Consider the following 54,617-nt stretch of genomic DNA (forward strand, 5'->3'; position numbering starts at 1 on the left):
CCTAGGCGGCCAGCGCGGTGAAGGCCGAAGCGTATAGCAGTCTGCCGGCCTCGGGCGCGTCGCCCCAGGCCAGCGCCTGCAGCGCCTCGCCCTGGTATTCGCTCTCGAATTTCTCGGCGCGGGCGTGGGTGTAGCCGAAGCGGCCGTAATAGGCCGGATCGCCGAGCACCACCGCCAAAGCCTCGCCGGCTTCCTTCAGGCGGACATGCGCCTCGCGGATCAGCGCGCCGCCGATGCCGGTGCCGTGGAAGGACGGCTCGACCGCCAGCGGCGCCAGCGCCACGGCCGCGAAGCGCTTGCCGCCGTTCTGCACAAAAAGCCTGGAAAACAGGATGTGGCCGACGACCTGGCCATCTTCTTCCGCAACCAGCTCGACGACGGCGTCGCCGCCGGTGACCAGCGCATCGACCAGGCCGGCCTCCGCCTGCTGGCCGAAGGCATGCTCTTCGACGAGGCGGATCGCCTCGCGATCCCGCGGCGTCGCCGCACGTATCGACATCATGCTCATTGGAGTTTCGTTCCTTTTTCGATCTTGGCCCCGCGCAAAAACTCCTGCGCGGCGGCGGGCCTTCCACCCGCCCGTTGAACTTCGACCAGCCGCACCGCGCCTGACCCGCAGGCGACCGTCAGCCGATCATCGAGAATACCTCCCGACTCGCCGACGCCGTTGGAAAGCGTCGAGCGAAGCAGTTTCAGCCGCTCCACGCGGCCACCAATTTCGACCTCGCACCACGCGCCCGGAAAGGGCGAGAGGCCGCGAATGTGATTGTGGACTTCGCCGGCAGGCCGCGTCCAGTCTACGCGTGTCTCCGATTTATCGATCTTTCGCGCATAGGTCACCCCTTCCGTCGCCTGCGGGGCAAATGTCAGACAATTTATCCCCAACTGTGCGAGCGCATCCACCATCAGCGAGGCGCCTCGAGCCATGAGGAGGTCATGCAATTCCCCGGCGGTCATATCGGGACCAATGGCGCATTTTTCAACCAATGCCACCGGGCCGGTGTCCAGCCCCTCTTCCATGCGCATCACCATCATGCCGGTTTCGACATCGCCGGCCATGATGGCGCGCTGTATGGGAGCAGCACCGCGCCAACGCGGCAAAAGTGAGGCATGGCCGTTGAGGCACCCGAGCCTGGTGGCCTCAAGAACGGGTTTCGGCAGAAGGAGGCCATAGGCGACGACCACGGCGACATCGGCCCGCAAACCGGCAAAGGCCTGCTGCTCGGTCTCTGCCTTGAGCGATGTCGGCGTGCGCACCTCGAGCCCGAGCCGTTCCGCCTCGCGCTGCACGGGCGAGGGCGTCAATTCCAACCCGCGCCGGCCGGCGGCGCGCGGCGGCTGCGTATAGACGGCGGCAATCTCGTGGCCGGCCTCGGCGATGGCGCTGAGCGTCGGCACGGAAAACTCCGGCGTGCCCATAAAGATGACGCGAAGGGGCATTTCTCCTGCCATGCTATGTTCAGGCGTCCGCTTCAAACGGGTTCACGAGCTTCAGGCCAAGCTCGTCGAAGTCGCGAACATTGCGTGTCGCAAGCGTAGCGTCATGGGCCAGACAGATAGCCGCAATCATGGCATCGGAAAGACTGACCGGACGACCGAGATTTTCCCGCATTGCCCGAAGCTTGCCGGTAAGGCGAGGTACCGAGCCAGCAAAGTCAACGATGCGACCCGAAAACTGCTTCGAGATCAGATGGTCGAGAGCACGAACGTGCCGATCAGAGCCGGTCTTATTCAGAAATCTCTCGGCGCCGAAAGATTGTTCCATGACGACCGGGCCGCACAGGTAAAGATTGAGCAGATCCTGTTTGCGAAACCATTCGACCACGTTCGGATCAGGTGTGATCCTGCTTGCTTCGGAAACGACGTTGGTGTCGAGAATAATCAATCGAAACCCTCGACCAAGGGGCCAAAGTCCTGTTTCCTCGCAGCTTCGATTTCAGCCATTGTCTCAGCAAACTCGTTGTCAATTGCGCTTTCGTTTGCGAATGCGGAGCGGATACTCTCCCATGCTGAGAAGTTTGGCTCTAGCCTTCTTTCCTTTTCCACACTCATGCCCTTCCACAAAAGATCGATGGCTTTGCCCGATAGGCTCTGGCCGACTTTTCGAGCGGCTTGCTCAATTTCGCGCTTTAGGGGTTCTGGTACATTTCTGATTAGCATATCGCTCAAGGCTAAACCTCCAAATTGATATCATGATATCATGGTTAACCGATTTGCTCAATCATACCCAGCACGGGTTTGCGCGGCGCTGAAGACTCTTCGGTAACTAAGTTCGAATGCTTTCCTCATATGATTCGGGCCTCTTGCCCCTTCGGAGCCATTCATATGAAGACTCGTCAAAAGACATTTGGGGCGTGTCGTACGCCAGGTTCAAATCGCTCGATGAGGAATCTACGAAGGGCGAGTTGTCCAAACGACGTGAGCGAGCATTAGCTGTCTACCTCACGCCGCTTTTTGCAGTGGCATTAGTCGTGGTTTTAATATTCTCGCCAGAATCTCGCGCGCTTGCGTTTGAATTGGGTTCCAAAGCCATCGAAGTCGGGAAAGACTGGATCCTGCGTGGAATGCTCGAATGAGGTTCAGCCCGCCATCTTGCCCGGCGCCTTGTCCTTGGCGAGCTTCTTGAATTTCCTGACCACCATGTCGCGCTTCAGCTTCGAGATGTGGTCGATGAACAGCACGCCGTTAAGATGGTCGATCTCGTGCTGCAGGCAGGTCGCCATCAGGCCTTCGGCCTGCATCTCCTGCAGCTTGCCCTCGCGGTCGAGATATTTCACCCGCACCGCCGCGGGACGCTCGACCTCGGCATAGTAGTCAGGGATCGACAGGCAGCCTTCCTCATAGACCGAGCGCTCGTCGGAGCTTTCGAGGATTTCCGGATTGATGAAGACATGCGGCGCCGGCGGCTCGCCTTCCTTGGCGAGGTCGATGACCAGCAAACGCCGCGGCTCGCCGACCTGGATCGCCGCCAGCCCGATTCCCGGCGCGTCATACATGGTTTCCAGCATGTCGTCGGTGAGCTTGCGCAAGTCACCGTCGACGCGCTCGACCGGTTTGGAAACCTGGCGCAGGATTGGATCGGGAAGGATGATGAGCGGCTTGATCGACATGGCGTCTCACCTAAGACGTCGATGGAAAAGCGTCAACCGGGGCGGCTTTGACTTGTTCACGTTTTGATCTGTGCCAGCAGAGCGAATCGGTTATGCTGCCCAAATGAACGACATGACCTCGATCCTTTCGCAGCCCGTCGCGCGGCTCGGCGCCACCACAATCAGGCTCGGCGAGGCGCTTGGCTTCGGAGCGCTGCTGCTGCTGGCGCTGTTCCTGGCGCTCGTCATCGCGTTGTGGCGCGCGGGAAAGGCGCGCGCGGCAGCGGCGGCCGAAGCGGCCGACCATGCCCGCGACACCGAGGCCAGGATGGCGGACATTCTTCAGGCGCAGGCCGAGATGCAGGGTCGCATGGGCGCGATCGCCGAAGTGTTCGGCGCCAGGCAGGCCGAGCTCACCCAATCGCTCGGACAGCGGCTCGACGCCATGACCGGCCGCCTTGGCCAGACCATGGCCGAGCAGACCAAGTCGACGCATGAGAGCCTTGCCAAGCTGCAGGAGCGGCTGGCGGTGATCGACACGGCGCAGGGCAACATCCAGTCTTTAGCCGGACAGGTCGTGCAGCTGCAGGCGATCCTCTCCAACAAGCAGACTCGCGGCGCCTTCGGCCAGTCGCGCATGGAGGCAATCATTGCCGACGGCCTGCCGCACGGCGCGTACGAGTTCCAGGCGAGCCTTTCCAACGGCAGCCGGCCCGACTGCCTAGTGCGGATGCCGAACGGCGCACCGATGCTCGCCATCGACGCCAAGTTTCCGCTGGAGGCCTGGAATGCCATTCGTGCCGCCGAAGCCGCCGACTTGCAGAAGGCGGCGGCGCAGGCGTTCCGGCGCGACATCGAGGTGCATATCCGCGATATCGCGGAAAAATACCTGATCCAGGGCGAGACGCAGGACACCGCCTTCATGTTCGTGCCCTCGGAATCGGTGTTCGCCGAGATTCACGAGAATTTCGAGCCCGTGGTGCAGAAGGCGCACCGCGCCCGCGTCGTCATCGTCTCGCCGTCATTGCTGATGCTGTCGATCCAGGTCATCCAGGCGATCCTGAAGGACGCGCGCATGCGCGAGCAGGCGCATCTGATCCAGGGCGAGGTCATCCGCCTGATGGAGGACGTGGCGCGAGTCGACGAGCGTGTGCGCCGGCTGCAGACGCATTTCGGCCAGGCGGCCAGGGATATCGACGATATCCTCGTCTCGACGACGAAGGTCACCAAACGCGGGCAGAAGATCGAGGCGCTGGAGTTCGCCGAGGGCGAACCCGAACCGCCACGCGGTCCTGCCAAGGTGGAGGCGGGCGCGCGCGTGGCCGATTCCAAGACGGGTCAGCTCAGGCTGCGCGTCGTCGAAGGCGACGACTGAGCTGCCGTAACTCCGTTACTGCTCCTCGATGGTCGTGATGCCTTCGATTTCCGGCAGCCAGTGCAACGCCGAGCGGTGCCAGACCTGCCTTCTCGGCACCAGTTGGTCGCGCTGGCGCGCCGTGCCCACCCTAATGCCGTAGATTTTCGGTCCATCGCCGACCGACGTCGCATAGAGATGCGATCCGCATTCGCCGCAAAACCCCTGCGCGCGCTTGGCGCCGCTGGATCCGGTCTTGATGTAGACCTTCGGCGTGCCCTTGGTAATCCGGTAGTGCTCTTCTGGCGTGCCCACCGTCACGCGAAAGGCCGTTCCCGTCAGTTGCTGGCAATCGGTGCAATGACAGATCGAGGTCTTTTCGGGATCGACCTCCGCTTCGTAGGTGATGGCGCCGCAATGACACCCGCCGTCGATTCTCATGGGCTTGCTCCCAAGACTGCTTCGCTCAAATCTAATCCTCTTCGAAGGCCCCGGCGATAGGCTTACGCCTGCGCTCCCATGTGCCAGTCGCCTGCGGCTTGACGAACAGCCTGGTGATTTCGGGCATATCGCTTTTCAGTCGCGCCTCCAGGCGTTCAACGCAGGCTTCGATCTCGGGCGCCGTGAGATGATCCTCGAATTCGATGCTTAGGCCTGCGACGATCTCCTGCGGGCCGATATGGACGCTCAGTATGCCGTTCGCCCGCTGCACGGCCGGGTCGTGGTCGGCGATCACCAGAACCTTGCGTTCCACCTCGGGCGAAGCAGGCTCGCCGAGCAGCAGACCCTTGCTCTCGCGCGCCAAGAAGATGGCGGTGGCGCCCAGGATGACGGCGATGCCGATCGAGCCGGCGCCGTCGAGCTCGGGGATCGCCAGAAGTTCAGACGTAAGGATGCCCGCGAAGGCGACGACGAGGCCGAGCAGCGCCGCGCTGTCCTCGAACAGCACGGTGTAGACGCTGGGGTCCTTGCTGCGGCGCACCGCCTGAAACCAGCCCTGCTTGCCCTTTTGCTGGCGGAACTCCTTCAGCGCCACCAGCCAGGAACTGCCTTCGAACAGAAAAGAAAGACCAAGCACGATGTAGTTGACCTTGGCGTTGACGACCGGTTCCGGCGCCATGATGTGGATGACGCCCTCGTAGAAGGAAACGCCGGCGCCAAGCGCGAACACCAGCAGGGCGACAATGAAGCTCCAGAAATAGAGTTCGCGCCCATGGCCGAGCGGATGCGTGCGGTCGGGCGGGCGCGCGGCGCGGCGCATGCCGTAAAGCAGAAGCGCGCCATTGCCGGTGTCGACCAGCGAATGCACGCCCTCCGACAGCATGGCTGAAGAGCCTGTGAAGAATGCTGCGGCGAATTTGGTCAGGGCGATCGCAACATTGCCGGCGAGCGCGGCGTAGATCACTCTTTTCGAGCCGCTATGCCCTGCCATGCGCTTCCGATCCTCTTCCAAGTGGGAGCTCAGCGGCCGCCGCCCAAAGCTCCACCGACAATGCGCCAGCCGCTCCGAGGTTCAGATGCCCCTATGCATTTCTGTTGCCTGATCGATCCCGAGGTCGCGGGATGAAGGGAAAACGGTTGACATAGCGCAAGCCGGCTTTCGAAGCTGCAAGCGGCCTCTTGCGGTCGGGCGCTTCTCTTGTTTCACTTGTGCTGCCCACAAATCGGAGGAGCGAATCATGGCGAAAGGTGCGATGAAGGCGGGCAAGGAACCCCGCAAGCCGAAAAAGGACGCCAAGAAACCGGCCGCGGCCCCGGCTCCGAAGGCGCCGCCGGTCAAGGCGATGCGCATCAAGGAGAAGTAGGCCGTCAGCGCGGCCGATCCGTCTCGATGCGGATTTGAACCGGCGGCATGCCGAATGCTGCCGGTGTTTTGTTGATCGGGGTACAGAACTCACTATATCGGTACCGCGAGGACGACCTCGCTTCCCCGAAACCCGGCCGGGACGACCCGCCACCTCAAACGTCGAGCATTCGATGCTCGATCGATGGAGCGTTCGCGATGTCCTGGATCTTCCTTTTCTTCGCCGGCCTGTTCGAGATCGGCTGGGCGATCGGCCTCAAATATACCGATGGTTTCTCGAAGCCGCTGCCGACCGTGCTCACGATCGTCTCGATGATCGTCAGCCTTGGCCTGCTCGGGCTTGCGTTGAAGACATTGCCCGTCGGCACGGCCTATGCGGTATGGACCGGCATCGGCACTGTCGGCACGGCCTTGCTCGGCATCTGGCTGCTCGGCGAGCCGGCGACCGCAGTGCGGCTTGCCTGCATCGGCCTGATCGTCTGCGGCATCGTCGGGCTGAAGCTCGTCGGCTGATGTAGCACGAACGCGTTCAGGGCCGCTCCTGGCGACCCTGACTCATTTCGAAACGAACTCGAACCTAGCGGGCCGAGAAGCCCGGAGGCGTGCGACCGACGCGCGCCTTGCGGGCGGCGTAGCGCGCATCGCGCTTGGCCTTGCGTTCGGCCTCCTCGGCGAGCAGGCGGGCGATGCGTTCGGTTTCCTCGGCTTCGCGGATCTTGGCCTCGGCAGCCGCTGCCTCTTCGGCAGCAATACGGGCCGCTTCGGCCACTGCCTCGCGTTCAGCCTTCTCGGCCGCTTCGCGCGCCAGCTTTTCCTGCTTCAACCGGGCCTTCTCGGCCTCGCGGATAGCACGGGCCTCGAGGATCGCCTTGCGTTCCGCCTGACGCGCCAGAACCGCTGGGTCGTCCGCCGCCGGCTTTGACTTGAAGCGCTCCAGGAGCGCCTTCTTTGCCTCGTTCGCGGCGTTGCGCCGCTCGAATATGTCTTTTTCCCTGTAAATAGCCAAGTCCACTTCCCTGAAGTCAATTCGCGACGCTTACATACGCGCGAAAGCGGTGAGTTCAAGCGCCAAAACGGTATGCCAGCCATGAAAATCTGGGCTGTTGCCGTCGGGATACGTCGTCGCGGCGCGATGCACTGTTCACAAATCGCGCCTCTGGCGGCTCTGGGGGCCGGTCGCTACCTCTAGCGCCAACAATCAACGCCCAAGCGGCGCATCAGGATGCATGAAAATGGAACTTGGCCTCTACACTTTCGCGGATGTCAGCCCGGAGCCGGGCCCCGGCGCCATCGGCCCGCACGAACGGCTGCGCAACCTGATCGAGGAGGTCGAGCTGGCCGACCAGGTCGGTCTCGACGTGTTCGGCCTCGGCGAACACCATCGCCCCGACTATGCGGCCTCGGCGCCGGTCGTGGCGCTGGCCGCGGCCGCGGAGCGGACGAAGCGGATCAAGCTCACCAGCGCGGTCACGGTGCTTTCTTCCGACGATCCGGTGCGGGTCTTCCAGCAGTTCGCGACGCTCGACCTTCTGTCCGGCGGCCGCGCCGAGATCATGGCCGGGCGCGGCTCCTTCATCGAATCGTTTCCGCTGTTCGGTTACAATCTCGAGGACTATGACGAGCTCTTCGCCGAGAAGCTCGATCTCCTGCTTGCCATCCGCGACCAGGTGAAGGTGACGTGGCAGGGCAAGCTGCGCGCGCCGATCAACGGCCGCGGCGTCTATCCCCGACCTTTCCGGGACAAGCTGCCGATCTGGATCGCCATTGGCGGGACGCCGCAGTCCGCCGCCCGCGCCGGCGTGCTCGGCCTGCCGCTGGCGCTTGCCATCATCGGCGGCGAGCCGGCCCGCTTCGCGCCGCTGTTCGAGATCTATCGCGAGGCGGCAAGGCGCGCCGGCAACGATCCCGCCTCGCTCGCGACCAGCTTGAACGTGCATGGCTTCGTCGGCGAGACGACCGAGAAGGCGGCCGACGATTTCTACGCACCGCAGGCCGAGGTGATGAACCGCATCGGCCGCGAGCGTGGCTGGGGGCCGACCTCGCGGGCGCATTTCGATCAGGCGCGCGGGCCGAACGGCGCGCTGTTCGTCGGCGATCCCGAACAGGTGGCGGAAAAGATCGTCGCCCAGCACAAGATCTTCGGCAACGACCGCTTCCTGTTGCAGATGGCGATCGGCACCATGCCGCATGCCAAGGTCATGAAGGCGATCGAGCTCTACGGCACCAAGGTGGCGCCGGTCGTGCGCAAGGAAACGGCGAAGGCCGCGCCGGCGCCCGTCGCCTGAGGACGCCTGCCCGGCAAGATGCGCCCTCACCGCCGGCTAAGGAACCTTGGCGGCGGCGCGTACGTTTTCCTCGGCGATCGCGAGGGAACGGATGAAGGTCGAAACGAGCGCTTCGGGTTCGAACGTTGCCGAAAGCCCGGACGAGCGCGCCAGCGCCCGCGCCGAATTGCGCCTCATTCGATTGCTGCTGATCGGCATCTTCGTGCTGATAACGATCGCCGCGCTTTACTTCGCCCGCGCCTTCTTCATGCCGGTGATCCTCGCCTTCCTGCTGGCGCTGACGCTGACCCCGATCGTGCGCTTCCTGCGCAAGCGCGGCATCCCCGAGGTGGCCTCCGCGACACTGCTGGTGTTGCTGTCCCTCTTCGTCTTCGCCAGCGCCGGTTACCTGCTCAGCGGCCCGGTCATCGACCTCATCAACAACAGCTACTCGATCGGCGAGCAACTCACCGAGCGGCTGGCGCCTTTCAAGCGTCCGCTCGAGAGGGTCATGGATCTCTCGCGTCAACTGCAGGCCCTGACCGAGACATCGCAGGAACCGGGTGTGCAGAAGGTCGCGCTGGCGCCGTCCGGCATCCTGTCGACGGCGGCCAGCAACATTCTGGGAGCCGGCACGAGCATCACCCTCGTCTTCGTGCTGTCGCTGTTCCTGCTCGCCTCCGGCACCTTGTTCTACGAGAAGATCGTCCAGTCCTTCGCCCACCTCAGCGACAAGAAGCGCGCGCTGCGCATCGTCTATGACGTCGAGCACGAGATTTCCCATTACCTGCTTACCGTGGCGGCCATCAATGCCGGCCTCGGCACGGTGATCGGACTTGGCCTTTGGGGACTTGGGATGCCGAACCCGCAGGTCTGGGGCGCGGCCGCGGCGCTGCTCAACTTCCTGCCCTATGTCGGCGGGCTGATCACCTTGCTGCTGGTCACGATCATCGCGCTGATCAGCTTCGATACGATCCCCTACGCGTTGCTGGCACCCGCCTTCGTTTTGTTGTGCGACATCGTCGAGGGCCAGTTCGTGACCCCGACGGTGGTCGGCCGGCGGCTCGAGATAAACGCGGTGGCGATCTTCATCGCCATCGCCTTCTGGTCCTGGCTCTGGGGTTTCGTCGGCGCGCTGATGGCGGTGCCGCTGCTGGTGGTCATCAAGGTGTTCTGCGACCATTTCGATGGCCTCAGCCATGTCGGCAATTTCCTCGCCGCGCAGCAGACCATGGCGATCGACGACGAGGCCGGCGATAACAACCACAAATCCGGCGCGTGAGGCCTGGCCCAATCTGCATGTCCGGCCGGCTGTTTGCGGCGCCCATGGCGAGTGCCTATATCGGTCCGGTCTAACCGGACCCGCCTGCATGAATGACTTCGATCTCGCGCTGCGCAACAACCGCCTGTCTATCCATCATCTCGGCGGCCGCAGCGAGCAGCGGGAAATCGCCTCGGCGACCGAACTCGCCGACGTGCTGGAAGGCCAGTTCGCCATCGTCATTCCCGACCGCGCCGAATTCGAGGCCCGGTTGCGGCAGAAGCAAATCGTGGAGACCTGACCAATGACGGCCCTTTCGGTTCTCGACCTGTCGCCGATCACGCAAGGCAGCGATGCCTCGCGGTCGCTGGCCAATTCGCTCGACCTTGCCTGCCATGCCGAGCGGCTTGGCTACAAGCGCTACTGGCTCGCCGAGCACCACAACATGCCGGGCATTGCCAGTGCCGCGACGTCGGTTGTCATCGCCCATGTTGCCGGCGGCACCAAGACTATCCGCGTCGGCGCCGGCGGCATCATGCTGCCCAACCATGCGCCGCTGATGATTGCCGAGCAGTTCGGCACGCTGGCAGCACTTTTCCCCGGCCGCATCGATCTCGGCCTCGGTCGCGCGCCAGGCACCGATATGATGACGGCGCGGGCGCTTCGCCGCAACCTGGAGGCCAGCGACAACTTCCCCCAGGACGTGGTCGAGCTGATGGCTATTTCCAGCCGGCCGAGGAAGGTCAGCGCATCCGCGCGGTGCCGGGCGAAGGCCAGGACGTGCCGGTCTGGATCCTTGGCTCCAGCCTCTATGGCGCGCAGCTCGCGGCGCTGCTTGGGCTGCCCTATGCTTTCGCCTCGCATTTCGCGCCGGCCGAACTCGACCACGCGCTGGAGGTCTATCGCACTCGCTTCCAGCCGTCGGCGCAGCTCGACAAGCCTTATGTGATGCTCGGCCTCAATGTCTTTGCGGCACCCACCGATGCCGAGGCGAAGCTTTTGTTCACCTCGCTGCAGCAGGCCTTCGTCAACCTGCGCAGCGGCCGGCCCGGCCAGCTGCCGCCGCCGGTCGAAAACTACGACCGCGACCTTGATCCCGTCGCCAGATCCATGCTGGCCCAGGCGCTGTCCTGTGCCGTCGTCGGCGCGCCGGAGACGGTCCGCCAGGGCATCGACGCCTTCGTGCGCCGCACCGGCGCCGACGAATTGATGGTGACGGCGCAGATGTTCGACCACACCGCGCGGGTGCGCTCCTTCGAGATCCTCGCGGACGTGCGCAGATCGATGTCGCAAGCCGCCTGACCGCTGGCCGCCTGTCGACCGGGGGGCGCAAGCGATCGCGGAAAACACATCTTTCTGAAGCTCCACGGAACTCCGTTCGCAGGCATTCACGCCCGGATCATGGCGACTGCGACGTTTTTGCCCGCGCCGGATTTACCTCGGTCCGGGCGTATCGGGCGGCAAATCGGCCGCAAAATTGGCGATTTAGCACCGTTCCCGGCAGGGGATCGGCTTGGTGGATGCGTTGCGCAGGATGCTTGCGCCTCGTGCCGCCTGTTCTTATATACGCGCCAACCGCCCGGCCTTGAAAACCCGGGGACCGTGGCGGAATTTCTTGTGAACAGGGGCTTTCGTCGGAACGCCTTATTCAGGGTCCTGAGAGCCTGCTTAGAGGAGAGACTAGAACAATGGCAAAAGTAATCGGTATCGACCTCGGAACCACCAACTCCTGCATCGCCATCATGGACGGCAAGGAGCCCAAGGTTATCGAGAATGCGGAAGGCGCGCGCACGACCCCTTCCATCGTCGCCATCAACAGCGATGGCGAACGCCTCGTCGGCCAGCCGGCCAAGCGCCAGGCGGTCACCAATCCTGAAAACACCATCTTCGCGGTCAAGCGCCTGATCGGCCGCCGCTATGACGATCCGGTGACGGAGAAGGACAAGAAGCTTGTCCCCTATAAGATCGTCAAGGGCGACAATGGCGATGCCTGGGTCGAGGCCGGCGGCAAGAAGCTTTCGCCCAGCCAGATCTCGGCCATGATCCTGCAGAAGATGAAGGAAACGGCTGAAGCCTATCTCGGCGAGAAGGTCGAGAAAGCGGTCATCACCGTTCCGGCCTATTTCAACGATGCCCAGCGCCAGGCGACCAAGGACGCCGGCAAGATCGCCGGCCTCGAAGTGCTGCGCATCATCAACGAGCCGACGGCTGCCGCACTTGCCTATGGTCTGGAGAAGAAGGACGGCAAGACCATTGCCGTCTATGACCTTGGCGGCGGCACGTTCGACATTTCGGTGCTCGAGATCGGCGACGGCGTCTTCGAGGTGAAGTCGACCAATGGCGACACCTTCCTCGGCGGCGAGGACTTCGACATGCGCCTGGTCGAGTACCTGGCGGCCGAGTTCAAGAAGGAGCAAGGCATCGACCTCAAGGCCGACAAGCTCGCCCTGCAGCGCCTGAAGGAAGCGGCCGAGAAGGCCAAGATCGAGCTGTCGTCGACGACGCAGACCGAGATCAACCTGCCCTTCATCACTGCCGACGCCAGCGGGCCGAAGCACCTGACGATGAAGCTCACCCGGGCGAAGTTCGAGAGCCTGGTCGAGGACCTCGTGCAGCGCACCATCGACCCCTGCAAGGCGGCGCTCAAGGATGCCGGCCTGAAGGCGGGCGAGATCGACGAAGTGGTGCTGGTCGGCGGCATGACCCGCATGCCCAAGATCCAGGAGATCGTGAAGCAGTTCTTCGGCAAGGAGCCGCACAAGGGCGTCAACCCGGATGAGGTGGTCGCGCTCGGCGCCGCCATCCAGGCCGGCGTGCTGCAGGGCGACGTGAAGGACGTGCTGTTGCTCGACGTGACGCCGCTGTCGCTCGGCATCGAGACGCTGGGCGGCGTTTTCACCAGGCTGATCGAACGCAACACCACGATCCCGACTAAGAAGAGCCAGGTGTTCTCGACGGCCGAGGATTCGCAGTCGGCGGTGACCATCCGCGTCTTCCAGGGCGAGCGCGAGATGGCGGCCGACAACAAGCTGCTCGGCCAGTTCGATCTGGTCGGCATTCCGCCGGCTCCGCGCGGCGTGCCGCAGATCGAGGTCACCTTCGACATCGACGCCAACGGCATCGTCAACGTCTCGGCCAAGGACAAGGGCACCGGCAAGGAGCACCAGATCCGCATCCAGGCTTCGGGTGGTCTGTCCGATGCCGACATCGAGAAGATGGTGAAGGACGCCGAGGCAAATGCCGAGGCCGACAAGAAGCGCCGCGCCCTCGTCGAGGCCCGCAACCAGGCCGAATCGCTGGTGCATTCGTCCGAGAAGTCGCTGAAGGACTATGGCGACAAGGTCTCGGAGGCCGACCGCACCGCGATCGCCGACGCGATTGCGGCGCTGAAGTCCGCAGCTGAAGGCGATGACGTGGCCGATATCGAGGCCAAGTCGCAGTCGCTCGCCGAAGCTTCGATGAAGCTTGGCCAGGCCATGTACGAGGCCTCGCAGAAGGAAGCGGCCGAAGCCGACGCCAAGGCGGACGCCGCCAAGGATTCGGACGTGGTCGACGCCGACTTCGAGGAAATCGACGAAGACGACGACAAGAAGAAGTCGGCCTGAGCCGGCTGACGGCCACATAATGCGAAAAGCCCGGCGCAAGGCCGGGCTTTTTTGCAACCTTCACCGAAAAAGTGCGGACCTGGCCCAAAAATTGACGGAAAAACACCGGTGAGCACGGCTCGGCTCTGGCATCCGGGCAACATCGCTCCTAAATCGAACAACGTGCCGGCGACGACGCGACAATGCTTGAAGACATTGAGCATCCGGACAGCGGGAAAAAATGAAAGCTGATTTCTACGAAACGCTGGGCGTGCAAAAAGGCGCCGACGACAAGGAGCTGAAGAGCGCTTTCCGCAAACTCGCCATGCAGTTCCATCCCGACCGCAACCCCGGCGACCATGCCTGCGAGCACAAGTTCAAGGAAATCAACGAAGCCTACGAGACGCTGAAGGACCCGCAGAAGCGCGCGGCCTATGACCGTTTCGGCCACGCCGCCTTCGAGCAGGGCGGCATGAATGGCGCGGCGCACGGCTTCGGCGCCGGCGGCTTCGCCGACATCTTCGAAGACATTTTCGGCGATATGATGGGTGGCCGCCAGCGCCGCTCGTCGGGCGGCCGCGAGCGCGGGGCCGACCTGCGCTACAACATGGAAATCTCGCTGGAAGAGGCGTTTTTGGGCAAGACGGCGCAGATCCGCGTGCCGGCATCGATTTCCTGTTCGGAATGCTCCGGCAGCGGCGCCAAGCCCGGCACGCAGCCGGTCACCTGCGCGATGTGCCACGGCCATGGCAAGGTGCGGGCAACGCAAGGCTTCTTCTCGATCGAGCGCACCTGCCCGCAATGCCAGGGGCGCGGCCAGACGATCAAGGACCCCTGCCCGAAATGCGCCGGCCAGGGCCGCGTCACCGAGGAGCGTTCGCTGTCGGTCAACATACCGGCCGGCATCGAAGACGGAACCCGCATCCGGCTTGCCAATGAGGGCGAGGCCGGCCTGCGCGGCGGCCCATCGGGCGACCTCTACATCTTCCTTGCCGTCAAGCCGCACGAATTCTTCCAGCGCGACGGCGCCGACCTCTACTGCAAGGTGCCGATCTCGATGACGACCGCCGCCCTCGGCGGCTCGTTCGAGGTCACCACGCTCGACGGCACTCAGACCAAGGTGAAAGTGCCGGAAGGCACCCAGAACGGCCGCCAGTTCCGGCTGAAGGGCAAGGGCATGCCGGTGCTGCGGCAGCCCAATGTCGGCGATCTCTACATCCAGACGGCGGTCGAGACGCCGCAGAACCTGTCGCGGCGCCAGCGCGAGCTCCTGGAAGAGTTCGAGCAGCTCTCCTCGAAGGACAATTCGCCCCAGTCGAGCGGCTTCTTCGCCCGCATGAAGGACTTTTTCGAATCCTTCGGCGAACCCTGAGTGGGATGCGGCAGGGGTTGACGCGCTGCCTCAACGTCATCAACATCTTATGCCAGATCTTGCCTTGCCTTGTTCCACCTAGCTGCTAAGTAGCGGGTCGGGGAGCGTTGAGGAGAGCTCGCATGGCACGTGGTCCCGGGTTGCGCAAAGCGCTGGCGGAAAAATTCGACGACGAGCTGAAGTTCTTCAAAGGCTGGATCGACAAGCCGAAAGCTGTCGGCTCGATCGTTCCCACCAGTTCCGTGACCGCCCGCAAGATGGCCTCGATCGTCAACCCGAAATCGGGCCTGCCGGTGCTGGAGGTCGGCCCCGGCACCGGCGTCATCACCCGTGCCATCCTGGCCCAGGGCGTGAAGCCGGAGAACCTCTACGCGATCGAATACTCGACCGACTTCGTGCGCCATCTGCGCCGGCTCTATCCGCGCGTCAACGTCATCGACGGCGACGCCTTCAACCTCGACGCAACACTCGGCGACAAGCGCGACTTGGTGTTCGATTCGGTCGTCTCCGGCGTGCCGCTGCTCAATTTCCCGGTCGCCCAGCGCATCGCCTACATCGAAAGCCTGCTCGACCGCATTCCCGTCGGCCGGCCGATCGTGCAGCTGACCTACGGCCCGCTCTCGCCGATTCCGCCCGGCCGCGGCGACTACACGGTCAAGCATTTCGATTTCATCATCCGCAACATTCCGCCGACGCAGCTGTGGATCTACCGGCGCGAGGCATGTTGACCGAAAGCGCTTGGCCATCGAAAGCGCTTGGGGATTGATCGCTCTTCGACCTATACGTCTCTCGACAGGTGGCCGATGGCAGTAATCGCAAGAATCCTCGTCTTTGCAGGCTCGATCCGCACCGGCGCTTTCAGCGGCCGGACGGCCGATGTGGCGCAAAAGGAACTCGCCATGCAGGGTGCGGAGGTGACCCGCATCTCGCTCGGCGACTATCCGCTGCCGATCATGGACGAGGATCTTGAGAAGGACAAAGGCATTCCCGAGAATGCCGTGAAGCTCGGGCATCAGATTTCCGCCCATGACGGGCTGCTGATCGCGACGCCTGAATATAACGGCTCGATCCCGCCGCTCTTGAAGAATTCCATCGACTGGGTGAGCCGGCTCCGGCGCGACGGCAGCCGCTCGTTCAGGCCGCTTTACGGCAAGCCCGTCGCGCTCTGCTCCTCCTCCGAGGGCAAGTTTGCCGGCATACGCTGCATTAACCATCTGCGCGCGGTGCTGGTGCGCTGCCAGATGGAAGTGATCACGCCGGAATGCTCGGTTTCCGGCGCCGATGAAGCCTTCGCCGAGGACGGACAATTCCGCGACGCCAGACTGCACCAATCGATGGAGCGCCTATGCCGTACACTGATCGAAACCTCGCGCATGCTGTCCGTGAGGATCGAGGTCTGATGCATCCGGTCGAGACCATGCGCGACAGGCTGATCGTCGGCCTCGACGTGCCGACGCTGAAAGAAGCCGAACAGACGGTGCGCGAGCTCGAAGGCAGCGTCTCTTTCTACAAGATCGGCTATCAGCTCGCCTTTGCCGGCGGGCTCGATTTCGCGCGCGAGCTCGCCAGCGGCGGCACCAAGGTCTTCCTCGACATGAAGCTGCTCGATATCGACAACACGGTGGCCAAGGGGGTCGAGAATATCGTCAGGATGGGGGTCTCGATGCTGACGCTGCATGCCTATCCCAAGGCTATGCAGGCGGCGGTGGAAGCAGCCAAAGGCAGCGAGCTCTGCCTGCTTGCGGTGACCGTGCTGACCTCGATGGACGAGCAGGACATGATCGATGCCGGTTATGAATACGATCCGCACACGCTGGTGCTGAGGCGCGCCGAACAGGCGCTGCATGCCGGCATGGGCGGCATCGTCTGCTCGGCCGAGGAAGCCGAAACCGTGCGCCGGATCGTCGGTCCCGACATGGCCGTGGTCACGCCGGGTATACGGCCGAGCGGCAGCGCCCATGGCGACCAGAAGCGTGTGGTGACGCCGGCGCAGGCGATCCGCAACGGCTCCAGCCACCTTGTCGTCGGCCGGCCGATCGTCAAGGCGCCGGATCGGCGGGCGGCGGCCGGGGCAATCTTGGCCGAAATGTGCTCGGCATAAGTCCGTCTGCTCGCGAAAAGAAATAGGAGAAAAGAATGCCAAAGGGATATTGGGTTGCCCGCGTCGATGTGCGCGACCCGGAAGGCTACAAGGACTATGTCGCCGCGGCCAAACCGGCTTTCGAGCGCTTCGGCGCGAAATTCCTGGCGCGCGGCGGCGAGCATGAGAAGGCCGAGGGGCCTGGCCGCGCGCGCAACGTGATCATCGAGTTCGAATCGCTTGCCGCCGCGCATGACTGCTACCACTCGCCAGAATATCAGCGCGCCGTCGCCATCCGGCAGAAAGTGGCCGACGGCGAGATCGTGCTGGTCGAGGGGGTTTAGGCCCAGGGCGCATCGTCCTGCCTTGACATGATCAAAGAGTGCGGTGGCGCAGAACAAGATTTGCAGCGATCCTTCGCGCCCCCCTCTGTCCCGCCGGCGTCTCAAAGCCGCTCCGCTGCCGCAGACCGGTCCAATCCCTAAGCTTATGCCCTCAGCCGGCTGGTCGCCGTCTCCGCCATCGCATCCGCCAGGCTCATGCTCCATTGCCTGCGGCAATAGTCGCGGAAATCGAAGCAGGGCAGGCCGGGACAGACTTCGAACTCGATGAGATGGATGGTGTCGTCGGCCTCGACCCTGAAATCGACCGAGAAGACGTCCTTCAGGCCAAGCCCGGCGATCAGCTCCTGCGCGATGGCGCGGATCGCGCGATCGGCCGCCGGCTGGCTGGCGGCGACCTGCTCGAGTTCCGGCTCGGCATAGGTGCCTGCGTCCCTGGCGGCCTGGCCGCTATCGCCATAGAGCGCCATAGAGTCGGCCATGGTCTGGAAGTCGCCGCCGGACTCGACGAAGGCGATGCCGAGCGCCTCGACGCCGGTATCCGGCTTCAGACCGAGGAAGCTTGCCCGCACATTGCGGCCGGCGACATAAGGCTGGACGACGACATCGTCGCGATAATGGTCAAAGACACGCCGGCTGAGCTCCTGCGCATGACCAAGATCGCGACAGCGCGAATCCGGCCAGATGCCGATCTTGGCGCCGAGCCGGTTGGGTTTGACGAACCAGCCGGCGGATGAGGCCGGTGGCTCGACCAGCCATTTCCCATTCCGGGCCAGCCCGGCCGGCGGCACCGGCAGGCCAAGCGCGCCGAGCACGGCGCCGGAGCGGAACTTGTCTTGGCAGAGCGCGAACAACGAATCGTCGGCGCCGATCGTCTTCAGTCCATTCAGCCTTGCCAGCGCAGGCGAAGCGCCGCCGCGGAAATAGGCGATGCCGTCGGTCAGCGTCCAGACCAGGGTTTTGGCGGGATCGGCGTTCGCCAAGACGGTCGCGGCGTCGTCCAGCTCGACGGCCATGAAGGTTAGGCCGCGCGTTTCGCAAGCGGCGGCGAGCTGGCCGAATTCGGGCGCGAGATCGGTCGACTGCGCCAGATAGGACGATACCTCGATGGCGCGTTCCGTCGGGTAGCCGTCGGCGACCAGCCGGTCGAAGCAAGCCTTCTCCGGCTCATGGACAAGGATCAGCGTCGGGCCGTTGCTCGGCATGGAAGCTCCCAGAAGCGTCAGGTGCTACCATCGCATGGCGGTTGCAATCGGCTTTCAGGAAACCGACCTGAGCGAGCGATAATGCGCAAGCCGCTCAGGCGATCAGCACGCGCGGCTCGAAGCGGCCCCGGACCGGAATGTCGAGCAGGAAGGTCATGCCGGCCTGAGGATCGAGCTTGCGCTGCTTGTCGTCCTTGCCTTTCCAGGCCGATGTCACCGCAAGGCGGTCGGCGTTCGGCCCGACAAAGGCGGGGCAGGAAGGCTGCGTTACCGGCATCGGGATTTCGCGCAGCAGCATGCCGTCCGGCGAATAGGCCTTCACCGCCTTGCCGCCCCAGACGGCGTTCCACAGCACCCCGTCGCGGTCGACGACCGAGCCGTCGACATAGCCTTTTTGCGAACGATGATCGACGAAGATGTTCGGCTCGCCCGTCGGCAGGCCGGTCGCCGGATCGCAAGCGACGCGCATCAGAAGCCCGGTCGCGGTGTCGGTGTAATAGGCGATCGTCCCGTCGTCGGAAAAGCAGATCGAGTTGGACACGGTAATGTCGGAGAACAGTCGGCGAAGCTCGCCCTTGAAGAACCAGTAGATCGCGCCGGCGCCCTTGCCCTCGTCCTTGCCCATCGTGCCGGTCCACAACGCGCCGCAGGGATGGACGCGGGAATCGTTGGAGCGGGTCAGCGGATTGTCGGCTTCGATCGGCGTGTGCAGCGTCAGCCTGCCGGTCGCAACATCGCGGACCTGCAGGCCAATCTCGGTGGCGATCAGCTGGCGGGCATCGTCGATGACGGCGATGGCGCTGGCCATCACGCCGAGATCATGGATTTTCAGCGCGCCGGCGAGCGGCTTTTCCAGAAGCTTGCCATTGACGATGTCGAACCAGAACAGTGTCTCGGTGCCGGGATCGTAGCTCGGTCCCTCCCCCAACTGGCAAATGTGATCGCTGAAGACCGAAACGCTGTCCATCAAATCCCTCCGAAGGCTTCGTCCCAGGCCGCGACCGCGGCGCGGGCGCGCTCAGCCACTTCATCGACGCTGGCGCCCGGCTTATATAGGCTCGACCCAAGGCCGAAGACGCTGACGCCGACGGCTTTGTAGCCGGCAAAATCCTTGTCCGAAACACCGCCGACGGCGCCGATCAGCGCGGTTGCCGGCAGCACGGCGCGGATCGCCGAAATGCCGCCGGCGCCGAGCACGCTTGCCGGGAAGAATTTAAGCGCCGAAGCACCGAGCCTGATCGCCTGGAAGGCCTCGGTGGGCGTGAACACGCCCGGCATCGTCACCATGCCATACTGCATGGCGCGGCCCATGACATCGGCATCGATGTTGGGGCTGACCAGCAGCCGGCCGCCGGCCTTGTGCAAGGCATCGACATCGGCCGCCGTCAGCACCGTGCCGGCGCCGACCAGCGCGGTTTCCGGAAGGACTTCGGCGATCCTGGTGATCGACGAAAACGGTTCCGGCGAATTGAGCGGCACCTCGATCGCCTCGATGCCAGCGTCGAAGATCGCCTGGCCTATTGAGATCGCCTCTGTCGGCTTGAGGCCACGCAAGATGGCGACCAGCCCGCGTTTCAGTCTCGGAAAGGGTGCTGTCTGCGTCACGCGTCGCCTCCGATCATGCGGTTCTCGCGCGCGGCTTCGACAAGGCCGGCGCGCACCGCTTCATCCGCATCGACGACCCGAAAAGCAAGACCGGCGAAGCCAAGAGCGGCGCCATAGAGCGAAGCCAGCGCGCCGGAAGCGATCAGCACGACGGGCGCTTCACTGATGCCGTAGCGCCGCTTCGCCGAAGCGATCTCGCCGCCGATCAACAGCCCGGACAGGCACGCCGCCGCCTCGTCGGATTTCAAATCTTGCAGCAGCCCGGCGGCGCGGATCGCAAACAGCTTTGAGGTAACGTCGCCGCCTTCGCCCAGCGCGCGCTCACACCACTGACGGAAGAACGGACTATCCGCCGTGACCGGTGCCGGATGCTCGCCCAGCGAATGTTTCAGGATCGAATGCGCGGCCAATACCGAAAACAACTCCCCGGTCGGCCAGGTGCCGAAGCCGGCGACCGCGCCGTCCTCGACCACGACCCATTTGGAATGGGTGCCCGGCATGCAGACGAGGTGGCGGCCCTTTGCCGGCAAATTCGCGCCGGCAAGCTGCGTCTCCTCGCCGCGCATGACATCCGGGGCGTCGGCGAGGCGCTGGGCGAGGCCGGGCACGATACGAATGTCGCGGCGCTCGCCTTCGATGCGGGCGGCGCCTGCCAAGATGGCGCCGATCGGCGCAGGCACGGTGAAGTATGGCGCCTCGATCCAGCCCTGGCGGGAACCCGCCATGCCGCAGATAATGACGGGCAGGGACTCCGGCGCGCCCATGGCGGCGAGATGGCCTTCCAGCACCGTCGCAAAACCCTTTTCGCGCGCGGTGATCAGGCCGTCGTCGCCGCGCCGCTCGGCGAGCACCTGACCCGCGCCGTCAAGCAGCCAGGCCCTGAGCCTGGTCGTGCCCCAGTCGAGGGCGGCGACCGCAGGCGCGCCGCTCACAGCACGCCTCCGTCGACGATCAGCATTTGCGCGGTCAGCATGCGCGAGGCGTCCGACGCCAGGAACAGCACCGTACCGACAATGTCGTCGGGCTGCATGGGCTGCTTGATGCATTGCTTGGCGACATGGGCGTCAAGCGCCTGCTCGGTGACCCAAAGCTCGCGCTGGCGTTCGGTGATCACCCAGCCGGGCGCAACCGCGTTGACGCGGATGCCGTCGGCGCCGAGCTTGCCGGCAAGACCTTTGGTGAGGCCGAGGATACCGGCCTTGGCGGCGGTATAAGCCGGCAGGTCGGGATGGTTGATGAGGTAGGACGTGGAGCTGAAATTGATGATCGAGCCGCGGCCGGCGCGCTTCATGCCCGGCGCCACCGCCTGGGCGGTGAAGAAATGCGGCCGCAGGTTGATGGCCAGGTTGTTGTCCCAGAACTCGACCGTGACATCCTTCACCTCATGGCGATCGTCGAGCGCGGCGTTGTTGACCAGCGCCGTGACATCGCCATGCGCTTTCGCCGCCTTCGCTGCCGCGGCGCGCAGCGCCTCGACGTCGCGCAGATCGGTCTTGAGATAGAGCGGACGCCGGCCAAGCTCCCTTTCCAGACGGTCGACCAGCGCCGTGCTGGGCTTGTCGGCGATGTCGATGAAGGCGACCTTGGCGCCTTGCCGCATGAAGCCCTCGGTCAGCGCCGCGCCGATGCCGGAACCGCCGCCGGTGATCAACACCGAGGCGCCGTCGAGGTCGGCGAAACGCGCCGATGGCATCATGATTTCTGTCTCCCTTTGGCCGGCGCGCATCCTAGCCATGCCGGCCCCGGGAGCAAGGGTGAAAAGGCGATTTCGGCGGCAATATGTCTGACAAAATAGCAGCCGCGCTTCCGTGAGGCGCAGACGGGTCGGCTTGGATCGCAGGTTGGTCGATCAGATCGCCTTGGCGCGCAGCGCGCCGCGATAGGAATCGCGCAGATAGCCAAGCGTGGCGTCGGCATCGACGGGCTTGCCGAACAGATACCCCTGGCCACCCGCGCAGCCGAACTGGACGAGGCGGTCGGCCTGCGCTTCCTCCTCTATGCCTTCGGCCACAACGTCCATGCCGAGTCCTTCGCACATGGCGAGAATGGCACGGATGATGTGTTCCGAGGGGCGGTCTTCGAGGATCGAGGAAACGAAGGCGCGATCGATCTTCAGCTTGTCGAAATGGAATTCGCGCAGGCGTCCGAGCGACGACTGGCCGGTGCCGAAATCGTCGAGCGAGACGCGGATGCCGACGCGGCGCAGATCCTCGACGATCTTCTCGGCCGAAGCCGGGTCGGTCATCAGGCCGGTTTCGGTGATCTCGATCTCCAGCCGGCGCGGATCGAATCCGGTGCGGTCGAGGATCGCCAGGATATGCAGGCCGGTGTTCTGGTCGACAAGCTGCGACGGCGACAGGTTGAAGGACAGGAACAGGTCCTTCGGCCAGTTGCGCGCCGCCTCGGTCGCCTTGCGCAGCACCAGCTGCGACAGCGGGCCGATGATGCCGCGCTCCTCGGCGATGGGAATGAACACGCTCGGCGGGACCATGCCGAGATCGCGATCGGTCCAGCGAGCCAGCGTCTCGAAGCCGATGGTGCGGCGACTGGTGAGGTCGACGATCGGCTGGAAATGCGGCTCGACCTCGCCGGCCGAGACGGCGCGGCGCAGCGCCTGCTCGATGCGGGTGACGCGCTTGGCGGCCTCCTCCATCTCGCGTGTGTAGACGACGACGCGGCCGCGGCCCGAGCGCTTGGCGTGGTAGAGCGCGGTCTCGGCCTTGTTGATCAGGATCTCTGTGGTCTCGTCGCCGGAATAAAACAGCGAGCAGCCGACCGAAGCCGACAATCTGGCGGTGCGCTCGCCGACATCATAGGGTGCCGACAGGATCTCGATCAGCATGCGCGACTTCTCGGCCGCCTGCTCCTCGCTGAACACCATCGGGTAGAGGAAGGCGAACTCGTCGGCGCCGATGCGACAGACGGTGGAATAGCCATCCATCGAGGCACGCAAGCGCATAGCCACCTGGATCAGGATGTCGTCGCCGGCCTTTTGGCCGAACAGGTCGTTGATCGGCTTGAAGCCGTCGAGGTCGAGGATGCCGACGGTGAATGGCGCGGGATCGTCGGCGCGATCGCTGATCAGGCGATCGACCTTGTCGTAAAAGCGACGATGGTTGCCAAGTCCGGTCAGCGGATCGGTGAAGGCCAGATCCGCGTTTTCCCTGCCTGGCTGCCCGGTGCCAAACGTCGTTTGCATCATGTCCCTGTTCTGACGGGGGAATTTGTAACCAGACTGGCAGCAAAGCGTTTAGGAAAGGTATCGGAAAATCGATTTTCTGAAGATCGCGAAAATGGGCCTTGGCGCCATGCCTGGCGGTCCAGGGTCTTTGGCGATGGAGGCTTAAACCGGGCATTAACAGCTTCAATAAATAGTATAGCGGCCCGGAGACGCCGGCATTGGGACCGGCATTGGCGCGGCTGGTCGGCTGGGCCCGGGCACCGGAGATAGGCATGCCGCACGAGGTCCGCAACGAGCCGGCGATCGCCGTGCTCCTGCCCTGCTACAATGAGGAGCTGACGATCGGTGAGGTCGTGCGGCGCTTCCGCGAGACGCTGTCCTCCGCGACGGTCTATGTCTACGACAACAATTCGAAGGACCTGACCGCGCTCAGGGCCCGCGCGGCCGGCGCGGTCGTCGTGCGCGAACCGCGCCAGGGCAAGGGCAATGTCGTGCGCCGCATGTTCGCCGACATCGACGCCGACATCTATGTGATGGCGGACGGCGACGGCACCTACGCGCCGGAAGATGCGCCGCAGCTGATCAACACACTCTTGACCGAGCGCTCGGACATGGTGGTGGGCACCCGGCGGGGCGTCACCGACGACGCCGGCCGCTCCGGCCACGCCTTCGGCAACCGCATCTTCAACCGGCTCTACAAGGGCCTGTTCGGCGCCGATTTCACCGATATCTTTTCCGGCTACCGGGTCTTTTCGCGGCGCTTCGTCAAGAGCTTCCCGGCGGTTTCCGGCGGCTTCGAGATCGAGACCGAGATGTCGGTCCATGCCTCGCAGCTCAAGCTGCCGGTGAACGAGATGGCGCTCGACTACGGCCGCCGCCCGGAAGGCTCATCGTCGAAGCTGTCGACTTTCCGCGACGGCGCCAGGATCCTGTGGATGTTCGCCATGTTGGTGAAGGAGACGCAGCCGCTGCGTTTCTTCGGCACGTTTGCCCTGTTCTTCCTGGCGGCCAGCATCGGGCTGATGATCCCGGTGCTGATCGAGTTCGCCGAGACAGGACTTGTTCCGCGCATGCCGACCTGGGTGCTGTCGGTTGGCCTGCTCCTCTTGTCCATGCTGGCGATGGTCACCGGGCTGATCCTCGATTCGGTGTCGCGCGGCCGGGCCGAACAGAAGCGCATCTTCTATCTTTCCATCCCTGCCGGCCGCATCGAGCGACGCGCGGGCTTCAACGGCGAGGCCTCCCCGAAGAGGGAGCCGGGCAAGGCCTCGCGAGCCGCCTGATGGTCCGGCTTGCCCGCTTCGTGCTTGCCGGCGGCACCGGCTTCGTTGCCGATGCGGCCGCGCTCTGGCTGCTGCTTTCCGTCACGCCGCTCGGGCCGCTGGCGGCACGCGTGCTGTCGATCGGCTTCGCGCTCACCGTCACCTGGCAGATCAACCGGCATTTGACCTTTGCGCCGTCGAGCCGAGGCATCGCGCAGGAGGGCGCGCGTTACGGCGGGGTCGGCGTCGCCACCAGCATCGTGAATTATCTCGCCTATTGTGCCCTTCTGTTCGCGCTGCCCTCCCTGCCGCCGCTGGCGGCGCTGACGGTCGCCTCGCTGGTCGCGATGGCGCTGTCCTTCGTCGGCTATTCCCGGCTGGTCTTCGACCGATAATCTCTGGCCGATTGGCAGAAGCCGCCGATTTCCCTATATCGGCGGCAGAGATTGCCGGAGACCCGAGATGCCGTTGAAAATCGCCGTCCAGATGGACCATGTCTCGACGGTGTCGATCGCCGGCGACACCACGTTCGCGCTGTCGTTGGAAGCGCAGCGGCGCGGCCACCAGCTTTTCCACTACACACCCGACCGGCTGTCGATGCGGGGCGGCAAGGTGTTCGCGCGCGCCGAGGAGATGCAGGTGCGCGACGAGAAGGGCAGTCATTATTCGCTGGGCGAGCCGGTGCGCACCGATCTGTCGGAGATGGACGTGGTGCTGCTCAGGCAGGACCCGCCCTTCGACATGAACTACATCACCACAACCCACATTTTGGAACGCATCCATCCGAAGACGCTGGTGGTCAACGACCCGGCCTGGGTGCGCAACAGCCCGGAAAAGATCTTCGTCACCGAATTCCCGGACCTGATGCCGGAGACGCTGATCACCAAGGATCCGCAGGAGGTGGCCGCCTTCCGCAAGGAGTTCGGCGACATCATCGTCAAGCCGCTCTACGGCAATGGCGGGGCGGGCATCTTCCATCTGCACGAGGCCGACCGCAACCTCGCCTCGCTGCTCGAAATGTTCGGCCAGCTGTTCCGCGAGCCCTATATCGTGCAGCGCTATCTCAAGGACGTGCGCAAGGGCGACAAGCGCATCATCCTGATCGACGGCGAGCCGGTGGGCGCCATCAACCGTGTGCCGGCCGAGCACGATTCGCGCTCCAACATGCATGTCGGCGGCCGCGCCGAGAAGACCGAGCTGACGGAGCGCGAACGCGAGATCTGCGCCCGCATCGGGCCGGCGCTCAGGGAACGCGGCTTCATCCTCGTCGGCATCGATGTCATCGGCGACTACATGACCGAGATCAACGTCACCTCGCCGACCGGCGTGCGCGAGGTGCGGCGCTTCGGCGGCGCGGACATTGCTGCCCTGTTCTGGGACTGCGTCGAAGGGAAGCGGAAGTAGCGCCCCTCAGCTGCCCGGTGGGCGGGACCGTATGTTCCCGTAATGTTCTTGCTTAAGCTGCAAATCTGTGGTTGTCTAACCTGATCCCGCTCGCCGCCTGATCGCAGGACCGGCGAGCGAGCCGGTATCCGGGGGCTTGAGACAAGATGGTAGCGCGGGTTCGCACGGTGGCTTTCCAGGGCATCGAGGCCGTGCCGGTCGATGTCCAGGTGATGATCGCGCCGGGCAAGGTCGGCATGCAGATCGTCGGCCTGCCGGACAAGGCGGTGGCAGAGAGCCGGGAACGCGTGCAGGCCGCGCTTCATGCGTCCGGCCTGTCGATGCCGTCGAAGAAGGTGACGGTGAATCTCGCGCCGGCGGACCTGCCCAAGGAAGGCAGCCATTACGACCTGCCGATCGCGCTCGGATTGATGGCCGCGCTCGGCGCCATTCCGGGCGATATGCTGGCCGGCTATGTCGTGCTCGGCGAATTGTCGCTCGACGGCACCATCGCCGCTGTCGCCGGCGCGCTGCCGGCGGCGATCGGCGCCAACGCCGAAGGCAAAGGGCTGATCTGTCCGTTCGCCTGCGGGCCGGAGGCAGCCTGGGCCGGCAAGGATTTCGATATCCTGGCGCCGCGCAGCCTGATCGCCATCGCCAACCATTTTCGCGGCACCCAGGTGCTGTCGCGTCCCGAGGCCGGCATCCAGGTCGCCGCGCGCGATCTGCCGGACCTTGCCGACATCAAGGGCCAGGAAAGCGCCAAGCGGGCGCTGGAAGTGGCGGCGGCGGGCGGGCACAATCTCCTGATGGTCGGACCGCCGGGCTCGGGCAAGTCGATGCTGGCGCAAAGGCTGCCCTCGATCCTGCCGCCGCTGGCGCCGAAGGAGCTGCTCGAAGTCTCGATGATCGCGTCGGTGGCGGGCGAGCTCGGCGAAGGCAAGCTGACAGACCGACGGCCGTTCCGCGCGCCACATCATTCGGCGTCGATGGCGGCGATGGTGGGCGGCGGCTTGCGCGTGCGGCCGGGCGAAGTGTCGCTTGCGCATCACGGCGTGCTGTTCCTCGACGAGTTCCCGGAATTCACGCCGCAGACGTTGGACGCGCTGCGCCAGCCGCTGGAGACCGGCGACTGCGTGATCGCGCGCGCCAACCACCGCGTCACCTATCCGGCGCGCATCCAGCTGGTGGCGGCGATGAACCCGTGCCGCTGCGGCATGTCGGGCGAGCCCGGCTATCGCTGCCTGCGGGGCGAGCGCTGCCGCACCGAATACCAGGCGCGCATTTCCGGCCCGCTGCTCGACCGCATCGATCTCAGGATCGAAGTGCCGGCGGTCTCGGCAAGCGACCTGATCCGGCCGGACAAGGCCGAGACCAGCGCCGCTGTGGCGCAGCGCGTGGCGCGCGCCCGGGCCATGCAGCGCGAGCGGCTGGAAAGGCTGGGTGCGGCGGCCACCACCAACGCGCACTGCCCGCCTTCGGTCATCGAGGCGATCGCCAGGCCCGACGCCGCCGGGCTGACGCTGCTCAAGGACGCCAGCGAAAAGCTCGCCTTCTCGGCGCGAGCCTATCACCGCGTGCTGAAGGTCGCGCGGACGCTCGCCGATCTCGACGCCAGCGAAACCGTCGGCCGCATCCATCTCGCCGAGGCGATCTCCTACCGCATGAGCGCGGAGCGCATGGCGCAGGCGGCGTAAGGTCCCTGGCGCGGATTTCCGGCGCTACCCCGCCCGGTCCTTCGCCTTCAGCTCCAGCCTGCGCGCATGCAGCACCGGCTCGGTGTAACCGTTGGGCTGGACTGTCCCCTTGAACACCAGGTCGCAGGCGGCCTGGAAGGCGATCGACTTGTCGAAATCCGGCGCCATCGGCCGGTAGAACGGGTCGCCGACATTCTGGCGATCGACGATCGCCGCCATGCGCTGCAGCGAATCCCGGACCTGGATCTCCGAGCACACCTTGTGGCGCAGCCAGTTGGCGATGTGCTGCGAGGAGATGCGCAGCGTGGCGCGGTCCTCCATCAGGCCGACATCGTTGATATCGGGCACTTTCGAGCAGCCGACACCCTGATCGATCCAGCGCACGACATAGCCGAGAATGCCTTGCGCGTTGTTGTCGAGCTCGCGCTGGATCTCGTCCGGGGTCCAGTTCGGCCGCACCGCCACGGGCACCGACAGGATGTCGTCGAGCCTGGCCTTCGGCCGGCTCCTCAGCGCCGCCTGCACGGCGTGCACATCCACTTTATGATAGTGGGTGGCGTGCAGCGTCGCCGCGGTCGGCGACGGCACCCAGGCGGTGTTGGCGCCGGCCTTGGGGTGCGCGATCTTTTGCTCGAGCATCGCCGCCATCAAATCCGGCATGGCCCACATGCCCTTGCCGATCTGGGCGTGGCCGGCGAGGCCGCATTCCAAGCCGGTGTCGACGTTCCACGCCTCATAGGCGGAAATCCAGGCGGCCTGCTTCATGTCGCCCTTGCGGATCATCGGGCCGGCTTCCATCGAGGTGTGGATCTCGTCGCCGGTGCGGTCGAGGAAGCCGGTGTTGATGAAGACGACGCGCTCCCTTGCGGCGCGGATCGCTTCCTTGAGGTTGACGGTGGTCCGCCGCTCCTCGTCCATGATGCCCATCTTGATGGTGTTCTTGGCCATGCCGAGCAGGGCCTCGACGCGATCGAAGATTTGCACGGCGAAGCCGACTTCCTCCGGCCCGTGCATCTTGGGCTTCACCACATACATCGAGCCGGCGCGGGAGTTGGCACGGCGGCCGTTGTCGCCGACATCGTGCAGCGCGATCAGCGCGGTGAGCGCCGCGTCCATGATGCCTTCCGGCACCTCGTTGGCGTCGCGGTCGAGGATCGCCGGATTGGTCATCAGGTGGCCGACATTCCTGACCAGCATCAGCGAGCGTCCGGGCAGCAGCAGCTGGCCGCCATTCGGCGCCGTGTAGCGGCGGTCCGGATTGAGCTTGCGGACAAAGCTCTTGCCGGCCTTGGTGATCTCTTCCGCCAGGTCGCCCTTCATCAGGCCGAGCCAGTTGCGATAGACGACGACCTTGTCCTCGGCATCGACGGCGGCGACCGAATCCTCGCAATCCTGAATGGTGGTCAAGGCGGCCTCGAGGACGACGTCGGCAATGCCGGCCGCATCGGTCTTGCCGATCTGACTGGCATGATCGACGACGATCTCGATATGCAGGCCGTTCTTTACCAAAAGCACGGCTTCCGGCGTGGCGGCGTCGCCGCGGTAGCCGGCGAACTGCTTCGGGTCGGCAAGCGTGGTGGCGCCGGCGCCTTCGCCGACCTTCAGCGCGCCGTTCGCCACCGAGAGCCCGTTGATGCCGGCCCATTTGCCGGTGGTGAGCGGCACGGACTGGTCGAGGAAGTCCCTGACCCAGGCGATCACCTTGGCGCCGCGCGTGGGATTGAACGCCTTGCCCCTTTCGGCGCCTCCCGTCTCGGGAATGGCGTCGGTGCCGTAGAGCGCGTCATAAAGCGAGCCCCAGCGCGCATTGGCAGCATTGAGCGCATAGCGCGCGTTCATCACCGGCACGACCAGCTGCGGCCCGGCGACGACCGCGATCTCCGGGTCGACGTTTTCGGTCGAGACGCTGAAGGCCGGACCTTCCGGCACCAGATAGCCGATCTCTTTGAGGAAAGTTTTGTACTGCTCCATGTCGACCGGCGCGCCGTTGGCGCGGTACCAGTCGTCCAGCCTCTCCTGCATGGCGTCGCGCTTGGCGAGCAGCGCGCGGTTCTTCGGCGCGAGGTCGTGGACGATCGCGGAAAAGCCCTCCCAGAACTTTTCCGGATCGATGCCGGTGCCGACTGCTGCCTCCTCGGCGACGAAGTCATGGAGCTCCCGGGCAATCTGCAACCCGGCGATCTCGATGCGGTCGGTCATCAGCACGTCTCCAGATGGGTAGGCTTTGCCGGGGCTTTGACATGTTTGGGGTTCAAGGGTCAATTCGGCTTAGGGTGAAGGTGCGGCGCGGTTTCCCTTCTCCCCTTGTGGGAGAAGCTGGATCGGCGCGCAAGCGCCGAGACGGATGAGGGGTGTTCCAGCGGAGTGCGGCGCTGGTGTTCCCTGGAGCACCCCTCATCCGTCGCCTCCGGCGACACCTTCTCCCACAAGGGGAGAAGGGGGAAGGCGCGCTCACACCGCAATCCTTGGGCGCCCTGAGGCCACCGCCACCACATGCGCCTCGATGAACATGCGCTGGTTCTCGACCGTCGAGACCTTGAACTCGGTGGACACATCGATTTCGGCGCTGTCGGTGCCGGCATTCTTCGCGCGTTCGGCGACGATCGCCCGCACGTCGGCTTCCGCCGCGGCGATCGCCTTCTCCTCCTCGGTGAAGTCGCGCACCGTCTGCCCCGAGGCGAGCCGGAAAAGCCCTTCCCTGGGCTGGCTGACGCGGGCTTCGGCTGAGACCCGCACCTGGCCGACGACGGCGCCGAGCGCGTTGGCGACGTCGGTGTCCTCCGGCACGATGCAGCCATTGCCGATCAGCGGCGGCAGGCCGGCGTAATGCAGCGGCGCCGAGGCGCCGAGGCCGATCACCGGCCGGTCGAGCGCGACGCTGAAGCGGGCGATGCCGGGATGCGCATCGACGGCGCGCTGCACCAGCGCGTGCGCGACGGTCGCGGCGCCGTCCAGCCCGTCCTCGGCGAAGGCGGTTTCGAGAATATATTCGGCCGACCAGCGCGTCAGCGTGACGAGCACGCGCTGGGCGAGCACTTCCGGCGTCGCGGCGATCGGCTGGCCGCGGCCGTCGCGGCGGCGGGAAAACAGCTCGGCGCCGAGACGCGTGGCGGCGGGATCCCAGTTCGACTGCTTGCCGAGCACATGGGCGGCGTCGGACGGCGTGAAGCCGCAAATGTGCACCAGGCCGCGCGCCACCAGCCGGTTCAGCGTGGCGTTCTGGGCGTTGGAGCTGAGCAGCCGGTCGAGCGCCAGCGGGGTGGCGCCGATCGCCTCGTAGAGTTTCGCTTCCGGCGCGGTGAGGCCGGCGGCGAGGCGATCCGGCACGCCGGTGCGCACGGCAAAGCGCCCGTCCATGCGGCCGGGATTCGGCGCGCGCAGCTGCCGCTCCAGCTCGGCGGTGACCGCCTCGCCATGCGCCAGGCCGGCCAGCGCCAGCGGCACCAGGCGGCGCGGCCCGAGCAGGATCTTGGGGTCGAGCGCGCCGTCCTCCAGCGCCACTTCGGAGTCGCCGCCGAGGCCGAAGGTGCGCATGGCGACGGCTTCGACCATGGTGCGGAAGCCGCCGACGGTGGCGCCTTCCGGATCGAGCCGCGGCCGGCCGCTATCGAGCACCGCAACGTCGGTGGTGGTGCCGCCGATGTCGGAGACCATGGCGTCGTCCAGCCCGGTCATGTGGCGGGCGCCGACCAGGCTGGCGGCCGGGCCGGAGAGGATGGTCTCGATCGGCCGCTGGCGGGCGAAGGCCGCCGACACCAGCGCGCCGTCGCCGCGCACCACCATCAAAGGTGCGGCGATGCCGCGCTGGTCAAGAAAGCCTTCGGTCGCCGCGACCAGCCGGTCGATCATCGAGATCAGCCGGGCGTTGAGCAAAGTGGTGAGCGCGCGGCGCGGACCGCCGAGCTTGGCCGAAAGCTCGTGGCTAGCGGTGACCGGCAGGCCGGTTTTTTCGCGGATCAGGTCGCGCGCGGCGAGCTCATGCGCCGGATTGCGGGTGGCGAAATAGGCGCAGACGGCGAAGCCCGACACTGAACGCCCGAGCTCCGGCAATGCCGCCTCGAGGCCGGAAAGATCGAGCTTCGCGGCATTGCCGTGCACGTCATGGCCGCCGGGGCAGAACACCACCGGATCGCTGCCCAGAGCCGCCTTCAGCCCGTCGCGGGCAAGGTCGGCCTCGGCAAAGCCGATCATCACCAGCGCCACGCGCCCGCCCTGGCCCTCGACCAGCGCGTTGGTGGCAAGCGTGGTCGACATCGACACCAGCTTGATCGCGGCCGGGTCGGTGGCGGATTTTTCCAGCACCGCGTCGACCGCGCCGGAAATGCCGACGGCGAGGTCGTGGCGCGTGGTCAGCGCCTTGGCCTTGGCCAGCACCTTGCCCTTGCTCGGGTTGTCCAGGGGCCCGCCCTCCTCCGACCACAGCACGGCATCGGTATAAGTGCCGCCGGTGTCGATGCCGAGGAAGAGCGGTTTTGGCTTGGCGGTCATTTGGCGGTGGCAAGTCCGGGCGAGAGGTTTGGTGCCTGCCCCTTAGCCGATACGGGCCGGCGGATAAAGGCGGGAGCGATGGGCCAAGGGAGGGGCAAGCTCCCTTCTCCCCCTGTGGGAGAAGGTGGATCGGCGCGCAGCGCCGAGACGGATGAGGGGTGCTCCAGCTTGGCAAATACGCCCATCGGCATCATCGCCAAGGCTGCAGATCTTCGTCCCGCACATAGGCAATGATGGTATCGCAGACAGCATCGAGTTCCTTCAGAACGTCGTCATTCCAGAACCTCAACACGCGAAATCCCCTCGCCTTCAATTCGGCGTCGCGCTCCTGGTCGTGGGGCGAGTCCGCATGCTGACTGCCATCGATTTCGATGATAAGCCGAGCCTCGGCGCAAACGAAGTCGGCAACGAATCTACCCACTGGCACCTGCCGGCGGAACTTGATCTTGTCGAGACGGCGGCCGCGCAGCTCCTGCCACAGACGGTCCTCCGCTTCTGTCGACTCGCGCCGCATCCGACGAGCGAAATTGCGCTTGGCCGGGGTTACGGGTTGATGCGGCATGGCGGAAGACTAGGCCTCATTTCGTCCAATTCTCCAACATCGCACTCCGTCCAACACCCCTCATCCGTCTCGGCGCTGCGCGCCGATCCACCTTCTCCCACAAGGGGAGAAGGGGTGCCCTACTCCGCCAGATCCACCGTCTCCGTCGAGTGGTCAGTGCAGATGAAGCAGCAGGTGTCGCACGGCTGGTCGTTGTCGGGGCCGACGCCGGCGGTGACGGAATCGTCGCCGACCACCCAGGCGCCCCAGCAGATATGCTCGCCCGGTTCGCAGGAGATCGGCACGGACTTCTTCGCCTTCGGCCGGATAAGGAACACCTTGTCGTCGCCCGGCCAGACTTTCTGGCTGTCGCGGCTGAACAGCTCCAGCGCGACGCCGTCGGAGCGTTGGTTGCGCACGAACACCGACATGTCGGCGGCGAAGGCCGGCGCGGTGAGGAGAAGAAAGGCGAGCAGAGCGCGAATCATGGCGAGGTCCCGGGGGGAGTAGAGCACGGGAGGCATCTGGAAGCACCCTCACCCGGATGAGGGGGCCTCGCTACCTCCTCACCACCACATGCGGCGCAAACGTCTTCACCGCGTCCACCAGGTCCTGGCCGCGCACGTCGAGCGAGGAGATTTCCATATGCACGATGTTCCGGCCGAAAGGCATCAGGCCGAAGGCATTGGCGGAGGAATATCGGATTGCGTCGGGCGGCTCCTCGGTGAGCTCGAAATTGAGCATCGCCGCGCCCTTGCCGCCGGCGGCGAGCCGCACGCTCTGCACCTTGCTCCAGGGCACCAGCACGTCGCCGGCGCGAGCATCGCGGAAGCCGTGGCTGTCCAGCACGACCTTGACCGAAGTGTCGAAGGCGCCGCGCGCGATGAACGCGCCGAGTCCGAGACAAGCGGCGCCGAGCAGCGCGATCCACAGCACATGCCCGCCATCCGCCCCCGAAGCCGCGCCCTGCAGCGCGCCGAAACCGAAAATGCCGCCGATCAGGAATGGCCCAACGGCGGGCAGGATCTTTCCCGACGGGCTGTTGCGGAGTTCGAGCGGCGCGGCCATGGCCTAGGCACTCAACGCTCCGGCTGCAGCAAAGTCCAGATCCAGCCGATGAAGGTCAGCACCAGGAACGGATAGCCGAGCGCCGGCAGCGGCGACGACGTGGGCAGCAGCGGCGCGCCCACAGGATCATAAGGACCGAGACGGCGAAGAGCACGGCGGCGACGAAAGCCGGGAGCCGCATCCACAGCGCGAAATTGGCTTGCGCGCTGACCATCACCAGCCCCGCCGCCCAGAGCGCAATGGCGCCCGCATAGGAAGGCACGGAAACCTGCAGCCCCGCCGCATTGCCGGCCAGAAGCAGGCTTTCGCCGGCGAGGAAAGTCAGGAAGCCGGCCGCGACGAGGTCATTGCCGAGCCGCTGGTATTTCATGGTGAGCAGCGCTGCCGCGACGACGATGCCGACACCGTCGATGGTCCACAGCGTCTCACGCAGCGCATCGCTGGCATCGAAGGTCCCCGTCATGCCAACGCGCCGCCGATGGCGAGGCCGATTGCGGCGACGGTATCCGAGGTGCGCATTTGGTACCGTCCTATCAATGATTGATTAGCCACCGGGTTGACTCAAGAGAAAAAGTATCATTTGATACCGACAAAGGGTGGGCTCGTGGACAAGGATCGCGAAGACATAAGCCTCCAAGTCCGCAAGCTGATGGTAGCCCGATGTCGCTCAAGGCGAACTAGGGTGGCCCTGTTCACGCCCGATGCGCCGACCAGATGGCAGCCAAGAACTCTTAGGGATCCTCGGTCCCCGGAGGAGTATTTTACCGATGATTCGGCATGGGAATACATCGCTGATTGCCTTGAAAGCGGATGCCCGGTTGAAACCATCGTACTGGATCATCCACCCGGAAAGACAGGCTTTGTCTTTAAAGTGGCCGGCCATGCGGCGGTTGAAGCTATTTATGTAAAGCTTCAGATGGGCTCCGACAAAGTAGTTGGCCGAAGCTTTCACGAAGACAACCCTCCAAAGGGCACCATTGTGAAGAGATCGTTTGTTCTGATCGAACGACGAAAGGGACGTGCATGACCACCGACTCCCAAACTTGTGAACTCTGCGGGGCGAAGGCTCTGGTCAAGACGATACAGACCGAGCAGTTTCCGTACGGCTCAGGAGACGATGCAGTAATATTGACCGCAAACGTGCCTGTTTGGTCGTGCATTAAATGCGGAGAGAGCTTTACCGGAGGCGAGGCGGAAGACCTTCGGCATGAAGCTGTTTGCTTACATCTGGGCCGCCTCGCACCTAAGGAGGTTTGGGCGATTCGGGATTCTTACGGGCTAACGCAGGAGCAGTTTGCAGAACTGACCGGTTTTGGTGTGGCCTCTATCAAACGTTGGGAAAGCGCCCATCAAATACAGAATCTGTCCGCAGATCGATATTTGCGCCTGCTTCGCATGCCGCAAAACTTTCGTTTCATCCAGCTTTTAAATGATGGCATGCCTCCTTTGGAGCCATCTTTCCGTACGCCGCTGTCAGAACGCGCAATAAGCGATGCTAAAATATTCAGGCTTCGCCGGAACTTAGAGGCGGTCGCCTGAATGTTTGTGATAACATTTTATTCGTACAAAGGCGGCGTTGGCCGAACGATGGCTCTCATGAACACCGCGGCCGAGCTGACGAAGCGTGGCCGGCGTGTTTTGATCTTAGATTTTGACTTGGAGGCACCTGGTATCTCCACTTATAGACCTTTTCAGCATTCGAGTGAGTGTCCTGGAATTGTTGACTATGTTTCCGAATTTGCTGAAACCCTTAAGGCTCCTAATGCTTCTGACTTTATCGTCGAATGCTCTTTCTCCACCGACGGCGAAATTCGTCCAGTCTGGGCATTTCCGGCAGGCCGCAGAGGTGAGAGCTATGGAGCAAAGCTAGCTTCAATCGATTGGCAAGACCTTTACGTCAATCGCGATGGATATCTCCTTTTCGAGGACCTGCGTCAGCAACTTAAAGACGACCATCGAAACTTTGACTACGTTCTGGTAGATAGCAGAACTGGTTACACCGATGTTGGCGGGATTTGCACTCGCCAACTTGCGGACGTAGTGGTCGTTATGTTCTTTCCAAATGAACAGAACATTTTCGGACTTGAATCTATAGCAAGTGAGATACGAATCGATTCTCTCATTCGATCTCGAAAGACCGAGCTCTTGTTTGTGCCATCAAACGTTCCGGACCTCGATGATGAGGAAGGCATCTTGAAGCATATGATGGAGTTAGCTAGCGAACGTCTCAAGTATGATGAGGCCTCTGCCGTGATTCATCATTATGATAGCATGTCTTTGATTGATCAAAGCATATTCACGCTATCCAGGCCTAACTCGAGATTGGCCGAGGAATATCGTGGCCTTACGAAATCTATTGTACAGCTTAACATCGAAGATCGGGAAGGTGCTCTTTCTTCGCTTCAGAGGCTCAGACGACATCTTGAGTATGGCGAGGGCCGCAATGGTCGCAGGAGAGCGGATAGCAAACCTTGGGACACGAAAACGATCGGTCTGCTCGATGAGATTGGTCGCATCCACTCAGCGGATGGCGAGGTGGCGTGGGTCTTGGCCACCGTCTATAAATCCCTTGGCAATCTGTCTAATGAATTAAATGCCCTGAATGACGCGCTTACGGCGGGTTACAATTCTGCCAACGTGCATCTGCGGCGCGCCTTTAACCTTATGAGCCAATCACGAGTGGCTGAGGCTAGAGACGACTTGTTGGCAGTGGTCGCCTCCGAGACCACACGACCGATCGAATTGACGTCGGCTATAGAAGCCTTAAGGGCCATCGATCCCGACTGGTACAGGGCTTTGGAGGTTTCGCCTGCTCTTCTAAACTTAGAATCTTCGGATCTGTCCAGGCTATCAGAGGTGTTGATGACCGAGACAAACGGGCTAAAAATAGCTTATAAGATTTTCGAGCGATCCCTCATTAATAATGAACAGGCTACCAACGATTTCGTCAGAAATCATTTTGCGCTTACACTCATTGGGCTCGGACAGTTCGCAGATGCAGTGAGCTTCATATCATCGGACAGGTCTGAGCTGGTTTCGGGTGGCGATACCCCTGCGATATTTAATTTTGCCATGGCCGAATGGGGACTGAATGGGACCCCGCCCTATGAGCTTATAACCTACTTGGTGTCATCCGACAAAAAGGAGATTAGCCCGCACGGGGCAAACTATTTTCAATGTTTGGCACTGTGCTACGCGCTATCAGATGATTACACGACCGCTCGTTCGTATATAGCTAACGCAAAGCGGTCTTTGGGCCCTGGAAGAATTTTTAGCTCATGGCGCTATCGGTATGTTGACCGCGATTCTATGATTGAGGACTTGGAAGAAATGGACCGCTCGCTCCAAGCCGGGCAGATAAAGCCACCTTTCTTAAATTCAAATAGGGAATACCTGCACTAAAGCTCCATCCTTTCTCAATCCCCCATCTTCAAGGCCTGGATAAACGCTTCCTGCGGAATATCTACCTTGCCGAACTGCCTCATCCGCTTCTTGCCCTCTTTCTGCTTGTCGAGCAGCTTGCGCTTGCGGGTCACGTCGCCGCCGTAGCATTTGGCGGTGACGTCCTTCCTGAGCGCCGAGACGGTCTCGCGGGCGATGATGCGGCCGCCGATGGCGGCCTGGATCGGGATCTTGAACAGGTGCTGCGGGATCAGTTCCTTCAGCTTCTCGCACATGGCGCGGCCGCGCTTTTCCGCCGCCGACCGGTGCACCAGCATGGACAAAGCGTCGACCGGCTCGTCATTGACCAGGATCGACATCTTCACCAGGTCGCCCTCGCGATAGTTGGTCAGGTGATAGTCGAAGGAGGCGTAGCCCTTGGAGATCGACTTCAGCCGGTCGTAGAAGTCGAACACCACCTCATTGAGCGGCAAATCGTAAGTCAGCATGGCGCGCTTGCCGACATAGGAGAGATCGGCCTGGATGCCGCGCCTGTCCTGACAAAGCTTCAGGATGCCGCCGAGATAGTCGTCAGGGGTGAGGATGGTGGCGCGGATCCACGGCTCCTCGATCGAGGCGATCTTGACCACGTCGGGCATGTCGGCCGGGTTGTGCAGCTCCTTCACCGTGCCGTCGATGAGGTTCATGCGGTAGACGACGCTGGGCGCGGTGGCGATGAGGTCGAGGTTGAACTCGCGCTCCAGCCGCTCCTGGATGATCTCCAGATGCAACAGCCCGAGGAAGCCGCAGCGGAAGCCGAAGCCGAGCGCGGCCGACGTCTCCATTTCGTAGGAGAAGGAGGCGTCGTTGAGGCGCAGCTTGCCGACGGCGGCGCGCAGGTCCTCGAAATCGGCGGCGTCGACCGGGAACAGGCCGCAGAACACCACCGGCTGCGCCGGCTTGAAGCCGGGCAGGGCCTTTTGCGTCGGGCGGCGGTCCTCGGTGATGGTGTCGCCGACGCGGGTGTCGGCCACTTCCTTGATCGAGCCGGTGAAGAAGCCGAACTCGCCGGGGCCGAGTTCGTCGACATTGACGCGGGCCGGCTTGAAGACGCCGGTGCGCTCGACGAGATATTTTGCGCCCGTGCCCATCATGCGGATGGTCTGGCCCTTCTTCATCACGCCGTCGATGACGCGGACCAGCACGATGACGCCGAGATAGGCGTCGTACCAGCTGTCGACCAGCATGGCTTTCAGGGGTGCCGAAATGTCGCCCTCGCGCGGCGGCGGCAGCTGGTGGACGATCGCCTCCAGCACGTCCGGCACGCCAAGGCCGGTCTTGGCCGAGATCAGCACCGCGTTGGAGGCGTCGAGGCCGATCACCTCCTCGACCTGCTCGCGGATGCGCTCGGGCTCGGCCGCCGGCAGGTCGACCTTGTTCAGCACCACGACGATCTCGTGGTTGTTGTCGATCGCCTGGTAGACATTGGCGAGCGTCTGCGCCTCGACGCCTTGGCTGGCGTCGACCACCAGCAGCGAGCCCTCGCAGGCGGCCAAAGAGCGCGAAACTTCATAGGCGAAGTCGACATGGCCGGGCGTGTCGATGAGGTTCAACACGTAGTCCTCGCCGTTTTTGGCGCGGTAGTTCAGCCGAACGGTCTGGGCCTTGATGGTGATGCCGCGCTCGCGCTCGATGTCCATCGAGTCCAGCACCTGCTCCTTCATGTCGCGCTCCTCCAGCGCGCCGGTGAGCTGGATCAGCCGGTCGGCAAGCGTGGATTTGCCATGGTCGATATGGGCGACGATGGAGAAATTGCGGATGTGGTCGAGGGGCGTCGTCATGCGGCGCGCTTTAGCAGGGGCGGGTTTAAGGGGCAAGCGGTGGGCCCGGGGAGATCGGAGCAGAGCAGGCAAACACGCTCGCCAATGTCTGAACACGGCCAATGATCGGAGGCCGGCGCTGCCCCTCATCGCCCTGCCGGGCACTTCTCCCCGTAAGTGACGGGGAGATGGGGCTGGCCGCCGCCTCGGTACCTTTCTTGCAGCGTTCCAAATTGGCGAAATCGTCGATGGGGGCGCCCCTCTCCCCGTTACCACACGGGGAGAGGATGCCGGCAGGCAGGTGAGGGGCAGCGCAAGCGTTTGAAGGCTAGGGCGCCTCCGCGCAAAAATTCAAATCCACTTAAACTTTCATGCACTCATTTTGGGCATATCTCCACCTCTGGTGGCAGGCAGGTTGCATTGCCGGTGTGTATGGGGTTGGGGCATGTTCTCGTCGGCAAGAGATTTCGTTCGATCGCAAGGCGGCTCGATGCTGCCGATGATTGCACTGTTGGCGATCCCGTTGCTGCTCGCGGTCGGCTTTTCCGTCGACTACACCTCGGCGGTGACGACCAGGAGCAACATGCAGCAGGCGCTGGATGCCGCGATCCTGTCGATCACCACGCTGCCGACCACGACCTCGAAGGCCGATCGCCAGACGGCGCTGCAACAGGCCTATGTCGCCAATAGCGGGCTGGGCGACGCGACGCTCACCGCCGTCAACGTCGCCGCCGACGGCACGGCGACGTTCAGCGCCACGGCGGCCTATCCGATGCCGACCAGTTTCATGCAGATCGCGAGGATCAATTCGGTCGATGTCGGCGTCGGCTCCTCGGTGCGCAAGGCGCCGGCGCTGGTGCAGTCCACCTTCAAGGTGACGAAGGTGTCGGGCTACTGGAACAAGACGATGACCCTCTACGGCACTCAGTTCGGCCAGACCAAGGCCAAGCCGCTGATGACGATCAGCTATAACTACAACGGCTATGGCGACCCGAAGGGCTACGGCACAACCACCGTCAGCACTATCAACGGATCGACGAAGACCGTGGTGCAGAAACAGGTCTGCACGACCTCGACGGTCGACAATTTCAACAATCTGCCGAGCGGGGCGATCACCCAGACCAGCGGCAGCAACAAGTACGTCACGACCTGCGCCGATACCTTCTATCCGGCCAACGGCGCCGGCGCGGTGATCGATGTCAGCCAGATGGACCAGCTCTATCTGCAAATGAACGTTCCCTCGGGCAACCCGAAGGTGCTGAAGTCGAACGATCCCAACACCTCGAACCGGCTCTATATCGGCACCAGCGCCACCGATATGCCCGAGGTCGCGACCGGCCAGAAAGTCGACATCTTCACCTCAGTGCCCTGCGGCCAGACCGGCTACCAGGCCTGGGAAGACGGCGGCAACCCTGTGCCGGCGCCGGTTTCCAATGCCGACTTCTTCTATACCGTGACCGGCAAATGCGCGTTCAACCAGCGGCCGTCCGAGACGGTGCTGACGCAGTAGCGCCCTCCCTTCTCCCCTTGTGGGAGAAGGTGTCGCCGAAGGCGACGGATGAGGGGTGCTCCAGCTTGGCGGCGCCTTAATTCTAGACAAGAATCTAGCAGACGCGCTCGCGAGCGTCTCACTCCGCTGGAGCGCCCCTCATCCGTCTCGGCGCTGCGCGCCGATCCACCTTCTCCCACAAGGGGAGAAGGGGAAGGCGCCTCTCAATCACAAACCGGTGAAGCTGTAACGAAGTCCTCCGCGGCGGCGAAATGGGAGCATCGCCCCGCTACGGAGACTGCTTCCCATGACCGGATTGAAGACAAGGATCGGCCTGCTTGCCGGCGCGGCATTTGCTGCGCTTGCCGCCACGCTCGATGCCGCTTCCGCCGAGCCGCTTACCGTGGTCGAGCTGTTCACCAGCCAGGGCTGCTCGTCCTGCCCGCCGGCCAATGCCAATCTGATCAAGATCAAGGACCGTCCGGGCGTGCTGGCGCTGTCCTTCAACGTCACCTACTGGGACTATCTCGGCTGGAAGGACAGTTTCGGCCGGCAGGAATTCACCCAGCGCCAGGTCGCCTACGAGCCGCCGCTCGGCCATGACGGGCCGTTCACGTCGCAGGTGGTGGTGAACGGCAGCGCCGACGCCGTCGGTGCGGCGCCCGGCGAGATCGAGCGGCTGATCTCGACAACCCCGCACGCCAAGGGTCCGGCGCTCTCGCTCGGCGACGGCAAGGTGAGCATCGGCGCCGGCACGGCGCCCGGTGGCGCGGCCGATGTCTGGCTGGTGCGCTACGACAAACGCGTTGTCGAGGTGCCGGTGGCGCGCGGCGAGAACACCGGACGCACGCTGCCGCATGCCAATGTCGTGCATTCGCTGCAGAGGCTCGGCCGCTGGAACGGCGAGACGACGACGCTGCCGCTGCCTGCGGCATCGGGGGGCTTGAGCACGGCAGTGCTGGTGCAGACGCCGGCCGGCGGGCCGATCCTGGCCGCCGCGGCAAACTGACTTTTCTTTTCGCGCGGGGCCGCGGCAGGCGGCAGCGCACCATCGGGCCGCATCCGCGCGCCGCAACCCAAGGAGAACTAGCATGACCAAATTCCTTACGCTGCCGACGCTGGCCTTCGCGCTTGCCGCTGCCGCGTTCGTTGCCGGCGCCCGCGCCGACGACACGACCGACGCGATGAAGCCCGCCAATGCGATGGCGACGGAAACGATGAAGCCGGCGACCGGTGCTATGATGCCGACCGGCGCGATGAAGCCCGCGGATAAAATGAAGCCCGATGCGATGGCGTCCCAGGCGATGAAACCCGCCACGGATGCCATGAAGCCCGCGGATGCGATGAAGCCCGCGACGGATGCGATGAAGCCTGCCGACGCGATGGCGCCGGCGCAATAAGTCAGCGGCCCCGGTCTCTTGGCAACAATCGCCGCCGGCCAGCAGCCGCCGCACGGCAAAGTGAGAAACCAGCGGCGGCTTGCATCGTATATAATGGAACAACGAACAAGGAGATCCGATATGAACGGCATCGAAAAAAAGGCGGCGCGGCGCTCGCTGGCCCCGCTTGCAGCGCTGGTGCTGACGGCGGCCGCGGCCGTCTTCTGGCAGACGCCGGCGCGTTCGGCCGAGGACGCGGTGGTGATCCCGCCGCCGGTTTTGGATGAAAAGTCCGCCAGCGGCACGGAGAAAGCGATCTTCGCCGGCGGCTGCTTTTGGGGCGTGCAGGGCGTGTTCCAGCACGTCAAGGGCGTCAGCAAGGCCGTCTCCGGCTACGCCGGCGGCAGCGCCGAGAACGCCGTCTACGAGGTCGTCGGCACCGGCCGCACCGGCCATGCGGAATCGGTCGAGATCACCTACGATCCGTCGAAGGTCACCTATGGCCAGTTGCTGCAGGTCTATTTCTCGGTCGCGCACAATCCGACGCAGCTCAACTATCAGGGGCCGGACCAGGGCACGCAGTACCGCTCGACGATCTTTGCCGAGAACGACGAGCAGAAGAAGATCGCCGAAAGCTACATCGCCCAGCTCGACAAGGCCAAGGTGTTTTCGAAGCCGATCGTGACGACGCTGGAGACCGGCAAGACCTTTTATCCGGCCGAGGATTACCATCAGGATTTCCTGACGCTGAACCCGACCTACCCCTATATCGTCTACAACGACCTGCCGAAGATCGAGAATTTGAAAGCGCTGTTTCCCGCGCTCTACAGCGAGAAGCCGGTGCTGGTGCTGGCAAGTAGCAAGAGCTGAGGATGACCATCTTAGGCCTTCTCCCCGTCACTATACGGGGAGAAGGTGCCGGCAGGCGGATGAGGGGCGGCGCCGGCATTTGCAGGAACGGGCCGCCGCTTTGCTTGACAGGTTTGCGCTGCCCCTCATTGCCCTGCCGGGCATTTCTCCCCGTATGGTGACGGGGAGAAAGACGCCGTCACCAACGCCTCTCCTCAATCGTAGGTCAGATCCGTCGCCTTGCCGCCGAACACGCGATAGGCGTAGAACGAATAGAAAATGATGATCGGCAGCACGACGACGGTGCCGACCAGGATGAAGGCCAGGCTCTCCGGCGCCGAGGCGGCCTGCCAGATCGTCAGCTTGTCGGGCACGACATAGGGATAGAACGACCAGGCAAGCCCGGCGAAGCCGAGCGCGAAGATGGCGGCCAGGGTCAGGAACGGCCGCAGCGCATGCCGGTCGTCGGACTTGGGCAGATGAAACGTCTGCCGCCACAGCCACAGGAACAGGAGCCCCGATACGATCGGCAGCGGCGAGAGATAGAGGATCTCCGGCCAGAGGAACCATCTGTCGAAGATGCGCGGGCTGGCGAAGGGCGTGGCCAAAGAGACCGCGACCATGCCGAGCGCAGTCAGCACCAGCGTGACGCGCAGCCAGCGCACCGCCTTTCCTTGCAGGTCGCCCTCGGTCTTGTAGATCAGCCAGGCCGAGCCCATGGCGGCGTAGGCCGCCGATAGGCAGAGCGCGACCAGCGCGCCGAAGGCCATGCCGCCAAAGCCGACATCGAGGCCGAGCACATAGACGCCGAGCATATAGCCCTGCGCCAGCGAGGCCATGGTGGAGCCCAAAAAGAAGATCCGGTTCCAGCGGTGCTTCTTGCCGGCCGGCACCTTGGCGCGGAAATCGAAGGCAACGCCGCGCAGGATCAAGCCGACCAGCAGCAGGAACACCGGGATATAGAGCGCGGTGAGGATGGTGCCGTGCGCCATCGGGAAGGCGACCAGCAAGAGCCCGACCGCCAGCACCAGCCAGGTCTCGTTGGCGTCCCAGAACGGGCCGATCGCGGCGATCATCGTGTCCTGCTCGGCATCTTCGGCGCCTGCGAACAGGATGCCGATGCCGAGATCGAAACCGTCGAGAATGACGTAGATCAGGATGGCGAGGCCCATCAGGCCGGCGAAGATCAGCGGAAGCGCGGTGGGCCAGTCGAAGGTCATCTTTCTTTCCTCCAACCGAGATTGGTCCGACAGACGGCCATACTGTTTGAAGCACCCGTGCCGGCGGTCAGGTGAGTGACAGCGCCGACCTCAGAAGAAAGGCCCGCATCGAACCGACCGTACCGCTTGTCTTGCTCCTGCATGTTCACTCTCCGGCGGCCGGCTGCGACATCGCGGCGTTCATGACGCCGGGCAACGGCGAGGTGTCGCCTTCCTTGGCCGCCTTCAGCGCGAGATGCACCAGCACGCCGAGATAGGCGATCAAGAGCAGCACATAGAGGATGAGATAGACGGCCAGGGTCAGCGCGACATGGCTGCCGGCGACCGGGCCGACGGCATCCGCCGTCTTCAATATCCCGGTGACCAGCCAGGGCTGGCGGCCGATCTCGGTCGTGTACCAGCCGGCCAGCGTCGCCAGCCAGCCGGACAGCGCCATCGGAACCATGATCAGGGCCAGCGGCTTAGGCAGGCTGCGGCGACGCTTGAGGAAGAAGGCCGCCGACCAGGAGACGATGAGCATCAGGATGCCGGTGCCGACCATGACGCGGAAACCCCAGAACACCGGGAAGACCGGCGGGTGGTTGCCCGGATAGTCGTTGAGGCCGGGCACGACGCCGCTTGTGCTGTGGCGCAGGATCAGGCTGGCGCCGTCGGGAATGGCGAGCTCAAACCTGTTTTCCTTGGCCGCCTCGTCGGGCAGCGCGAACAGCACCAGCGGCACGTGGGCGCCGGTGTTCCAGTTCGCTTCCATGGCGGCGATTTTCTGCGGCTGGTGCTCGAGCGTGTTCAAGCCGTGCTGGTCGCCGGCAAAGATCTGGATCGGAATCAGGATGGCGGCGGCGAAGACGCCGGTGCGCAGCGCCTTCCACATCGATTCCGAGCGGTCGCCATAAAGGTAGCGCAGCGCCGAGCAGCCGGCGATCAGGAAGGAGACCGTGAGCCCGGAGGCGAGCAGCATGTGGACCAGCCGGTAGGGCATGGACGGATTGAAGATGACCGCCCACCAGTCGAGGGCATGCGCCTTGCCGTCGATCATCTCGAAGCCGGCCGGCGTCTGCATCCAGGAGTTCAGCGCGATGATCCAGAAGGCGGAAACCGTGGTGCCGCCCGCGACCAGCACGGTTGCCAGCGTGTGGATGCGGTTGGAGACGCGGCGGAAGCCGAACAGCATGATGCCGAGGAAGGCCGCCTCGAGAAAGAAGGCGGTCAGCACCTCATAGGCAAGGAGCGGCCCGGCGATGTTGCCGACCGTTTCCATATAGCCCGGCCAGTTGGTGCCGAACTGGAAGCTCATGGTGACGCCCGAAACCACGCCCATGGCGAAGGACAGCGCGAACACCTTCACCCAGGTGAAATAAGCGCGCATCCAGGCCGAGTCGCCGGTGGCGTTGTAGCGGAGCTTGAAGAAGAGAAGCACCCAGCCAAGTGCAATGGTGATCGCCGGAAACAGGATATGGAACGAAATATTCGCGCCGAACTGGATGCGCGACAGGATGAGCGGGTCCATGCTGGGCTCCGGCTGCAATTCAGGCTTGAAGGATAGGCTTCGAACACGCATCGGTCAAAGCGGCGCGGCGTCACGCGAGGCGCGTTGTCGCAGCGCCGGGCGGTCATGGACACACGCATCGCGTGACAGCTTGCCGGCGCCGTGGGAGGCCGCGAGCGGCGGCGACTGTCGAGAACTGTCAGGAGCACGGTCGATTGCCGATTTGCATAAAACGACATCCGACCTATATCAGGTCACGTTTTCCAGCCGGCCATATTTCAGCATGTCACCCATCATCTCCATCTCCGGCGTCACGAAAACCTATGCCACCGGTTTCAAGGCGCTGAAGGAAATCAACCTCGACATCGAGCGCGGCGAGATCTTCGCCCTGCTCGGGCCGAACGGCGCCGGCAAGACGACGCTGATCTCGATCGTCTGCGGCATCGTCAACCGCTCGTCGGGCAGTGTCACCGTCGACGGTCACGACATCGGCAGGGACTACCGCGCGGCGCGCAGCCTGATCGGGCTGGTGCCGCAGGAGCTCACCATCGACGCCTTCGAGACGGTCTGGGCGACGGTGAACTACAGCCGCGGCCTGTTCGGCAAGGCGCCCGACAAGGCTTTCGTCGAGAAGGTGCTGCGCGATCTCTCGCTTTGGGACAAGAAGGACGCCAAGGCCATCACGCTATCGGGCGGCATGAAGCGCCGACTGATGATTGCCAAGGCGCTGTCGCACGAACCGCGCGTGCTGTTCCTCGACGAGCCGACGGCGGGCGTCGACGTCGAGCTGCGCCAGGACATGTGGGCGATGGTCAGGCAGCTGCGCGAGGACGGCGTCACCATCATTCTGACCACGCATTACATCGAGGAGGCCGAAGCGATGGCCGACCGGGTCGGCGTCATCAACCGCGGCGAGATCATCCTGGTCGAAGGCAAGGCCGAGTTGATGCGCAAGCTCGGCCGCAAGCAGATGACGCTGGAGCTGCGCGCGCCGCTCGACGCGTTGCCCGAGGGCCTGTCGCGCTATGCGCTGGAGCTGTCGGCGGACGGCAACGAACTCACCTACACCTATGACAGCCAGAGCGACCGGCCGGGCGTCGCCTCGCTGATCCGCGATCTCGAGGCCGCAGGCATTCAGTTTCACGACCTCGACACCAAGAACAGCACGCTCGAAGAGATCTTCGTCAATCTGCTGAGGCAAGAGCCATGAACCGCCACGCGGCTATGAACCTTCGTGCAGTGTGGGCGATCTACCGGATGGAGATGGCGCGTGCGTTCCGCACGGTGCTGCAAAGCATCGTCTCGCCGGTGATCTCGACATCGCTCTATTTCGTCGTCTTCGGCTCGGCGATCGGCTCGCGCATCACCGAGATCGACGGCATCAGCTACGGCGCCTTCATCGTGCCGGGGCTGATGATGCTTTCGCTTTTGACGCAGTCGATCTCGAACGCGTCGTTCGCGATCTATTTCCCGAAATTCGTCGGCTCGATCTACGAGCTCTTGTCGGCGCCGGTCTCCTATCTCGAGATCATCATCGCCTATGTCGGGGGCGCGGCGACCAAATCGATCATGCTCGGGCTGATCATCTTGGCGACCGCGGCGCTGTTCGTGCCGCTCAGGATCGAGCACCCGTTCTGGATGATCGCCTTCCTGGTGCTGACGGCGGTAACCTTCAGCCTGTTCGGCTTCATCATCGGCATCTGGGCCAAGACCTTCGAGCAGCTGCAGCTGGTGCCGCTGCTGATCGTCACGCCGCTCACCTTTCTGGGCGGCAGCTTCTATTCGATCCATATGCTGCCCGGCATCTGGAAGACGATCACGCTGTTCAACCCGGTCGTCTACCTGATCAGCGGGTTCCGCTGGAGTTTCTACGGCAAAGCGGACGTCTCGGTCGGCGTCAGCCTCGGCATGACGCTGGTGTTCCTGGCCGCCTGCATCGCGATCGTGGCGTGGATTTTCCGCACGGGGTACAGGCTGAGGAATTGAAGGGACGTCGTGTTGGTGCTCGAGTGATCGCGAGCCTAAAGTGATTGGTCGAAACGCCTGCCGCCTGCAACGCTGCGGCCAATCGCAGACGTTCGCGGTTCCGCTAAATCGCCTTGATCAGCCGCAGCAGTCCAAGCATCTCCATCAGCGTTCCCTTGCGGAAGGCAATGTAGGTCGGCTCCTCCAGCCCGTGGAAGCGGCGCTTGAAGGCGGCCTGGCCCTGCAGGTTGAAGCGCGAGCGGTTGACCCAGGGCGACTCGTAGGCGCGCCGGAAGGTGCTGCGCCAGAAGCTCGATTCGGCAAAGCCGCTCGGTTCGACGTCGAGCAGCGGCGACAGGCCAAGCGTGACCACCGAAACGCCCTCCTCGCGAAAGCGGTCGACGGCGAATTTGGTCAGGCCGATCTCGGCATGCGGCGTGGCGTCGACCTGCTTGCGCTTGAAGGCGGTGGTATAGCCGATGACCTCGCCATTGCTGAACAGCGGGTCGAAATCGAGGATGGCGACGAGTTCGCCCTGCGGGCCGTGGAGGACGAAGCGGCGCATGTCGGCGCCGAGATGGTCGGCGAAAGGGCGGTTGAGGAAGCCCATCTCCCAGCGTTTGACGATGCGCTCGCCGCGCCAATTCTCGGACAGCCGGGAAACCTCGTCGAGCAGCATGTTGGCCCTGTCCTCGGCGAAGGTGAAGCCCTTCTTCGCCAGCCAGCGCTCCGAATAGCGCACGGTCTCGTTGCGCTTGCCGGAGAAATCATGCGCCGGCAGCTGCAGCCTTGTGTCGACGCCCAGCCGATTGATCTGATAGCCGAACCCGGCCAGCACCTTTGCCGTGGCGGCGCTTATCTGAACGAACCAGGGGCCGCCGGCGGCCTCGACGAAGCGCTTGATGTAGCCCGGCCGGTCCGGCGGATCGACGACCGGATCGCCCAGCGCGAAATGGTGCTTCATCTTGGTGCCGAATGCGATGTAGCCATCGCCTTCGCTGAAGTAGGACAGCTTCTGCTGCACGGCGGTGGAATAGGCGAGCGAGAAGTCGCCATGGCGCCGCACCAGCTCCAGGCGCTCGAGATGCGTCAGCTCGCGCCGCGGCACCTTGGGCGCCGCGCCGTCAAGAAACCTGTCGATATGGATGCGCAGGGATGGCATCAAGCGTCCGCATGCCGATGAAGAAAGACCCGGAGCCCACGGGCCTCGAATCAGTCGCCTTGGCGCGACGGATCGGTCATGTCGCGCCAGCGCCATATAGGATGCTATCGGCGGCGAATGAAGAGGGAATGTCTACCGGCCAAAGCCGGCGCTCCGGCTGCATCGTGAAACCATATTGCCAATTTCCATGCAAGGTTATATATCATGTTATCCTTTTCGTTCCGGCAGTTCGACGATGGAAGATGTTCTGAGGTCCCTCGGCTTTCTCTGCCTCGGCAGCAGGCTGAAGCGCATTGGCGAGCAGTTGCAGGCCGACACGCAGCGCGTGCTCGATCGCCTGGATGTGCGGATCCAGTCGAGTCAGTATCCGCTGCTCGCCGCGCTCGACAGGCTGGGGCCGCTGCCGGTCGGCGAACTGGCGCAGTCGCTCGGCATCGCGCAGCCGGGCGTGACGCGGGCCGTGTCGCTGCTCACCGAGCTCGGCCTGGTCGAGGTCGCACAATCGGATGACGACCAGCGGCGCCGGATCGTTTCCCTCTCCGCGGACGGCCAGCGGCTGGTCGATGCCGCGAAGCACGACGTCTGGCCGCGCATCGAGGGCGCGGTCGCGGAATTGTGCGCGGACCTCTCCGGGCCGCTGCTTGGCCAGCTCGCCGCCATCGAGGATCGATTGGCCGCGACCCCGCTCGACCGCCGGGCGGACAAGGCCAAGGCAGTCGCGCCCAAGGCCGTCGCACAATGAAACATGTTCTCGACCGTCCGATCTGGAGCGCGTTGGCGACGCGCCACCAGGCCTTTGCGGAAGGCGATACCCTCGCCAAGCGGTACCGGCCTTCGATCGTTCCCTTCGCCGCCACAGCCGCGGACGATGCGGAAAGCCTGCAATCTCTGGGCAAGCTGCTCCCGCCGCTTGAAAGCGCCATCCTGGTTCAGACGGACCCGATCGCTCTGCCTTCGGAACTTGCCGCGGTTTCGACCGCGTCCCTGGTGCAGATGGTTGCCGAGCAGCGGCTTGAGGCGGTCTCCGACGAGCGCGTGCAGCGACTGACGCCGGACGATGCGGCCGAGATGCTCGCTCTGGCATCGCTCACCAAGCCCGGCCCGTTCACGCTCGAAGCCTTGAGCCTCGGCGAGTTCTGGGGCGTGAAGATCGACGGCAGGCTCGCGGCGATGGCCGGCGAGCGCATGAAGCAGCCCGGCTACTCCGAGCTCAGCGGCGTGTGCACGCATCCGGATTTCCGCGGCGGCGGCCTTGCCAGGCTGCTGTCGCTGTTCGTGGCGAACCGGATCATGGCGCGGGGCGAGGTTCCATACCTGCACGCCTATGACAGCAATGCTCCGGCCATCGGCCTCTACGAGGCTATCGGCTTCCGGTTGAGAACCACCCTGAACATGGCCGTGGTCCGAGGCGTGGAGTAATCGCAAGGTGAGGAGGGTCGCGGATCACCGCAACCCTTCCCCTGCTTAAGCGAGTCGCCAATCAGACCGCGATCTTGCCGCCGCCCTGCTTGGTGATGGCAACGACCGCCGGACGCACCGGCATGTCCGGCTTGAAGTCCGGCCACCGGGTCGATGGATCCTCGTAATAGGAGGGGCGGCCAAAAGCTTCCCAGTCCTCGCCGCCATCGCCCGGATGCTGGACGGCGACGAAGGCGGTCTGGTCGTCCGGCGCGAATAGCGGGCCGCACATCTCGGCGCCGATCGGCACGCGGAAGAACAGCTTTGAGGTCGCCCGCGCCGCGCCCTCGGTGTCGACCGCCCACAGGCCGTCGGTACGGCCGGTGGCCTTCGGGCCCTGGCCGTCGGTCGCGACCCACAGGCGGCCGGCCGAGTCGACGGCACAATTGTCCGGCATGCCGAACCAGCCATTGGCGGTGGTGGCAGTCGAGAAGGTGGCGCCGACATCGGCCACCGAAGGATCGCCGCACTTCAGCAGCACTTCCCACTTGCCCTTGGTGGCGGCGAAGTCGCCGCCGTCTTCGACGATCTCGATGATGTGGCCGAAGGCGTTCGCCGCGCGCGGATTGGCGGCGTCGACCTGGTCGGCCTTGCGCTTGGAATTGTTGGTCAGCATGACATAGACCTTGCCGTTGCCGGCATTGGGCTGGATGTCTTCCGGCCGGTCCATCTTGGTGGCGCCGAGCAGGTCGGCGGCGCGACGCGTCTCGATCAGAACGTCGGCCTGGCTGGCGAAACCGTTTTCCGCCGTCAGCGGACCTTCGCCGAACACGATCGGCATCCATTCGACCGAGCCGTCCTCGGCGAATTTGGCGACATGCAGTGTGCCCTCGTCGAGCAGGGTCATGTTGGCGGCGCGGTCGTTCGGATTGAACGTACCTTTGGTGACGAATTTGTAGACATAGTCGAAGCGCTCGTCGTCGCCGAGATAGAAGACGACGCGGCCATCCTTGGTGACGATCGATTCGGCGCCTTCATGCTTGAAGCGACCCATGGCGGTTCGCTTCCTCGGCACCGAATTCGGGTCGTTGACGTCGACCTCGACGACCCAGCCGAAGCGGTTGGGCTCGTTCGGTTCCTTGGCGAGGTTGAAGCGATCGTAATGCGCGCCCCATTCATAGGCGCCCTCCGGAATGCCGAGACGCTTGTAGTTGGCGGCCTCCTTGTGGCCTTCCGGCAGCTCGCCCGAGAAATAGCCGTGGATGTTCTCCTCGGCCATCACATAGGTGCCCCCGGGGCGTGACGCCGCCGGCACAGTTGTTGAGGGTGCCGAAGACCTTGGTGCCAGACGGGTCGGCATTGGTCTTGACGCGATCATGGCCGGCTACCGGACCGGACAGCGCCATTTCGGTGGTGGACATGATGCGGCGGTTGAGCTTGCCGTCACGCACCACCTGCCATTTGCCGCCCTCCTTGCGGATCTCGACGATGCTGCCGCCGTGCGCCGCCATCTCGACATCGACCTGCTCCTTGCTGAGCGGCGCCACTTCGGCGGCCTTCTTGCCGTCCTTGTCGACGATCTTGACGATGCCGGGGAACATCAGATGCGGGTTGGTGTATTCGTGGTTGACGACCAACAGGCCATGCTCGGCCGAGCCGTCGATCGGGATATAACCGATATAGTCGTTGTTGTAGCCGAACTGTCTTGCCTGGGCTCCGGCCGTTTGTTTTGCCGGGTCGAATTCCGGCGAATCGGTAAAGAGCGGGTCGCCCCAGCGCAAGAGCACGTCGGCATCGTAGCCCGGCGCGACGTGGTGCTTGTCGTCGATGCCGGCCTCCAGCTCGTCGAATTTGAAGGCCGAGACCTCGGCGGCGCGCGCCTCGTCTGCCGCGACGAGCGCCAGCGGGCTCACGGTGGCGGCGATGGCCGAGACAGCCAGCGAACCCCTGAGGAAGTCGCGGCGCGAGAAGCGCGCGGCGATGATCTCGCCCATCGTGCGGTTGTCGGTAGGATTGACGGGCGGGCCGTCATTCTCCTCGAGCTGGCTGGTACGGAAGCGGATCTCAGGTTGGGTCATGGGCTGTCCTCTGGCTCTTGAGGTGGCTGGAACGTGTAACCGGTCGATCCCTATAGGCGCCCGATCACATTTCGTGACATCAGCCCCATTGAGCAATGCCAATTTGCCGGCTGATGACTGTTCGCCCACGCATTGGCGCCACACGAGGCCCACAACACACGGCGAGCAGACTCCCGAGCGCGCTCGGCGCAAGGACGCCAACCATGGCTGCGGGGCTTGCCTTGCGAGATTCCGCCTTCGATCCCGTCGCAGCGTAGCTTGCCCGACGCCATCAGCTTGACGGCTTCGCGCGCTTCGGAAACAAAAGCGGCGAGCGGCGCGGCGAAGGCCGCTTCGGGAGGGATGAACGTGAGTCTCTGGGGACTGGCGCAGCTTGGCGTTTCGACTGTGATTTTCCTGCTGGCCGCGATGGCGGCTAAACAATGGGGATTGGCGCCGAGTCTCGGCAAGATCGTGCTGACGCTGGCGCTCTATTCCGCCGGCAATCTGATCATGCTCAGGCTGATCCGCGAATTCGGCATGTCGGTGTCGTTCAGCCTGTCGGCAGTGATCCAGCTGGTCTCAGTCAATGTCGTGGCGCTGGTCTTCTTTGGAGAGCGCCTCAACACTTTTCAAGCGACAGGCGTCGTGCTGGCGATCGCGGCCGTCGCGCTGATCACGCTCGGACCCTATATGCAGCGGCTGTAATTGGAGCAGGCCCGGCATGAAATCGACCGCCAAGGCGCTGCTCAACAGAATAGAATTCCCGGTGCTTGCGGCCGGGCTGGCCATCGCCTGCGGGCTATGGGGCCTGGTGGAACTCATGGGCGTGGCGCGCGCCACGACTCCGCATGCGTTGGACACGGAAATCCTGCTCGCCTTCCGCCATGCCGGGCAGCCGGACAGCCCGATCGGTCCGCTTTGGCTGCAAGGCGCGGTGCGCGATATCACCGCGCTCGGCAGCACCAGCGTACTGGTGCTGATCACGACTGCGGTGATCGTCTATTTTCTGCTGATGCGCCGACCGGCGACCGCACTGTTCGTGTTCGTTTCGGTGGCGGGCGGTCAGGCGGCGTCCAGCCTGCTCAAGTTCGAGGTCGACCGGCCCCGCCCCGATCTCGTCTCGCATCTCGTCAACGAGACCTCGCTCTCCTTTCCGAGCGGCCATGCGATGCTGTCGGCGGTGACCTATCTCACGCTGGGCTCGCTCGCCGCGCGTTTCCTACCGAACCGCAGGACGAAGATCTTCGTGCTCGGCCTCGCCGTGCTCACCACGGTGCTGGTCGGAACCAGCCGCGTCTATCTCGGCGTGCATTGGCCGTCCGACGTGCTTGCCGGCTGGTGCGCCGGCTTTGCCTGGGCCATGTTGTGCTGGCTTGCAGCGCGCCTTCTGCAGCGGCGCAAAGTGGTGGCGGACAGCGAATGAGTGCTCATGTTTCAACTGTTTGTTATGATGCTTGAAACATCATGATCTTTGGATTATCCATTGATACTGCAGACTCAGACAGGGTTCTGGCCGATGATCACTGCCGCGCAGATGCGCGCCGCGAGGGCGTTGGCCGGTATCGACCAGAAAACGCTCGCCGAGCGCGCCGGGGTTTCGCTTCCGACCATCCAACGCATGGAAGCGAGTGAAGGTGTCGTCAGAGGCGTGGTCGATACGCTGATGAAGGTCATCCAGGCACTCGACGAGGCCGGGGTGGAGCTGATCGGCGAGAACCAGGCCAGCGAGCGCGGCGGCAGGGGCGTGCGTCTCAAGCCTGCCACGCCGCAGAACTCCCAAGGCTGAGCCGCACAAGAAGTCGCGACGGGCTTTCCTCACGCTCCTCAGAGCCTCGCGTGGCGACGCGCTGGTGCTGATGGCGACGTTCCTGATCGTCATCTTGCGCGATCTGACGGAAGGCATCGTCGTCGGGCTTCGCGCTCGGGTCGATCCTGTTCATCGATCGCATGGCCAAGTCCATCGCCGTCGAGGCCGATCTGCCGCTGGTGCCGGAGGACGTCGCCGATCGCGCCGCCACTTATGATTCAAGCCAGGCGGCAGACGCCGATACCGTCATCTATCGAATCTCCGGGGCCTTCTTCTTCGGTGCCGCCTCGACCGTCGGCGCCGTGCTCGACCGAATCGCAGACCAGCGCAAGAATTTCATCCTCGATTGCTCGGCGGTGCCGTTCCTCGACTCGACGGCGGCAAACGTCATCGGGGGTGCCGCGCACAAGGCCGGACGCGCCGGCGTGCGCTTCATCATCGCGGGCGCCGCGCCGCAGACACGGCGCATGCTGATCAACCAGGGCCTCAAGCGGCCGCTGGTCACCTATGCCGCCTCGATTCGCGACGCGCGGGCGCAGCTGAAAGCACAATCGCAGTCCGCGTAGAGCGACATGTTCTGTCAAACTGCCGCTTCGATCGGCTCGGCAAGTTTCGGGTTGGCGCGCGCCGCGATCAGGCAGCCGGCGACGATCAGGCAAGCCCCGGTCAGCGTGGTCCAGGCCACCTCCTCGCCGAAGAAGAACCAGCCGAGCGCGATCGCCCAGATGAAGGCCGAGTATTCCGTCGGGATGAGATATTGCGCTTCGGCGCGGGCGTAGGCCCAACTCATCAGGAATTGGCCGGCAAGCGACAGCATCGCCACCCCGACCAGGTGAAGCCACAGGTCACTCGGCAGCGCGACGGCGAGCCACGGCGCGGCGAGACCAAGGATGACCGCGATGCAGAGGTTCTGGAACAGCATGATCTCGACCGGCTTGGCCAACAGCGCCTGCCGCCGCGCGAGGATCAGATTGTAGCCATAGAACACCGTTGATACGAGCACCGCGGCCGTGCCCAGGAGC

The 54,617-nt window shown here is 64.1% G+C and carries 55 protein-coding genes and 3 pseudogenes (1 of these 58 running past the window's edge); 32 read left to right on the forward strand and 26 right to left on the reverse strand.

Features of this window, described 5'->3' with window-relative positions; genetic code table 11:
- Position 1 precedes the first annotated feature (1 nt).
- The 5 genes from EJ078_RS14485 to def form a co-directional block, all read right to left on the reverse strand.
- A complete protein-coding gene (locus tag EJ078_RS14485) occupies positions 2-508 on the reverse strand; it encodes an N-acetyltransferase (protein ID WP_067323775.1) in 507 nt (168 codons plus the stop codon).
- Complete coding sequence (fmt, locus tag EJ078_RS14490) at positions 505-1,440, reverse strand: methionyl-tRNA formyltransferase (RefSeq protein WP_067323773.1); 936 nt, start codon at positions 1,438-1,440, stop codon at positions 505-507. Before fmt ends, EJ078_RS14485 begins: the two co-directional genes overlap by 4 nt.
- A 19-nt stretch (positions 1,441-1,459) precedes the next feature.
- Positions 1,460-1,885 carry a type II toxin-antitoxin system VapC family toxin gene (locus EJ078_RS14495; RefSeq protein WP_067323771.1) on the reverse strand — a complete coding sequence of 142 codons (426 nt, stop codon included), beginning with the start codon at positions 1,883-1,885 and terminating at the stop codon, positions 1,460-1,462.
- A complete protein-coding gene (locus EJ078_RS14500; RefSeq protein ID WP_082953832.1) occupies positions 1,882-2,160 on the reverse strand; it encodes a plasmid stabilization protein in 279 nt (92 codons plus the stop codon). Before EJ078_RS14500 ends, EJ078_RS14495 begins: the two co-directional genes overlap by 4 nt.
- A 419-nt stretch (positions 2,161-2,579) precedes the next feature.
- Positions 2,580-3,110: a peptide deformylase gene (gene def, locus EJ078_RS14505; RefSeq protein ID WP_067323765.1), complete on the reverse strand. Its 531-nt coding sequence runs from the start codon at positions 3,108-3,110 to the stop codon at positions 2,580-2,582.
- A gap of 103 nt (positions 3,111-3,213) precedes the next feature.
- On the opposite strand from def, the gene EJ078_RS14510 reads away from it, so the two are divergent.
- Entirely contained in the window at positions 3,214-4,464 is a 1,251-nt protein-coding gene (locus tag EJ078_RS14510) for a DNA recombination protein RmuC (RefSeq protein ID WP_095799011.1), read from the forward strand.
- Between the two features lie 15 nt (positions 4,465-4,479).
- Here EJ078_RS14510 and EJ078_RS14515 read toward each other — a convergent pair whose 3' ends face one another.
- Positions 4,480-4,884 (reverse strand): GFA family protein, encoded by a 405-nt coding sequence (locus EJ078_RS14515; RefSeq protein WP_127213862.1) that lies wholly within the window; start codon positions 4,882-4,884, stop codon positions 4,480-4,482.
- A gap of 31 nt (positions 4,885-4,915) precedes the next feature.
- Complete coding sequence (locus EJ078_RS14520; RefSeq protein ID WP_127213861.1) at positions 4,916-5,875, reverse strand: cation diffusion facilitator family transporter; 960 nt, start codon at positions 5,873-5,875, stop codon at positions 4,916-4,918.
- 247 nt (positions 5,876-6,122) lie between these two features.
- Here EJ078_RS14520 and EJ078_RS30720 point away from each other — a divergent pair, with 247 nt between their 5' ends.
- Positions 6,123-6,248, forward strand: coding sequence for a hypothetical protein (locus EJ078_RS30720; protein ID WP_082953831.1), 126 nt, complete (start codon positions 6,123-6,125; stop codon positions 6,246-6,248).
- A 197-nt stretch (positions 6,249-6,445) separates the two neighbouring features.
- Positions 6,446-6,760 (forward strand): quaternary ammonium compound efflux SMR transporter SugE, encoded by a 315-nt coding sequence (sugE, locus tag EJ078_RS14525; RefSeq protein WP_095825476.1) that lies wholly within the window; start codon positions 6,446-6,448, stop codon positions 6,758-6,760.
- A gap of 64 nt (positions 6,761-6,824) precedes the next feature.
- Here the strand turns inward: sugE and EJ078_RS14530 are convergent, their stop codons facing one another.
- Entirely contained in the window at positions 6,825-7,253 is a 429-nt protein-coding gene (locus tag EJ078_RS14530) for a DUF6481 family protein (protein ID WP_095776825.1), read from the reverse strand.
- 226 nt (positions 7,254-7,479) lie between these two features.
- Here EJ078_RS14530 and EJ078_RS14535 point away from each other — a divergent pair, with 226 nt between their 5' ends.
- The 10 genes and pseudogenes from EJ078_RS14535 to EJ078_RS14580 all read left to right on the forward strand — a co-directional run bounded on the left by EJ078_RS14535 (position 7,480) and on the right by EJ078_RS14580 (position 17,152).
- Positions 7,480-8,532, forward strand: coding sequence for an LLM class flavin-dependent oxidoreductase (locus EJ078_RS14535; protein WP_127213860.1), 1,053 nt, complete (start codon positions 7,480-7,482; stop codon positions 8,530-8,532).
- A 91-nt stretch (positions 8,533-8,623) separates the two neighbouring features.
- Positions 8,624-9,793 (forward strand): AI-2E family transporter, encoded by a 1,170-nt coding sequence (locus EJ078_RS14540; protein ID WP_067003075.1) that lies wholly within the window; start codon positions 8,624-8,626, stop codon positions 9,791-9,793.
- Positions 9,794-9,881: 88 nt separating this feature from the next.
- Positions 9,882-10,073: a hypothetical protein gene (locus tag EJ078_RS14545; protein WP_245459223.1), complete on the forward strand. Its 192-nt coding sequence runs from the start codon at positions 9,882-9,884 to the stop codon at positions 10,071-10,073.
- Positions 10,074-10,076: 3 nt separating this feature from the next.
- Positions 10,077-11,074 (forward strand): annotated as a pseudogene (locus EJ078_RS14550) (LLM class flavin-dependent oxidoreductase).
- Between the two features lie 386 nt (positions 11,075-11,460).
- On the forward strand, positions 11,461-13,377 hold the full coding sequence (dnaK, locus tag EJ078_RS14555) for a molecular chaperone DnaK (RefSeq protein WP_095782077.1): 1,917 nt from the start codon (positions 11,461-11,463) through the stop codon (positions 13,375-13,377).
- A 220-nt stretch (positions 13,378-13,597) separates the two neighbouring features.
- Positions 13,598-14,728, forward strand: coding sequence for a molecular chaperone DnaJ (dnaJ, locus tag EJ078_RS14560; protein WP_067003083.1), 1,131 nt, complete (start codon positions 13,598-13,600; stop codon positions 14,726-14,728).
- Positions 14,729-14,850: 122 nt separating this feature from the next.
- Positions 14,851-15,456: a phospholipid N-methyltransferase PmtA gene (pmtA, locus tag EJ078_RS14565; RefSeq protein ID WP_208721599.1), complete on the forward strand. Its 606-nt coding sequence runs from the start codon at positions 14,851-14,853 to the stop codon at positions 15,454-15,456.
- A 75-nt stretch (positions 15,457-15,531) separates the two neighbouring features.
- Positions 15,532-16,128 carry an NADPH-dependent FMN reductase gene (locus tag EJ078_RS14570; protein ID WP_095825474.1) on the forward strand — a complete coding sequence of 199 codons (597 nt, stop codon included), beginning with the start codon at positions 15,532-15,534 and terminating at the stop codon, positions 16,126-16,128.
- Complete coding sequence (gene pyrF, locus EJ078_RS14575; RefSeq protein ID WP_127213858.1) at positions 16,128-16,829, forward strand: orotidine-5'-phosphate decarboxylase; 702 nt, start codon at positions 16,128-16,130, stop codon at positions 16,827-16,829. The genes EJ078_RS14570 and pyrF overlap by 1 nt, the downstream gene beginning before the upstream one ends.
- 35 nt (positions 16,830-16,864) lie before the next feature.
- Entirely contained in the window at positions 16,865-17,152 is a 288-nt protein-coding gene (locus tag EJ078_RS14580) for a DUF1330 domain-containing protein (protein WP_127213857.1), read from the forward strand.
- Positions 17,153-17,295: 143 nt separating this feature from the next.
- On the opposite strand, the gene EJ078_RS14585 is transcribed toward EJ078_RS14580, so the two are convergent.
- The 6 genes from EJ078_RS14585 to EJ078_RS14610 form a co-directional block, all read right to left on the reverse strand.
- Positions 17,296-18,354 carry a D-alanine:D-lactate ligase-like protein gene (locus EJ078_RS14585; protein ID WP_127213856.1) on the reverse strand — a complete coding sequence of 353 codons (1,059 nt, stop codon included), beginning with the start codon at positions 18,352-18,354 and terminating at the stop codon, positions 17,296-17,298.
- Between the two features lie 94 nt (positions 18,355-18,448).
- Positions 18,449-19,321 carry an SMP-30/gluconolactonase/LRE family protein gene (locus tag EJ078_RS14590; protein ID WP_164750349.1) on the reverse strand — a complete coding sequence of 291 codons (873 nt, stop codon included), beginning with the start codon at positions 19,319-19,321 and terminating at the stop codon, positions 18,449-18,451.
- Complete coding sequence (locus EJ078_RS14595; RefSeq protein WP_095827319.1) at positions 19,321-19,959, reverse strand: 2-dehydro-3-deoxy-6-phosphogalactonate aldolase; 639 nt, start codon at positions 19,957-19,959, stop codon at positions 19,321-19,323. Before EJ078_RS14595 ends, EJ078_RS14590 begins: the two co-directional genes overlap by 1 nt.
- Positions 19,956-20,891, reverse strand: a complete 936-nt coding sequence (locus tag EJ078_RS14600) for a 2-dehydro-3-deoxygalactonokinase (RefSeq protein WP_245456839.1) — start codon at positions 20,889-20,891, stop codon at positions 19,956-19,958. Before EJ078_RS14600 ends, EJ078_RS14595 begins: the two co-directional genes overlap by 4 nt.
- Entirely contained in the window at positions 20,888-21,655 is a 768-nt protein-coding gene (locus tag EJ078_RS14605; protein ID WP_127213853.1) for an SDR family oxidoreductase, read from the reverse strand. The genes EJ078_RS14600 and EJ078_RS14605 overlap by 4 nt, the downstream gene beginning before the upstream one ends.
- A gap of 153 nt (positions 21,656-21,808) precedes the next feature.
- Positions 21,809-23,158 (reverse strand): EAL domain-containing protein, encoded by a 1,350-nt coding sequence (locus EJ078_RS14610; protein WP_127213863.1) that lies wholly within the window; start codon positions 23,156-23,158, stop codon positions 21,809-21,811.
- A gap of 254 nt (positions 23,159-23,412) precedes the next feature.
- Between EJ078_RS14610 and EJ078_RS14615 the strand changes: the two genes are divergently transcribed.
- The 4 genes from EJ078_RS14615 (at position 23,413) to EJ078_RS14630 (ending at position 27,482) form a co-directional block, all read left to right on the forward strand.
- Complete coding sequence (locus tag EJ078_RS14615) at positions 23,413-24,423, forward strand: glycosyltransferase (protein WP_127213852.1); 1,011 nt, start codon at positions 23,413-23,415, stop codon at positions 24,421-24,423.
- Positions 24,423-24,797: a GtrA family protein gene (locus EJ078_RS14620; protein ID WP_127213851.1), complete on the forward strand. Its 375-nt coding sequence runs from the start codon at positions 24,423-24,425 to the stop codon at positions 24,795-24,797. The genes EJ078_RS14615 and EJ078_RS14620 overlap by 1 nt, the downstream gene beginning before the upstream one ends.
- 67 nt (positions 24,798-24,864) lie before the next feature.
- Positions 24,865-25,806: a glutathione synthase gene (gene gshB, locus EJ078_RS14625; RefSeq protein ID WP_095798998.1), complete on the forward strand. Its 942-nt coding sequence runs from the start codon at positions 24,865-24,867 to the stop codon at positions 25,804-25,806.
- 146 nt (positions 25,807-25,952) lie between these two features.
- The gene (locus EJ078_RS14630) at positions 25,953-27,482 is read left to right on the forward strand and encodes a YifB family Mg chelatase-like AAA ATPase (RefSeq protein ID WP_067003103.1); all 1,530 of its coding nucleotides are present in this window, start codon (positions 25,953-25,955) and stop codon (positions 27,480-27,482) included.
- Positions 27,483-27,506: 24 nt separating this feature from the next.
- Here the strand turns inward: EJ078_RS14630 and EJ078_RS14635 are convergent, their stop codons facing one another.
- The 6 genes from EJ078_RS14635 to EJ078_RS14660 all read right to left on the reverse strand — a co-directional run bounded on the left by EJ078_RS14635 (position 27,507) and on the right by EJ078_RS14660 (position 34,042).
- On the reverse strand, positions 27,507-29,681 hold the full coding sequence (locus tag EJ078_RS14635) for a malate synthase G (protein ID WP_127213850.1): 2,175 nt from the start codon (positions 29,679-29,681) through the stop codon (positions 27,507-27,509).
- Positions 29,682-29,933: 252 nt separating this feature from the next.
- The gene (locus EJ078_RS14640; RefSeq protein WP_208721601.1) at positions 29,934-31,970 is read right to left on the reverse strand and encodes a hydantoinase/oxoprolinase family protein; all 2,037 of its coding nucleotides are present in this window, start codon (positions 31,968-31,970) and stop codon (positions 29,934-29,936) included.
- 190 nt (positions 31,971-32,160) lie between these two features.
- Entirely contained in the window at positions 32,161-32,532 is a 372-nt protein-coding gene (locus tag EJ078_RS14645) for a DUF559 domain-containing protein (protein ID WP_095825049.1), read from the reverse strand.
- A gap of 119 nt (positions 32,533-32,651) precedes the next feature.
- A complete protein-coding gene (locus tag EJ078_RS14650; protein ID WP_127213848.1) occupies positions 32,652-32,999 on the reverse strand; it encodes a hypothetical protein in 348 nt (115 codons plus the stop codon).
- Positions 33,000-33,069: 70 nt separating this feature from the next.
- On the reverse strand, positions 33,070-33,579 hold the full coding sequence (locus EJ078_RS14655; protein WP_127213847.1) for a hypothetical protein: 510 nt from the start codon (positions 33,577-33,579) through the stop codon (positions 33,070-33,072).
- A 55-nt stretch (positions 33,580-33,634) separates the two neighbouring features.
- Positions 33,635-34,042 (reverse strand): hypothetical protein, encoded by a 408-nt coding sequence (locus tag EJ078_RS14660; RefSeq protein WP_245456837.1) that lies wholly within the window; start codon positions 34,040-34,042, stop codon positions 33,635-33,637.
- Positions 34,043-34,261: 219 nt separating this feature from the next.
- On the opposite strand from EJ078_RS14660, the gene EJ078_RS14665 reads away from it, so the two are divergent.
- From EJ078_RS14665 to EJ078_RS14675, 3 genes are read left to right on the forward strand one after another with little or no spacing between them, the layout of a single operon-like run.
- Positions 34,262-34,606: a hypothetical protein gene (locus tag EJ078_RS14665; RefSeq protein ID WP_127213846.1), complete on the forward strand. Its 345-nt coding sequence runs from the start codon at positions 34,262-34,264 to the stop codon at positions 34,604-34,606.
- A complete protein-coding gene (locus EJ078_RS14670; RefSeq protein ID WP_127213845.1) occupies positions 34,603-35,118 on the forward strand; it encodes a type II TA system antitoxin MqsA family protein in 516 nt (171 codons plus the stop codon). Before EJ078_RS14665 ends, EJ078_RS14670 begins: the two co-directional genes overlap by 4 nt.
- On the forward strand, positions 35,119-36,981 hold the full coding sequence (locus EJ078_RS14675) for a ParA family protein (protein ID WP_127213844.1): 1,863 nt from the start codon (positions 35,119-35,121) through the stop codon (positions 36,979-36,981).
- 14 nt (positions 36,982-36,995) lie between these two features.
- Here EJ078_RS14675 and lepA read toward each other — a convergent pair whose 3' ends face one another.
- On the reverse strand, positions 36,996-38,801 hold the full coding sequence (gene lepA / locus EJ078_RS14680; protein ID WP_127213843.1) for a translation elongation factor 4: 1,806 nt from the start codon (positions 38,799-38,801) through the stop codon (positions 36,996-36,998).
- A 469-nt stretch (positions 38,802-39,270) separates the two neighbouring features.
- On the opposite strand from lepA, the gene EJ078_RS14685 reads away from it, so the two are divergent.
- The 4 genes from EJ078_RS14685 to msrA all read left to right on the forward strand — a co-directional run bounded on the left by EJ078_RS14685 (position 39,271) and on the right by msrA (position 42,518).
- The gene (locus EJ078_RS14685) at positions 39,271-40,290 is read left to right on the forward strand and encodes a pilus assembly protein TadG-related protein (protein ID WP_306462654.1); all 1,020 of its coding nucleotides are present in this window, start codon (positions 39,271-39,273) and stop codon (positions 40,288-40,290) included.
- 286 nt (positions 40,291-40,576) lie between these two features.
- On the forward strand, positions 40,577-41,278 hold the full coding sequence (locus tag EJ078_RS14690; protein ID WP_127847119.1) for a DUF1223 domain-containing protein: 702 nt from the start codon (positions 40,577-40,579) through the stop codon (positions 41,276-41,278).
- A gap of 82 nt (positions 41,279-41,360) precedes the next feature.
- Positions 41,361-41,669 carry a hypothetical protein gene (locus EJ078_RS14695; protein WP_127847120.1) on the forward strand — a complete coding sequence of 103 codons (309 nt, stop codon included), beginning with the start codon at positions 41,361-41,363 and terminating at the stop codon, positions 41,667-41,669.
- A 120-nt stretch (positions 41,670-41,789) separates the two neighbouring features.
- A complete protein-coding gene (msrA, locus tag EJ078_RS14700; protein WP_127213839.1) occupies positions 41,790-42,518 on the forward strand; it encodes a peptide-methionine (S)-S-oxide reductase MsrA in 729 nt (242 codons plus the stop codon).
- A gap of 194 nt (positions 42,519-42,712) precedes the next feature.
- On the opposite strand, the gene EJ078_RS14705 is transcribed toward msrA, so the two are convergent.
- Both EJ078_RS14705 and EJ078_RS14710 read right to left on the reverse strand, forming a co-directional pair.
- Entirely contained in the window at positions 42,713-43,717 is a 1,005-nt protein-coding gene (locus EJ078_RS14705; protein WP_127213838.1) for a cytochrome d ubiquinol oxidase subunit II, read from the reverse strand.
- 145 nt (positions 43,718-43,862) lie between these two features.
- The gene (locus EJ078_RS14710; protein WP_127325792.1) at positions 43,863-45,224 is read right to left on the reverse strand and encodes a cytochrome ubiquinol oxidase subunit I; all 1,362 of its coding nucleotides are present in this window, start codon (positions 45,222-45,224) and stop codon (positions 43,863-43,865) included.
- A gap of 262 nt (positions 45,225-45,486) precedes the next feature.
- On the opposite strand from EJ078_RS14710, the gene EJ078_RS14715 reads away from it, so the two are divergent.
- Both EJ078_RS14715 and EJ078_RS14720 read left to right on the forward strand, forming a co-directional pair.
- Complete coding sequence (locus EJ078_RS14715; protein ID WP_127213836.1) at positions 45,487-46,413, forward strand: ABC transporter ATP-binding protein; 927 nt, start codon at positions 45,487-45,489, stop codon at positions 46,411-46,413.
- A gap of 14 nt (positions 46,414-46,427) precedes the next feature.
- The gene (locus tag EJ078_RS14720; protein ID WP_067003307.1) at positions 46,428-47,189 is read left to right on the forward strand and encodes an ABC transporter permease; all 762 of its coding nucleotides are present in this window, start codon (positions 46,428-46,430) and stop codon (positions 47,187-47,189) included.
- Between the two features lie 103 nt (positions 47,190-47,292).
- On the opposite strand, the gene EJ078_RS14725 is transcribed toward EJ078_RS14720, so the two are convergent.
- A complete protein-coding gene (locus tag EJ078_RS14725) occupies positions 47,293-48,330 on the reverse strand; it encodes a phosphatidylglycerol lysyltransferase domain-containing protein (RefSeq protein WP_095825061.1) in 1,038 nt (345 codons plus the stop codon).
- A 235-nt stretch (positions 48,331-48,565) separates the two neighbouring features.
- On the opposite strand from EJ078_RS14725, the gene EJ078_RS14730 reads away from it, so the two are divergent.
- Both EJ078_RS14730 and EJ078_RS14735 read left to right on the forward strand, forming a co-directional pair.
- Positions 48,566-49,072, forward strand: coding sequence for a MarR family transcriptional regulator (locus EJ078_RS14730; protein ID WP_095825062.1), 507 nt, complete (start codon positions 48,566-48,568; stop codon positions 49,070-49,072).
- Complete coding sequence (locus EJ078_RS14735) at positions 49,069-49,749, forward strand: GNAT family N-acetyltransferase (protein ID WP_095825063.1); 681 nt, start codon at positions 49,069-49,071, stop codon at positions 49,747-49,749. Before EJ078_RS14730 ends, EJ078_RS14735 begins: the two co-directional genes overlap by 4 nt.
- A 61-nt stretch (positions 49,750-49,810) precedes the next feature.
- Here EJ078_RS14735 and EJ078_RS14740 read toward each other — a convergent pair.
- A pseudogene (locus tag EJ078_RS14740) lies at positions 49,811-51,806 on the reverse strand (PhoX family phosphatase).
- A 348-nt stretch (positions 51,807-52,154) separates the two neighbouring features.
- Between EJ078_RS14740 and EJ078_RS14745 the strand changes: the two are divergent.
- The 4 genes and pseudogenes from EJ078_RS14745 to EJ078_RS14760 all read left to right on the forward strand — a co-directional run.
- Positions 52,155-52,493: a hypothetical protein gene (locus tag EJ078_RS14745; RefSeq protein WP_067003308.1), complete on the forward strand. Its 339-nt coding sequence runs from the start codon at positions 52,155-52,157 to the stop codon at positions 52,491-52,493.
- A 16-nt stretch (positions 52,494-52,509) separates the two neighbouring features.
- The gene (locus tag EJ078_RS14750; protein WP_067323413.1) at positions 52,510-53,211 is read left to right on the forward strand and encodes a phosphatase PAP2 family protein; all 702 of its coding nucleotides are present in this window, start codon (positions 52,510-52,512) and stop codon (positions 53,209-53,211) included.
- A 93-nt stretch (positions 53,212-53,304) separates the two neighbouring features.
- A complete protein-coding gene (locus EJ078_RS14755) occupies positions 53,305-53,574 on the forward strand; it encodes a helix-turn-helix transcriptional regulator (protein WP_067003144.1) in 270 nt (89 codons plus the stop codon).
- Positions 53,575-53,590: 16 nt separating this feature from the next.
- Positions 53,591-54,161 (forward strand): annotated as a pseudogene (locus EJ078_RS14760) (STAS domain-containing protein); the annotation flags it as partial.
- A 14-nt stretch (positions 54,162-54,175) separates the two neighbouring features.
- On the opposite strand, the gene EJ078_RS14765 reads toward EJ078_RS14760, so the two are convergent.
- A protein-coding gene (locus tag EJ078_RS14765; protein WP_127213834.1) for a DMT family transporter crosses the window boundary here: on the reverse strand, positions 54,176-54,617 show its 3' end. 488 nt of this gene lie beyond the right edge of the window; 442 of the gene's 930 nt are visible here — the last part of the coding sequence; its start codon lies off the right edge, out of view; its stop codon occupies positions 54,176-54,178.

Origin of the sequence: Mesorhizobium sp. M1A.F.Ca.IN.022.06.1.1 (genome assembly GCF_003952605.1) — a bacterium.
In the GTDB taxonomy this organism is placed as follows: Bacteria; Pseudomonadota; Alphaproteobacteria; order Rhizobiales; family Rhizobiaceae; genus Mesorhizobium.

Excerpts from the sequence above, each read along its gene's own strand:
- EJ078_RS14735 (WP_095825063.1), top strand. The coding sequence starts at position 49,069 with ATGAAACATGTTCTCGACCGTCCGATCTGGAGCGCGTTGGCGACGCGC.
- EJ078_RS14750 (WP_067323413.1), top strand. The coding sequence starts at position 52,510 with ATGAAATCGACCGCCAAGGCGCTGCTCAACAGAATAGAATTCCCGGTG.
- EJ078_RS14730 (WP_095825062.1), top strand. The coding sequence starts at position 48,566 with ATGGAAGATGTTCTGAGGTCCCTCGGCTTTCTCTGCCTCGGCAGCAGG.
- EJ078_RS14620 (WP_127213851.1), top strand. The coding sequence starts at position 24,423 with ATGGTCCGGCTTGCCCGCTTCGTGCTTGCCGGCGGCACCGGCTTCGTT.
- EJ078_RS14635 (WP_127213850.1), bottom strand. The coding sequence starts at position 29,681 with ATGACCGACCGCATCGAGATCGCCGGGTTGCAGATTGCCCGGGAGCTC.
- dnaJ (WP_067003083.1), top strand. The coding sequence starts at position 13,598 with ATGAAAGCTGATTTCTACGAAACGCTGGGCGTGCAAAAAGGCGCCGAC.
- EJ078_RS14675 (WP_127213844.1), top strand. The coding sequence starts at position 35,119 with ATGTTTGTGATAACATTTTATTCGTACAAAGGCGGCGTTGGCCGAACG.
- EJ078_RS14645 (WP_095825049.1), bottom strand. The coding sequence starts at position 32,532 with ATGCCGCATCAACCCGTAACCCCGGCCAAGCGCAATTTCGCTCGTCGG.
- dnaK (WP_095782077.1), top strand. The coding sequence starts at position 11,461 with ATGGCAAAAGTAATCGGTATCGACCTCGGAACCACCAACTCCTGCATC.
- EJ078_RS14755 (WP_067003144.1), top strand. The coding sequence starts at position 53,305 with ATGATCACTGCCGCGCAGATGCGCGCCGCGAGGGCGTTGGCCGGTATC.
- EJ078_RS14695 (WP_127847120.1), top strand. The coding sequence starts at position 41,361 with ATGACCAAATTCCTTACGCTGCCGACGCTGGCCTTCGCGCTTGCCGCT.
- EJ078_RS14725 (WP_095825061.1), bottom strand. The coding sequence starts at position 48,330 with ATGCCATCCCTGCGCATCCATATCGACAGGTTTCTTGACGGCGCGGCG.
- def (WP_067323765.1), bottom strand. The coding sequence starts at position 3,110 with ATGTCGATCAAGCCGCTCATCATCCTTCCCGATCCAATCCTGCGCCAG.
- gshB (WP_095798998.1), top strand. The coding sequence starts at position 24,865 with ATGCCGTTGAAAATCGCCGTCCAGATGGACCATGTCTCGACGGTGTCG.
- EJ078_RS14580 (WP_127213857.1), top strand. The coding sequence starts at position 16,865 with ATGCCAAAGGGATATTGGGTTGCCCGCGTCGATGTGCGCGACCCGGAA.
- lepA (WP_127213843.1), bottom strand. The coding sequence starts at position 38,801 with ATGACGACGCCCCTCGACCACATCCGCAATTTCTCCATCGTCGCCCAT.
- EJ078_RS14640 (WP_208721601.1), bottom strand. The coding sequence starts at position 31,970 with ATGACCGCCAAGCCAAAACCGCTCTTCCTCGGCATCGACACCGGCGGC.
- EJ078_RS14585 (WP_127213856.1), bottom strand. The coding sequence starts at position 18,354 with ATGCCGAGCAACGGCCCGACGCTGATCCTTGTCCATGAGCCGGAGAAG.
- EJ078_RS14500 (WP_082953832.1), bottom strand. The coding sequence starts at position 2,160 with ATGCTAATCAGAAATGTACCAGAACCCCTAAAGCGCGAAATTGAGCAA.
- EJ078_RS14610 (WP_127213863.1), bottom strand. The coding sequence starts at position 23,158 with ATGCAAACGACGTTTGGCACCGGGCAGCCAGGCAGGGAAAACGCGGAT.
- pmtA (WP_208721599.1), top strand. The coding sequence starts at position 14,851 with ATGGCACGTGGTCCCGGGTTGCGCAAAGCGCTGGCGGAAAAATTCGAC.
- EJ078_RS14720 (WP_067003307.1), top strand. The coding sequence starts at position 46,428 with ATGAACCTTCGTGCAGTGTGGGCGATCTACCGGATGGAGATGGCGCGT.
- EJ078_RS14510 (WP_095799011.1), top strand. The coding sequence starts at position 3,214 with ATGAACGACATGACCTCGATCCTTTCGCAGCCCGTCGCGCGGCTCGGC.
- EJ078_RS14710 (WP_127325792.1), bottom strand. The coding sequence starts at position 45,224 with ATGGACCCGCTCATCCTGTCGCGCATCCAGTTCGGCGCGAATATTTCG.
- EJ078_RS14650 (WP_127213848.1), bottom strand. The coding sequence starts at position 32,999 with ATGATTCGCGCTCTGCTCGCCTTTCTTCTCCTCACCGCGCCGGCCTTC.
- EJ078_RS14615 (WP_127213852.1), top strand. The coding sequence starts at position 23,413 with ATGCCGCACGAGGTCCGCAACGAGCCGGCGATCGCCGTGCTCCTGCCC.
- EJ078_RS14540 (WP_067003075.1), top strand. The coding sequence starts at position 8,624 with ATGAAGGTCGAAACGAGCGCTTCGGGTTCGAACGTTGCCGAAAGCCCG.
- EJ078_RS14655 (WP_127213847.1), bottom strand. The coding sequence starts at position 33,579 with ATGGCCGCGCCGCTCGAACTCCGCAACAGCCCGTCGGGAAAGATCCTG.
- EJ078_RS14570 (WP_095825474.1), top strand. The coding sequence starts at position 15,532 with ATGGCAGTAATCGCAAGAATCCTCGTCTTTGCAGGCTCGATCCGCACC.
- sugE (WP_095825476.1), top strand. The coding sequence starts at position 6,446 with ATGTCCTGGATCTTCCTTTTCTTCGCCGGCCTGTTCGAGATCGGCTGG.
- EJ078_RS14605 (WP_127213853.1), bottom strand. The coding sequence starts at position 21,655 with ATGATGCCATCGGCGCGTTTCGCCGACCTCGACGGCGCCTCGGTGTTG.
- EJ078_RS14535 (WP_127213860.1), top strand. The coding sequence starts at position 7,480 with ATGGAACTTGGCCTCTACACTTTCGCGGATGTCAGCCCGGAGCCGGGC.
- EJ078_RS14660 (WP_245456837.1), bottom strand. The coding sequence starts at position 34,042 with ATGACGGGGACCTTCGATGCCAGCGATGCGCTGCGTGAGACGCTGTGG.
- EJ078_RS14545 (WP_245459223.1), top strand. The coding sequence starts at position 9,882 with ATGAATGACTTCGATCTCGCGCTGCGCAACAACCGCCTGTCTATCCAT.
- EJ078_RS14520 (WP_127213861.1), bottom strand. The coding sequence starts at position 5,875 with ATGGCAGGGCATAGCGGCTCGAAAAGAGTGATCTACGCCGCGCTCGCC.
- pyrF (WP_127213858.1), top strand. The coding sequence starts at position 16,128 with ATGCATCCGGTCGAGACCATGCGCGACAGGCTGATCGTCGGCCTCGAC.
- EJ078_RS14715 (WP_127213836.1), top strand. The coding sequence starts at position 45,487 with ATGTCACCCATCATCTCCATCTCCGGCGTCACGAAAACCTATGCCACC.
- EJ078_RS14630 (WP_067003103.1), top strand. The coding sequence starts at position 25,953 with ATGGTAGCGCGGGTTCGCACGGTGGCTTTCCAGGGCATCGAGGCCGTG.
- msrA (WP_127213839.1), top strand. The coding sequence starts at position 41,790 with ATGAACGGCATCGAAAAAAAGGCGGCGCGGCGCTCGCTGGCCCCGCTT.
- fmt (WP_067323773.1), bottom strand. The coding sequence starts at position 1,440 with ATGCCCCTTCGCGTCATCTTTATGGGCACGCCGGAGTTTTCCGTGCCG.
- EJ078_RS14690 (WP_127847119.1), top strand. The coding sequence starts at position 40,577 with ATGACCGGATTGAAGACAAGGATCGGCCTGCTTGCCGGCGCGGCATTT.
- EJ078_RS14485 (WP_067323775.1), bottom strand. The coding sequence starts at position 508 with ATGAGCATGATGTCGATACGTGCGGCGACGCCGCGGGATCGCGAGGCG.
- EJ078_RS30720 (WP_082953831.1), top strand. The coding sequence starts at position 6,123 with ATGGCGAAAGGTGCGATGAAGGCGGGCAAGGAACCCCGCAAGCCGAAA.
- EJ078_RS14685 (WP_306462654.1), top strand. The coding sequence starts at position 39,271 with ATGCTGCCGATGATTGCACTGTTGGCGATCCCGTTGCTGCTCGCGGTC.
- EJ078_RS14705 (WP_127213838.1), bottom strand. The coding sequence starts at position 43,717 with ATGACCTTCGACTGGCCCACCGCGCTTCCGCTGATCTTCGCCGGCCTG.
- EJ078_RS14515 (WP_127213862.1), bottom strand. The coding sequence starts at position 4,884 with ATGAGAATCGACGGCGGGTGTCATTGCGGCGCCATCACCTACGAAGCG.
- EJ078_RS14590 (WP_164750349.1), bottom strand. The coding sequence starts at position 19,321 with ATGGACAGCGTTTCGGTCTTCAGCGATCACATTTGCCAGTTGGGGGAG.
- EJ078_RS14670 (WP_127213845.1), top strand. The coding sequence starts at position 34,603 with ATGACCACCGACTCCCAAACTTGTGAACTCTGCGGGGCGAAGGCTCTG.